The 57,671-nt window shown below is 41.2% G+C and carries 47 protein-coding genes and 2 pseudogenes (1 of these 49 running past the window's edge); 26 read left to right on the forward strand and 23 right to left on the reverse strand.

All coding sequences use genetic code 11. The annotated features are described in order from the left end of the window. From AVJ20_RS02500 to AVJ20_RS02510, 3 genes are all read right to left on the reverse strand, one after another. A partial coding sequence (locus AVJ20_RS02500; protein ID WP_228157146.1) for a phage late control D family protein occupies window positions 1-409 on the reverse strand: 409 nt, incomplete at its 3' end. A gap of 236 nt (window positions 410-645) precedes the next feature. Continuing rightward, window positions 646-2,460 (reverse strand): tetratricopeptide repeat protein, encoded by a 1,815-nt coding sequence (locus tag AVJ20_RS02505; protein ID WP_111884032.1) that lies wholly within the window; start codon window positions 2,458-2,460, stop codon window positions 646-648. A 114-nt stretch (window positions 2,461-2,574) separates the two neighbouring features. Beyond that, window positions 2,575-3,345, reverse strand: a complete 771-nt coding sequence (locus tag AVJ20_RS02510) for a ThiF family adenylyltransferase (RefSeq protein WP_111884033.1) — start codon at window positions 3,343-3,345, stop codon at window positions 2,575-2,577. Between the two features lie 198 nt (window positions 3,346-3,543). Here AVJ20_RS02510 and AVJ20_RS02515 point away from each other — a divergent pair, with 198 nt between their 5' ends. Then, entirely contained in the window at window positions 3,544-3,984 is a 441-nt protein-coding gene (locus tag AVJ20_RS02515; RefSeq protein WP_111884034.1) for a GNAT family N-acetyltransferase, read from the forward strand. A gap of 56 nt (window positions 3,985-4,040) precedes the next feature. Here the strand turns inward: AVJ20_RS02515 and orn are convergent, their stop codons facing one another. Continuing rightward, window positions 4,041-4,598, reverse strand: a complete 558-nt coding sequence (gene orn, locus AVJ20_RS02520; protein ID WP_067763591.1) for an oligoribonuclease — start codon at window positions 4,596-4,598, stop codon at window positions 4,041-4,043. Window positions 4,599-4,723: 125 nt separating this feature from the next. Between orn and rsgA the strand changes: the two genes are divergently transcribed. From rsgA to secB, 4 genes are all read left to right on the forward strand, one after another. After that, on the forward strand, window positions 4,724-5,782 hold the full coding sequence (rsgA, locus tag AVJ20_RS02525; RefSeq protein WP_078192688.1) for a ribosome small subunit-dependent GTPase A: 1,059 nt from the start codon (window positions 4,724-4,726) through the stop codon (window positions 5,780-5,782). A 93-nt stretch (window positions 5,783-5,875) separates the two neighbouring features. After that, window positions 5,876-6,283: a rhodanese-like domain-containing protein gene (locus AVJ20_RS02530; protein ID WP_078189639.1), complete on the forward strand. Its 408-nt coding sequence runs from the start codon at window positions 5,876-5,878 to the stop codon at window positions 6,281-6,283. 20 nt (window positions 6,284-6,303) lie between these two features. Next, the gene (gene grxC / locus AVJ20_RS02535) at window positions 6,304-6,558 is read left to right on the forward strand and encodes a glutaredoxin 3 (protein WP_078189640.1); all 255 of its coding nucleotides are present in this window, start codon (window positions 6,304-6,306) and stop codon (window positions 6,556-6,558) included. Between the two features lie 40 nt (window positions 6,559-6,598). Then, a complete protein-coding gene (gene secB / locus AVJ20_RS02540) occupies window positions 6,599-7,054 on the forward strand; it encodes a protein-export chaperone SecB (protein WP_078189641.1) in 456 nt (151 codons plus the stop codon). A 168-nt stretch (window positions 7,055-7,222) separates the two neighbouring features. Here the strand turns inward: secB and AVJ20_RS02545 are convergent, their stop codons facing one another. The 7 genes from AVJ20_RS02545 to AVJ20_RS02575 form a co-directional block, all read right to left on the reverse strand. After that, window positions 7,223-8,029: an enoyl-ACP reductase FabI gene (locus tag AVJ20_RS02545; protein WP_078189642.1), complete on the reverse strand. Its 807-nt coding sequence runs from the start codon at window positions 8,027-8,029 to the stop codon at window positions 7,223-7,225. A gap of 151 nt (window positions 8,030-8,180) precedes the next feature. Further along, window positions 8,181-9,002: a TatD family hydrolase gene (locus tag AVJ20_RS02550; protein WP_111884035.1), complete on the reverse strand. Its 822-nt coding sequence runs from the start codon at window positions 9,000-9,002 to the stop codon at window positions 8,181-8,183. An 8-nt stretch (window positions 9,003-9,010) separates the two neighbouring features. Then, window positions 9,011-9,967, reverse strand: coding sequence for an RsiV family protein (locus tag AVJ20_RS02555; protein WP_111884036.1), 957 nt, complete (start codon window positions 9,965-9,967; stop codon window positions 9,011-9,013). A 74-nt stretch (window positions 9,968-10,041) separates the two neighbouring features. Then, window positions 10,042-10,869 carry a hypothetical protein gene (locus tag AVJ20_RS02560; RefSeq protein WP_111884037.1) on the reverse strand — a complete coding sequence of 276 codons (828 nt, stop codon included), beginning with the start codon at window positions 10,867-10,869 and terminating at the stop codon, window positions 10,042-10,044. Between the two features lie 106 nt (window positions 10,870-10,975). Next, window positions 10,976-12,568, reverse strand: a complete 1,593-nt coding sequence (locus AVJ20_RS02565; protein ID WP_078192693.1) for a peptide chain release factor 3 — start codon at window positions 12,566-12,568, stop codon at window positions 10,976-10,978. A 240-nt stretch (window positions 12,569-12,808) separates the two neighbouring features. Beyond that, complete coding sequence (locus AVJ20_RS02570) at window positions 12,809-14,875, reverse strand: EAL domain-containing protein (RefSeq protein WP_111884038.1); 2,067 nt, start codon at window positions 14,873-14,875, stop codon at window positions 12,809-12,811. Window positions 14,876-15,311: 436 nt separating this feature from the next. Then, a complete protein-coding gene (locus AVJ20_RS02575) occupies window positions 15,312-17,522 on the reverse strand; it encodes a carboxy terminal-processing peptidase (RefSeq protein WP_111884039.1) in 2,211 nt (736 codons plus the stop codon). 200 nt (window positions 17,523-17,722) lie between these two features. Here AVJ20_RS02575 and nagZ point away from each other — a divergent pair, with 200 nt between their 5' ends. After that, window positions 17,723-18,745, forward strand: coding sequence for a beta-N-acetylhexosaminidase (gene nagZ / locus AVJ20_RS02580; RefSeq protein ID WP_111884040.1), 1,023 nt, complete (start codon window positions 17,723-17,725; stop codon window positions 18,743-18,745). A gap of 130 nt (window positions 18,746-18,875) precedes the next feature. Continuing rightward, window positions 18,876-19,744: pseudogene (locus tag AVJ20_RS02585) on the forward strand (class I SAM-dependent methyltransferase). A 28-nt stretch (window positions 19,745-19,772) separates the two neighbouring features. Here AVJ20_RS02585 and AVJ20_RS02590 read toward each other — a convergent pair. After that, complete coding sequence (locus AVJ20_RS02590) at window positions 19,773-21,101, reverse strand: alpha/beta fold hydrolase (RefSeq protein ID WP_111884041.1); 1,329 nt, start codon at window positions 21,099-21,101, stop codon at window positions 19,773-19,775. A gap of 303 nt (window positions 21,102-21,404) precedes the next feature. On the opposite strand from AVJ20_RS02590, the gene AVJ20_RS02595 reads away from it, so the two are divergent. The 4 genes from AVJ20_RS02595 (at window position 21,405) to AVJ20_RS02610 (ending at window position 27,515) form a co-directional block, all read left to right on the forward strand. Next, window positions 21,405-22,670: a glutamate-5-semialdehyde dehydrogenase gene (locus tag AVJ20_RS02595; RefSeq protein WP_111884042.1), complete on the forward strand. Its 1,266-nt coding sequence runs from the start codon at window positions 21,405-21,407 to the stop codon at window positions 22,668-22,670. Between the two features lie 491 nt (window positions 22,671-23,161). Then, window positions 23,162-24,379 (forward strand): acetate/propionate family kinase, encoded by a 1,218-nt coding sequence (locus tag AVJ20_RS02600; RefSeq protein ID WP_111884043.1) that lies wholly within the window; start codon window positions 23,162-23,164, stop codon window positions 24,377-24,379. 59 nt (window positions 24,380-24,438) lie between these two features. Further along, window positions 24,439-26,580: a phosphate acetyltransferase gene (gene pta / locus AVJ20_RS02605; protein WP_078192701.1), complete on the forward strand. Its 2,142-nt coding sequence runs from the start codon at window positions 24,439-24,441 to the stop codon at window positions 26,578-26,580. Between the two features lie 260 nt (window positions 26,581-26,840). Beyond that, on the forward strand, window positions 26,841-27,515 hold the full coding sequence (locus AVJ20_RS02610) for an acid phosphatase (RefSeq protein WP_162689715.1): 675 nt from the start codon (window positions 26,841-26,843) through the stop codon (window positions 27,513-27,515). Between the two features lie 151 nt (window positions 27,516-27,666). Here the strand turns inward: AVJ20_RS02610 and AVJ20_RS02615 are convergent, their stop codons facing one another. The 4 genes and pseudogenes from AVJ20_RS02615 to AVJ20_RS02630 all read right to left on the reverse strand — a co-directional run bounded on the left by AVJ20_RS02615 (window position 27,667) and on the right by AVJ20_RS02630 (window position 31,274). Further along, window positions 27,667-29,289, reverse strand: coding sequence for an alkaline phosphatase D family protein (locus AVJ20_RS02615; RefSeq protein ID WP_111884045.1), 1,623 nt, complete (start codon window positions 29,287-29,289; stop codon window positions 27,667-27,669). A gap of 48 nt (window positions 29,290-29,337) precedes the next feature. After that, on the reverse strand, window positions 29,338-30,558 hold the full coding sequence (locus AVJ20_RS02620) for an OprD family outer membrane porin (RefSeq protein WP_162689716.1): 1,221 nt from the start codon (window positions 30,556-30,558) through the stop codon (window positions 29,338-29,340). A gap of 221 nt (window positions 30,559-30,779) precedes the next feature. Beyond that, window positions 30,780-30,992: pseudogene (locus AVJ20_RS18955) on the reverse strand (GNAT family N-acetyltransferase); the annotation flags it as partial. A gap of 12 nt (window positions 30,993-31,004) precedes the next feature. Next, window positions 31,005-31,274 carry a hypothetical protein gene (locus AVJ20_RS02630; protein WP_111884047.1) on the reverse strand — a complete coding sequence of 90 codons (270 nt, stop codon included), beginning with the start codon at window positions 31,272-31,274 and terminating at the stop codon, window positions 31,005-31,007. 682 nt (window positions 31,275-31,956) lie between these two features. On the opposite strand from AVJ20_RS02630, the gene AVJ20_RS02635 reads away from it, so the two are divergent. After that, a complete protein-coding gene (locus tag AVJ20_RS02635; protein ID WP_078189659.1) occupies window positions 31,957-33,483 on the forward strand; it encodes a fumarate hydratase in 1,527 nt (508 codons plus the stop codon). Between the two features lie 127 nt (window positions 33,484-33,610). On the opposite strand, the gene AVJ20_RS02640 is transcribed toward AVJ20_RS02635, so the two are convergent. The 4 genes from AVJ20_RS02640 to tig all read right to left on the reverse strand — a co-directional run bounded on the left by AVJ20_RS02640 (window position 33,611) and on the right by tig (window position 37,959). After that, the gene (locus AVJ20_RS02640) at window positions 33,611-34,324 is read right to left on the reverse strand and encodes a DUF2846 domain-containing protein (RefSeq protein ID WP_111884048.1); all 714 of its coding nucleotides are present in this window, start codon (window positions 34,322-34,324) and stop codon (window positions 33,611-33,613) included. 163 nt (window positions 34,325-34,487) lie between these two features. Beyond that, complete coding sequence (gene clpX, locus AVJ20_RS02645; RefSeq protein ID WP_111884049.1) at window positions 34,488-35,798, reverse strand: ATP-dependent protease ATP-binding subunit ClpX; 1,311 nt, start codon at window positions 35,796-35,798, stop codon at window positions 34,488-34,490. A gap of 29 nt (window positions 35,799-35,827) precedes the next feature. Continuing rightward, window positions 35,828-36,433, reverse strand: coding sequence for an ATP-dependent Clp endopeptidase proteolytic subunit ClpP (gene clpP / locus AVJ20_RS02650; protein ID WP_078192707.1), 606 nt, complete (start codon window positions 36,431-36,433; stop codon window positions 35,828-35,830). Between the two features lie 194 nt (window positions 36,434-36,627). Beyond that, window positions 36,628-37,959 carry a trigger factor gene (gene tig / locus AVJ20_RS02655; RefSeq protein ID WP_078192708.1) on the reverse strand — a complete coding sequence of 444 codons (1,332 nt, stop codon included), beginning with the start codon at window positions 37,957-37,959 and terminating at the stop codon, window positions 36,628-36,630. 273 nt (window positions 37,960-38,232) lie between these two features. On the opposite strand from tig, the gene AVJ20_RS02660 reads away from it, so the two are divergent. From AVJ20_RS02660 to rdgB, 9 genes are all read left to right on the forward strand, one after another. Beyond that, on the forward strand, window positions 38,233-40,443 hold the full coding sequence (locus AVJ20_RS02660) for a TonB-dependent receptor domain-containing protein (RefSeq protein WP_111884050.1): 2,211 nt from the start codon (window positions 38,233-38,235) through the stop codon (window positions 40,441-40,443). Between the two features lie 300 nt (window positions 40,444-40,743). Further along, complete coding sequence (locus AVJ20_RS02665) at window positions 40,744-43,068, forward strand: TonB-dependent receptor (protein ID WP_111884110.1); 2,325 nt, start codon at window positions 40,744-40,746, stop codon at window positions 43,066-43,068. A 109-nt stretch (window positions 43,069-43,177) separates the two neighbouring features. Next, window positions 43,178-43,861: a Fe2+-dependent dioxygenase gene (locus AVJ20_RS02670; protein WP_078192711.1), complete on the forward strand. Its 684-nt coding sequence runs from the start codon at window positions 43,178-43,180 to the stop codon at window positions 43,859-43,861. A 33-nt stretch (window positions 43,862-43,894) separates the two neighbouring features. Beyond that, window positions 43,895-45,001 (forward strand): alpha-hydroxy acid oxidase, encoded by a 1,107-nt coding sequence (locus AVJ20_RS02675; protein ID WP_111884111.1) that lies wholly within the window; start codon window positions 43,895-43,897, stop codon window positions 44,999-45,001. A gap of 263 nt (window positions 45,002-45,264) precedes the next feature. Continuing rightward, complete coding sequence (leuA, locus tag AVJ20_RS02680) at window positions 45,265-46,962, forward strand: 2-isopropylmalate synthase (RefSeq protein ID WP_111884051.1); 1,698 nt, start codon at window positions 45,265-45,267, stop codon at window positions 46,960-46,962. Between the two features lie 104 nt (window positions 46,963-47,066). Continuing rightward, window positions 47,067-48,227: a homoserine O-succinyltransferase MetX gene (gene metX, locus AVJ20_RS02685; RefSeq protein WP_078192713.1), complete on the forward strand. Its 1,161-nt coding sequence runs from the start codon at window positions 47,067-47,069 to the stop codon at window positions 48,225-48,227. Continuing rightward, window positions 48,227-48,820 (forward strand): methionine biosynthesis protein MetW, encoded by a 594-nt coding sequence (gene metW / locus AVJ20_RS02690; protein WP_067763682.1) that lies wholly within the window; start codon window positions 48,227-48,229, stop codon window positions 48,818-48,820. The genes metX and metW overlap by 1 nt, the downstream gene beginning before the upstream one ends. After that, window positions 48,817-49,407, forward strand: coding sequence for a tetratricopeptide repeat protein (locus AVJ20_RS02695; protein ID WP_111884052.1), 591 nt, complete (start codon window positions 48,817-48,819; stop codon window positions 49,405-49,407). The genes metW and AVJ20_RS02695 overlap by 4 nt, the downstream gene beginning before the upstream one ends. Before the next feature lie 103 nt (window positions 49,408-49,510). Continuing rightward, on the forward strand, window positions 49,511-50,134 hold the full coding sequence (gene rdgB, locus AVJ20_RS02700) for an RdgB/HAM1 family non-canonical purine NTP pyrophosphatase (protein WP_078192870.1): 624 nt from the start codon (window positions 49,511-49,513) through the stop codon (window positions 50,132-50,134). Window positions 50,135-50,529: 395 nt separating this feature from the next. Here the strand turns inward: rdgB and AVJ20_RS02705 are convergent, their stop codons facing one another. Continuing rightward, window positions 50,530-51,411 carry a permease gene (locus AVJ20_RS02705; RefSeq protein ID WP_111884112.1) on the reverse strand — a complete coding sequence of 294 codons (882 nt, stop codon included), beginning with the start codon at window positions 51,409-51,411 and terminating at the stop codon, window positions 50,530-50,532. Between the two features lie 141 nt (window positions 51,412-51,552). Here AVJ20_RS02705 and tatA point away from each other — a divergent pair, with 141 nt between their 5' ends. The 4 genes from tatA to AVJ20_RS02725 all read left to right on the forward strand — a co-directional run bounded on the left by tatA (window position 51,553) and on the right by AVJ20_RS02725 (window position 55,468). Next, the gene (tatA, locus tag AVJ20_RS02710) at window positions 51,553-51,774 is read left to right on the forward strand and encodes a Sec-independent protein translocase subunit TatA (protein WP_078189673.1); all 222 of its coding nucleotides are present in this window, start codon (window positions 51,553-51,555) and stop codon (window positions 51,772-51,774) included. Between the two features lie 12 nt (window positions 51,775-51,786). Next, entirely contained in the window at window positions 51,787-52,263 is a 477-nt protein-coding gene (tatB, locus tag AVJ20_RS02715; protein ID WP_111884053.1) for a Sec-independent protein translocase protein TatB, read from the forward strand. Further along, the gene (gene tatC / locus AVJ20_RS02720; protein ID WP_111884054.1) at window positions 52,260-53,030 is read left to right on the forward strand and encodes a twin-arginine translocase subunit TatC; all 771 of its coding nucleotides are present in this window, start codon (window positions 52,260-52,262) and stop codon (window positions 53,028-53,030) included. The genes tatB and tatC overlap by 4 nt, the downstream gene beginning before the upstream one ends. A 221-nt stretch (window positions 53,031-53,251) precedes the next feature. Then, complete coding sequence (locus AVJ20_RS02725; RefSeq protein WP_111884113.1) at window positions 53,252-55,468, forward strand: PhoX family protein; 2,217 nt, start codon at window positions 53,252-53,254, stop codon at window positions 55,466-55,468. A gap of 40 nt (window positions 55,469-55,508) precedes the next feature. Here the strand turns inward: AVJ20_RS02725 and AVJ20_RS02730 are convergent, their stop codons facing one another. Then, a complete protein-coding gene (locus AVJ20_RS02730; protein ID WP_111884055.1) occupies window positions 55,509-56,288 on the reverse strand; it encodes an NRDE family protein in 780 nt (259 codons plus the stop codon). Between the two features lie 93 nt (window positions 56,289-56,381). On the opposite strand from AVJ20_RS02730, the gene lgt reads away from it, so the two are divergent. Then, the gene (gene lgt, locus AVJ20_RS02735; RefSeq protein WP_078189677.1) at window positions 56,382-57,194 is read left to right on the forward strand and encodes a prolipoprotein diacylglyceryl transferase; all 813 of its coding nucleotides are present in this window, start codon (window positions 56,382-56,384) and stop codon (window positions 57,192-57,194) included. A 76-nt stretch (window positions 57,195-57,270) separates the two neighbouring features. Here lgt and AVJ20_RS02740 read toward each other — a convergent pair whose 3' ends face one another. Further along, window positions 57,271-57,671, reverse strand: the 3' portion of a protein-coding gene (locus AVJ20_RS02740; RefSeq protein ID WP_162689717.1) for a YwqG family protein. 433 nt of this gene lie beyond the right edge of the window; the window shows 401 of its 834 coding nt (coding positions 434-834); its start codon lies beyond the right edge, outside the window; its stop codon occupies window positions 57,271-57,273.

Consider the following 57,671-nt stretch of genomic DNA (forward strand, 5'->3'; position numbering starts at 1 on the left):
CAATCTCGACCACATCTTTGACCGATTTATTCATAAACACACGGCTATTACGACGCTTATGCCACAATGCCGTTGCATCTTCTAAGGTCAACTTATATAGCGTTAATGCACCATCACTTTGGCCTTGAAATGCTTCTGTAATGATCCCGGTAATACGAAAAAGTTGACCCGCATCGGTTACCTGATCGATTGCGACTTGCGTACCAATAAATTGTTTCAGTTCGAGCGTGGCAGAAGTTGAGAGACAGATGAGCTGAACATTCAAACCTTCACTTAAGGCATGTTCCCCATCAATACGTTGCAAGAATACTTGTTCATTCAGCGTGGTATTGGAAAATTGAATATGCAAGGCACGTTTTTGTGGACTAATGCCCAATTTCTCAAGTGCAGAATAAATATTGTTCAGCATCGTTATTATCTAAAATCAGATTTTTATAAAATATGCGGGGTATTTAATCAAAAAAACTCATATTTTTCTAGGCATAATCTGCCTGCTTTTTTGGGTTTTATGTAAGTAAAAATTCAAATTTCTACATCAATTCTTTATGTTATTTTTACTCTATTTATTTCTGCATTAAAAAAATGTAGAGACCATCAAACTAAACTTCAGGTCTCTTCATACCACCTTACTGCCTTGCATCACGATTAATTGGTATTTAAAAATGCGTGAATATTCTCCAATTGTTCTTGTGCTTCGACATAGCCTTGCAAGGCCGCTTTTTCCAAATATTGCTGTGCAATTTTAAGATCACGCTCTACGCCCATGCCATGAATATATAAATAGCCCAATCGCGTTAACGCCGCAGCATTCATCCCCTGAGCCGCTTGTGCATAATAACTATGTGCCTGAGTTAAATCTTGCTGCACACCCAAACCATGTTCTGACATTTCACCAAGCTGGTACAAGGCAGTCACATTTCCTAATCCCGCCGCTTGCGAGAAATACTGCAACGCTTGTTGGAAATCTTGTGTTCCCCATTGTCCTTTTAAATTAACTAGACCCAGTTGCGTGAGTGCATCAGGATGGCCTAATTTTGCCGCCTTCAACAATGCTCGCTGGCTTTGAGCATCATCAAATTGTAGATCAGGCAAGATATTTTCCACAGCTAAACGATAGAGATACCAAGCAGCATCCTGCGAACCTTGTTCTGCGGCTTTTTCCAGATAACTCAGACACTGATCACGATGTGCTAATGGATACTCTGGCAATGCATAAAACCGTCCAATCACATAGTTTTGATCCGCGACACAAGTAATGGACATATCATTTAAATGCCTAGCAGCTTCAATTAAAAGTTGCTGTGCTTGCTTGATATTTCGCTCAACACCGACCCCATGTAGGTAGCATAGTGCCAAACCGACTTGGTTAATGAATAATGGTTTGAATTGATACGCTGTTTGATATAACTCAAATGCTTTTTGCGGATCATCACTAACCAAATACTTTTCAAAATACAGTGCTGCAATAAGACTAATTGCATCAGCATCTTTAAGTTGAGCAGCTTCGGTCAGAAAGCGAAAACCTAAAGTTTCCTGCTTCTCCAAGTACCAACCATGAAAATGTGCAATGCCTAATAATCGGCTGGCTGCCGCAACTTTGTGCTCTTTGGCCTGCTGCAAAAGGTCATGATAAACCCGCTGACGCTGATCGACGTCGATTTTACCCATCAATACTGCTTGATAATATTCATACAACTGCTGCTGGTGCCCGAGTAGCAATCCTCGCTTTAAATATTGCAATGACTTTTCATCATTTTGCGCAAGATACTTTCCTTGAGCATAGAACTGCTGCAATTGCTGAATAGCCGCCATATGGTCTTGTTGGGCAGCTTTCAGTAAATATTCCAATCCCAGAGCAATATTTGGCGTGGCTTGTTTTAAATAGAACTGTGCCAATTGATACTGTGAATTGGCATGTCCATTGTCCGCATTTTTTTGCAACAAATCTAAATGTTGCTGCTCGGCATGTGTCTGATCTTCTGGGTTTAGTTCGGCGAGTCGATATTGTGCATCCAAATGACCGCGTGAAATCGCATGTCGATACCAGTATTGCGCTTTTTCAATATTGGGCACACCGCCATAGATACCTTCTTCAACTTGCCCCAACACATATGCAGCATCATCACTACCTAAACTATTGGCTTTTTCCAATAAAGCCAGCGCATTTTCCACACTGACTTCTCGGCCTAAGCCTTGTAAATGCATCTGCCCCATAGCGACATAGGCCTGCGGAATTTCATGCTGTTTGGCTAAATTTTGATACAACTCATAGGCACGCGCATAGTCGGTTGGTGCATCAAGCATTAAGCGTTCTGCAAATTTCAGCTGTGCATCTAATTGGTCTATCCACAAGTCATGCCCAACCGCTTTAGCCTGATCGCGTTTCACTGGATCGGGTCTTTTCCACATCCAAAACGCAAGTGCTCCCATCCCCAAAATTAGTATCAGTAAAAACCACATACTCGCCCCAAAAAAATCAATATTTTAATTATTCCAACATTGTGTCTGATTTTAATTCTATATACAAAAAAAGCACCGAATTCGTGCTTTATTTTTTTCAAAATGAGATAGCTGTCATGCTTTTGCTCGTTTTGCATCAAGTTTTTTGAGCACCTCTGACACAGCCACCATCGCAAAGCTGGACGTCACCACTACTGCTGAACCATATCCACCACAACGTAAGCCTGCACTTGGACAAACATCAGCACTGGAAAATGGATTATCAATCGAATAAACACAGGTAATGCCAAACTTTTCTTTCGGCTTTTTACAAATGCCTTTGCCGCGTAATTGTGTCCGCAATTTGGCCAACATCGGGTCTTGCTCTGTTCTTGATAAATCTGCGACTCGGATTTTCAGCGGATCAAGTTTACCCCCGGCTCCACCGGAAACGATCAACGGAATTTTATTAAAACGGCAATGTAGCATTAAGGCAAATTTGGCCTTCACATCATCAATACAATCTAAAATTAAATCGGGATTGCCGGCTAATATTTCTTTCACATTTTCAGGTGTTAAGTAATCATCAATTAAATTTATTTTGATTCGGGGATTAATCGCACGGCAGCGCTCTGCCATCACTTCAATTTTTTCATGTCCCAATGTCGTGCTCATGGCAGGCAATTGTCGATTAATATTCGATGCAGCAACCACATCCATATCGACCAAGGTCAGCTCACCAATACCAGTACGCGCTAAAGCTTCGACCGCCCATGAGCCTACACCACCAATCCCTATCACCATGACATGACTTTTTTCATAATGATGAAAACTTTCATCACTATATATTTTGGCTACGCCAGCAAAACGGCGGTCATATTCATCATCTTGGAGCAGTTCAGTCATAGGTTTGGAGGCAGTGTTAAATCAGCCGCCATTTTAGCAAATTCGCTACTTATTTTCTTTGATAAAACGCAATTCAGCAGACAGCACAACAGAGAGGCATTCGCATCAGGTCTAAATCCATCAAAATAAACATTTACAGCGAACGGAGATCTGCTTTAAAAATATAACCATAGATCAAAAAATCAAGTGTGTATTGCCATGGACATCCATCCTCTGCCAAAAAATTTAAAAATTACCGATGACAAAAATGAAATAGATTTAGACACTGTGCATCGCTTTTTAAGCCATACCTATTGGTCAAAAGATATTCCAAAACATGTGGTGAAAAAAGCGATTGAAAACTCTTTGGCCGTGGCCTTACTTCTCGATGATGAACTCATCGGTTTTGGTCGTGCTATTACGGATTATGCAACTTTTGCTTATTTAGCCGATATTTATGTCGCCGATGAACATCGAGGCAAAGGCTATTCAAAATTAATTGTGAGTACTTTATTTGAAAAATGTGGCTCCTCAGATCTAAGACGCATGTTGCTTGCAACGGCAGATGCACATGGTTTATATCGTCAATTTGGCTTTACCGATTTGGCTCAACCTGCAAGTTTTCTCGAGATTCATCAAGCCAACGTCTATCAACGATAGAGAAAATTTCTCGGATAAAAAAAAGAGGCTTTCGCCTCTTTTTCGATCTCACAACCTTAGTCTTTATTCATAATAAAGAAATATTCACGGTAGTATTTGAGCTCTGCAATCGAGTCTCGGATATCATCCATCGCTAAATGTGAAGCATTCTTTTTCAAGCCACCCATGATCTCTGGGCGCCAGCGTTTCGCCAATTCTTTCACTGATGATACATCGAGATTACGGTAGTGGAAGTATTGTTCCATTTCAGGCATTAAACGATGCAAGAAACGACGATCTTGGCAAATTGAGTTACCGCACATCGGTGATGATTTTGGATTTACCCATTTTTTCAAAAATTCTAAAGTTTGCTGTTCAGCATCTTGTGCTGTCAATTTACTACGACGTACACGTTCGATCAGACCTGATTGACCATGTTGGCGAGTGTTCCACTCATCCATTGCATTGAGCACACGGTCAGACTGATGTACCGCAAGCACAGGCCCTTCCGCCAGAATATTTAAATTATCATCCGTCACAATTGTTGCAACTTCAATAATCTGGTCGTTATCTGTATCTAGACCTGTCATTTCAAGGTCAATCCAAATCAGGCGTGTATCAGGTGTGCTGCTCATAAATGTGCAATCTTATTAGGCTGTAAAAATGAACATAGTAGCAAATTTATTGGGCTTGCGCTGTAAATAGACCCTGCTTTCATGCTATTTTTGCCATCTAGTTTTCACGGTTTTTTAGGATATGAATGGCTTTAATTCGTAAGCGCCGACTGACTGAACAGCAGCAACGTCGCATTCAGAAGCAACATAAATCTCGTCAGGAAGAAATCGATACTTCTGCAGATTTGGAAGGCTTGGTCGTCCAACATTATGGTCGTCAACTTGAAGTTCAAGCGCTGTCTACACCCGACCAACATCCTGAAAAACCTATTGTGCAAGCTGGTGAACCTGAACCCCATTGGAAACCCATCGAATTAGGCAGTGTTTGGCGCTGCCATACCCGTACCAATCTCGAATTATTGGTGACGGGTGACCGTGTCAAATGGCAAGCTGACCCGATCACAGGTTTAGGGATTATTACCGCGATTCATCCACGCCAATCTTTACTGACACGCCCTGACCGTTATCACAAAGTGAAACCTGTCGCAGCCAATGTCAGCCTGATTGTGATTGTATTTGCACCACTTCCTGAGCCAGCACCAGGCCTGATTGACCGCTATTTGGTGGCCTGTGCAGATGCCGATATTCCAGCATTATTGGTCTTAAATAAATCCGACTTGCTTAAAGACAACGATCCGATCTTAACGCTATTACAAGAATATCGTGACTTGGGCTATGAGGTCATGCAAACTCAATCTGATGGTGACTTAAGCACACTTTCTGCTCGACTTTCTGGTGAAACTGTCGCATTTGTAGGTCAGTCTGGGGTTGGTAAGAGCACTTTAATTAATGCCATTGTTCCGGATGCTGCGCAAAAAACCAATATTATTTCGGAAAACTCCGCGCTCGGTCAGCACACCACCACCTCTACGCGCTTAATTGCGTTTGGTGAAGGTTCTGCATTGATTGATTCACCAGGAATCCGTGAATTTGGTTTATGGCACCTAGAATTGGAAAAAGTTCAGCAAGGTTTCCCTGAGATCGAGTCACATTTGGGCTATTGCCAGTTCCGTAACTGTACGCATAAACATGAAAAGCAATGTGCGCTTAGAATGGCGGCTCAAAATGGCGAAATTTTACCGCGCCGATTAGACAGTTATTTACGTCTGATCGACGAAATCACGGAAGCGCAGCAAAAAAATTAATTTTTATTCTGTTCATGCCCTTGAAGGGGTGATTTTGATCACCATATTTATGGGCTATACTCTTGGCAATTTAAAATTGTAGTTAGGTGAATTGTGGAACGTTGGTTCGAATTTATGGGGAATCACCCCTTCTTATTTGGAACGCTGGCTGTATTGGTCGTGCTGTTCTTTATTCTTGAAGGCCAGCGTAATGGTCGCAAAATTTCACCTCAATCTTTAGGGATTTTAGTTAAAGCTAAAAATGCTCAATTGATTGACTTACGTGATGCGAAAGACTTCCGCGAAGGTCATATTAGCGGTAGCCGTAATATTCCATATAGCCAAATTACAAAACACATTGAAGAGTTAAAAACTTCTGATCGCCCGTTGGTTTTTGTATGTAACCTTGGTCAAGTGGCAGGTTCTGCATTGCAACAAGTCGGTCATGCAGATGCATACCGTTTAGACGGCGGCATTAGCAACTGGAAAGCTCAAGGCTTACCTCTAGTTAAAAGCAAATAAGCGCTTCTTAGGAGATTAACATGGCTGAAGTTACGATTTATTCAACAACTGTATGTCCTTACTGCATTCGTGCAAAACAGCTCCTAGAGCGTAAAGGCGTGGCTTATAAAGAAATTAATTTATCAAATGAAGCGCCTGAAGTACGTGTTGAATTGATGCAACGCACCAACCACCGTACCGTTCCTCAAATTTTTATTAATGATCAGTTTATTGGCGGTTTTGACCAACTTTATGCTTTAGAGCGTGAAGGCAAACTCGACGGCATGCTATCTTAATTTTAAACATAAATCGTCACCTCATATTAAGGAATAAACAATGAGTGAAGAACAACAAGCTCAACCACAATTGGCATTAGAGCGTATTTATACTAAAGATATTTCTTTCGAAGTACCTGGGGCTCAAGTATTTACTAAAGAATGGCAGCCTGAACTAAATATCAACCTTTCTTCTTCTGCAGAAAAAGTTGATCCAACACACTTCGAAGTTTCACTGAAAGTTGTCGTTCAAGCGAACAATGCGGGTGACACTGCATTTATCGTTGACGTTACTCAAGCAGGTATCTTCCTAATCGATAGCGTTGAAGAAGAACGTCTTCCTTACATTCTTGGTGCTTACTGCCCAAATATCTTGTTCCCATTCCTACGTGAAGCTGTGAACGATATGGTTACTAAAGGCAGCTTCCCACAATTATTGCTTACACCAATTAACTTCGATGCTGAATTCGAAGCGAATTTGCAACGTGCGCAAACTGCTGCTGAAGGCCAAGCTTAATCGCTTATCTTCAAATCTAAAAAAGACCGCTTTTGCGGTCTTTTTTTATGCTTTATTTCTCCCCTCTCCTTCTAGGAGATGAGAAACACTGTTTCGCAATGGGAGAGGTTTTTATTCCCTCACCCTAGCCCTAGCCCTCTCCCAAAGGAAGAGGGAACTTAAAGAGAATTACTCAGCATCTGCCATTAGATCAGCGCTCATACCTACAGTATTAAAGCCAGCATCAACATACAGAATTTCACCTGTGATACCATTTGCCCAAGGTGAGCAAAGGAACAATGCTGCATTACCGACATCTTCAATGGTGACATTGCGTTTAAGCGGTGCGACTTTTTCATTTAGATCTAACATTTTACGGAAAGATTTAATCCCTGAAGCCGCTAAGGTACGAATCGGACCTGCTGAAATCGCATTTACACGAATACCTTCAGCACCAAGACTTGTTGCCAAATAACGTACGCCTGCTTCTAGTGACGCTTTTGCCATACCCATAACGTTATAGTTTGGCATTACGCGTTCAGAACCTTGGTAAGTCAGCGTCAATAAGCAACCTTGACGTGCAGCCAATAAAGGTTTTGCCGCACGAGCCATCGCAATAAAGCTATATGCACTGATGTCGTGAGCAATTTTAAAACCTTCACGGTCGGTAATATCAGTGAAATCGCCATCTAAAGTATGCGCCGGTGCAAAACCAATTGAATGCACAACACCGTCTAGACCATCCCAATGTTTAGCAAGTTCAGCAAAAGCGGTATCTATTTCAGCGTCCACTGCGACATCACATGGGAAAACTAAAGTTGAACCAAATTGTTCAGCAAAATCATCTACACGTTTTTTTAATTTTTCATTTGGATATGTAAAAGCCAGTTCTGCACCTTCGCGATGTAAAGCTTGCGCAATACCAAATGCGATTGATAACTTACTTGCAATACCCGCGATTAAAAAGCGTTTGCCAGCCAATAGTCCTTGTGCCATGTGAAACTCACTCAAAATAATTTAACAGCATAATGCCAAGTCTAAAGCATTTTAGAAATTGCATAATGCGCCTTTTTTTAGAAAACCATCATTGCATGCACGATGCGAATAAAATCAGATTCAATCAAGCGGCGTCAATATTTGTTGCCGCTTAAGCGTCCAGATGCAATGCTTGTAATGAATTAGTCCATAAGACTTGTGCAATCTCAGATTCAGTACGGTTTAAGCTCTGAGCTAGCCCCTGCAATACATAGGGCAAATTGACCGGCGTATTACGGGTACGCCCTTCCGTCGAATGCTGACAACATAAGGGTGTCATATCTGGACAGTCAGTTTCTAAGACCAAATGATCTACACCCAAAGTCTGAACCACTTGATGTAATTTTTTTGCATTAGGATTGGTGATTTGCCCTGTTACACCGATTTTAAAACCTAGCTTGGTAAATGCCTTCGCTTCTTCAACACCACCACTAAATGCATGTGCAATACCACCGAGTTTAAATTGATGCTGCTTTAGCATCGAAAGCACCTCCGCATGGGATTTGCGAATATGCAGCAAAATAGGTTTATCAAACTGCTGTGCTAAATCAAGTTGTGCGGAAAAATACTGCTGCTGCTTTTGAAAAAGTTCAGGCTGCTTATACTGTTTCAAAAAGGTATCTAAACCTATTTCACCGATAGCGACACAATCATGCTGCTTTAGCAGCTGTTCCACATCGAACAAATGTTCTGTACGATGTTGCTCAATATAAAACGGATGTAAGCCGGGGGCTAAATAGCTTTTGGGAGCATTGGATAAACGAGCTAAAAACTCTTGGGTTTGCAGCAAATTGTGAAAACGTGACTGTACAAAACCAATTAATACCAAAGCATCGACACCCGCTTGTTTGGCAGCATACGCCAACTGTTCCCGATCAGCGTCAAAATCGGGAACATCAAAATGCGTATGCGTATCAAACAGTGAGTAAGTCATTGAACTAATTAATTTGCTTTTGCGGCTGAGGCTTCAACAGCTTCAACTGGAGGTAGATATTGCTTTTTCAATACACTTTGCAATTGATCATACGGAATGGTCAAACGTGGTAAACCCACCACATACGGCCCAATTTCATATTCAGCATATTGCAAAATTAAACCTTGCTGACTTAGATAAAAATTATCAGACAGTTTAAATTTCCAAATCTGTTCGTATTCTTGAATATTGTCTGCCAACTTGGCATCTTTCACCCAAGTTTTAAATACTTCATAGCCCCGCTTTTCAAGCTCAGCACGTTGATTTGGCAATAATATGTCGTTGAGCTGCACCAATTTTTGAGTGCTTAAATCGAAGTTATAATATTGCTGTGCAGAAGAACCATGCGCTCCACCTAAATATGAACTGGTATTTAAAACCACAGTTGCCAAGGGTTTTTCAGCATTTAATATTTTAGGTTTAATCATCAAACTGATTTGCTGATTGGCACTTAAAGATTTCAATTCTTTATCTAACTTTAAGAACGCTTGCATATAAGGCTGCGTGGCTTTTTCCAATTTTAATTTGGGCGTTTCAACATTTGCCAAAGCAGATTTTGCTTCAGACGCTGCAGGAACTCCACTTGCAGCGGGAGCATCAGTGCTCAGCGTCTTATCTTCTAAAGGCGAAACAGATAAAATTTCGCCTAACTGTTTTAGAATTTCCGCATCAATAAATTCATCAATAAAGGCTTGATTACTGTTTAAGCGTTCAACTGAAATTTCAGGACAGACCCCGCCATCACATTCAGGTAAATTCAGTTGTAATTTTTCCGCATCACCAATCAGTTTTGCACTCAAATCTGGCTGTTCAGTTTTGGCTTGATCCGGCTTTTTTTCAGGTTCAGCTTGTTGTGGCTGACACGCCGTGAATGCAGCAGAAACTGCCAATATTGAGCTTGCCCAAATTTTATTTTTTTGCACCATTGCTTCAACCTTTCATTTCGAATAATTGATATTTATTTTGGTAAATATCTTATCAAATTAAATACTTTCGTTGATTAGAACATATGCTGATAAACGTCAGCTTTCAATACTTGTTGTGTTTGTGCTTTGCTGAGATAAATATCCAGTTGTTTACCATCTTTGACAATTTCATCTGTACGGTAATGCAAACCAACGCCTTCTTGATCAAAGAACCAATCTGCTTGGCCCCAATAGAGTTTTTTCGGTGCCGATTTTTTGACATCTACCTCTTGTTCATCTAACCATTTGCTATAGGCTTGCTGCACAATAGCATCCATATTTTGCTGTTGCTTTGCTTCAATAATATCTAAAGGTTTAAGATTCTTTTTCGCACGGCGGTCTGCCACAAAAAAATAATAACGCTCTTTGACCGTGATATTTTCCTGTTTGGTATCAACACCGATTTGCAGCAACACATATTGATTACGTTGATAAGGAACTCGTGTGTACATGGCCAATTCATAGGCTTTATTGGTTTTAAACTCTGCCTGCCAAGCATCTGATTTTTTCACATACGCATCGACGGCTTGTTGGAGATTCATATTTTGCTTTAATGCAATCTGATCTTGTACGACGCTGGCCTGATTTTTTTCAATCCAACCATTCAACCACGTATCTACGGTCTGAATGGTTTGTATCTCTAAATCAATACAACTTTTATTTTCACAAAACGGTTTGGCAATTTTTGCGGCTTGCTCTCGAATATTTAAATAGGGCAAAACATCTGGATTGATCACGACCGCTTCAGAAGCGCCATCATCGGCCGGCTTTGTCGCTTTGTTTTCTTTTCCTGAATCACATGCACTGAGCAGCAAAACACTCCCCAAAAGTGCAAAAACTGTAGCATCCTTGAATATTTTCATGATGTCCTAAACGACCAAATGATTGCGTAATGTATGGATTTAAAAACTCTACCACAAAATAAAACAGCTTCACGAAGAAGCTGTTTTATTTCTGTAAAAGAACAACTTAGTGTTCACGTGTATTGCTGAACACGATATCCGGATAACGTTCTTGCATTAACTGTAAATTCACACGACTTGGTGCAAGATAAGTTAAATGACCACCGCCATCGACAGACAATTGGTCGTGTGCTTTTTTCTTAAATTCGTTGAATTTTTTCTCGTCATCACACGATACCCAACGTACGGTATTGATACTTACAGGCTCATAAATACAATCAACTTTGTATTCTTCTTTCAGACGATAAGCCACAACTTCAAACTGAAGTACACCCACAGCACCCACGATTAAATCGTTACTGTTTTGCGGCATAAAGACCTGAGTTGCACCTTCTTCTGAAAGTTCTTTTAAGCCTTTTTGCAGCTGTTTTGACTTCAACGGATCTTTTAAACGCACGCGACGGAACATTTCAGGGGCGAAGTGAGGAATACCGGTAAAGTGTAAATCTTCACCCGAAGTGAAGGTATCGCCGATCTGAATCGTACCATGGTTATGCAAACCGATAATGTCGCCCGGCCATGCTTCTTCAAGGTGCTGACGGTCACCAGCAAGGAACGTTAAAGCATCACTAATACGCACATCTTTACCTAGACGCACATGTTTCATTTTTAAGCCTTTTTCATACTTACCTGAACAGATACGCATGAATGCAATACGGTCACGGTGTTTTGGATCCATATTGGCTTGAATTTTAAAGACGAAACCAGTGAAGCCTTCTTCAGTCGCTTCAACTTTACGGTCTTGAGTTGGATGTGCTTTAGGTTCAGGCGCATATTGACTAAATGCATCCAAAACATGGTCTACACCAAAGTTACCGAGTGCCGTACCAAACAACACTGGCGTTTGACGACCTGCCAAAAATTCATCACGGTCTAAAGGTTCATTGGCCATTTGAACCAATTCCAATGATTCTTCAAATGCAGCCCAAGCGAGATCACCGACTTTTTCACGCAAATCTGCATAGTCATAGCCATCACGGACTTCAATATCCGTAATTGTTGAACCGAAACCTGCCTTATAAACGTAGAATTTTTCTTCGAGTAGGTTAAATACACCGGCAAAGTCACGACCTGTGCCCAGTGGCCAAGTAATCGGAACACATTTAATTTTTAAAACGTTTTCGATTTCATCAAGAAGTTCTAATGGCTCACGAATTTCACGGTCCATTTTGTTGACGAATGAAATAATCGGCGTGTCGCGCATACGACACACTTCCATCAATTTGATCGTACGGTCTTCGACACCTTTTGCACCATCAATCACCATAAGCGCAGAGTCAACAGCGGTTAATGTACGGTAGGTATCTTCAGAAAAGTCTTCATGCCCTGGGGTGTCGAGCAAGTTAATCATCTTGTCTTTAAACGGGAACTGCATAACAGAAGTGGTGATCGAAATACCACGTTCTTTTTCCATTTCCATCCAGTCAGACGTTGCCGCACGATCAGATTTACGGCTTTTTACCATACCTGCAACCTGAATCGCCTGTCCCCATAACAACAGTTTTTCTGTCATTGTGGTTTTACCGGCATCGGGGTGGGAAATAATAGCGAAAGTACGTCGCTGAGCGACCTGTGTCGCTAATTCTTCTTTAAAACTCATGAAAGACACCTACTGCAAAACTCGCAGTGCAAAAGATCAGATCTGATCAATATGGAAAATTGGCGATATTGTATCAGATTGACCATTAAAAATAATCAACCACATCGGGTTGAGTCAAAATCTTAGCGTGGCATGTCTTGATGTTTTACATTGGATGACGACCTGTTTTTATCGACGATATAACGCATTTCTCTGTCTTTTTTTCTCACTCATTGGCAATGCGATCAGACTACGAGGACTTTATTCAACCTTCATTTTCATGCTTTCTTCAAGCTGTGCCACTGGCATCGGCATTCCTAACAAATATCCCTGCAACTGTTGGCAACCTAAACGTTTTAAAATTTCTGCTTGTTGTTCTGTCTCTACACCTTCTGCAGTGACCGTTAAACCCAGTCGAATTGCCAAGTGAATAATACTTTCTAAAATAATTTCTTCTTTAGAACCGACGCTCAAATTGCGGATAAACTCACGGTCAATTTTCAGCTCATCTACAGGCAGTTCTTTTAAATACAAGAAACTTGAATGTCCCGTTCCAAAGTCATCAATCGCAACTTTAATTCCCATCTTTCTCAAATGTTCAAAAGTCAAGATACTGGCATCGATATGATGCATCGCTGTTGACTCGGTAATTTCAATAATTAAATGTGACGGGTTAATTTCATACCGTGCAAAAAGCGACTCTAAGGTACTAAATAAATGTTTATGTTCAAACTGAATCGCTGATAAATTGACCGCAATCGGATACAGCGGCATATTCAGCTTTTCCCAGTGCTGAATTTGCTTACAGGCTTCTTCAAGCGCCCAATAGCCCATGGCAATAATCAGTCCAGTTTTTTCTGCACCATTGATAAACTTATTTGGCGTCAGCATACCTAGAGTTGGATGATTCCAACGAATTAAGGCCTCAACCCCACAAATTTCACGATCAACGGCATTAAATTTTGGCTGATAAAACAAGCTAAACTGCTGTTCTTCTACCGCTTTATATAAATCATTGATCAGTTTCGTCTGACTTTTTTCTTCAAATTGGTCGGCAGTATAATTAAAAAATGAATAGGTATTACGCCCCTGATACTTCGAACTCAGCATTGCGGTGTCTGCATTGATCAGTAGGTCTTGTAAGTTCGCACCATGTTCAGGGTACATCGCAATACCAATACTGCCTGAAATATTGATTTCCTTACCTGCAATCAAAAAGCTTTCTTGCATCAATTCCAATATTTTTTCAGACATTGCTGTGGCAGAGTCATTGCTTGCCGACTCAAGCACAATCAGAAACTCGTCCCCACCGATTCGTAGCAATTTGGCTTTATCATTAATTAAACGGTGAATGCGTGTGGCAATTTGAATTAGTAGTTGATCACCCACATGGTGTCCAAACACATCATTGACCGCTTTAAAACGGTCGATATCAATATAAATAAAAGCAATTTTATCTTGTCTTAAGCGATGCTCTGTAAATAGAAAATGTGCATATTCAGCCAAAAATAGTCGATTAGGTAAACGGGTCAAATTGTCCTGTACCGCTTGATTGGCTAGTTCTCGATTTGCGCGCATCAACTGCAAACTGCGATGTTCTAAACGTTGCTCAAGTACTGCAACGCTAAAGGCCGCCATCAACAATAAACTGGTGACAAATAAGACAATAAATAGCAATAAATTATGGTTAATTTGAGCCGCAACCAATACATCCATCGAGTTTAGCGGTACAAAATCAACAGCTGCCATACCAATATAATGCATAGCGACAATGCTAAAAGTCAGCATGACCGCAACAAAGGCATTCATGATGTTACGTTTTGGCGAGTATTTATTTTTAAACGTTAGCCAAAATGCCAAACACGAGCCACAGATCGCAACTAAAATTGAACAGATAACAATTAAAGGTTCGTATCGTTGCTCATAACCCTGAACGTCTAAACTCAGCATCCCCGTGTAATGCATTCCGGAAATGCCTAGCCCCATTAAAACTGAGCCTAAAATTAAACGAGGAAATGGTAGCGTCAGTCGTGTGGTTAACCACACGGCAAAAGTGGACGCGACAAAGGCAATAAAATAGGATGTCAGAGTAAGACTGGTATCAAAACTATGATTTGAAGGTAAATGGCTGGCCATCATACCTACAAAATGCATGCACCAAATCGCAGCACCTAAAATTGCACCGCTGAATAATAATATGACATTTTCATATCTTGGTCGTGTTCCACGAAACAACATTTGTTCGAGTGAAACCGCTAAGTAACAACTTAATAATGCAACTACGATTGAACCAACGACCAGATTGTAATCATAATGAATATGGGTCATATCAAGCGTTCCGCTTAGGTTATCGTGGCACTTTCTTTAACCGAATTACCCAATCTATCTCTTCCCTTTAACTTGTTACATTTTCAATTACTTACTTATTTTCTCTTAGAATCTATTAGTCTACGGTAATGGTCAAGTCTTTCTTTCAAGATTTTAAGCAACTGATTAATTTAAAAAAATAAAGCTTGATGAAGTTCACTAAAACTTAAACTTTTGATAAAAATTGCATCAGGTGTTTATTATTTTAGAACAGTTTCTAATCATAATAAAATGAATAAGTTAGAATCATTTATAGATTGCTTTCTAGATTTAAATCGAACACCGCCCTACTCACAAAAAAATAGCGAGCCGTAGCTCGCTATTTCTCAATGGATAAATTCATCTTTTCTGTCAAAAACTCAAGCAATCATCTCAATGTTATTTATGGATGAATTACTTACTTTTTGGCTGTTGTTGTATGCGTTTTGCCTTGTAATTTGGCATAGTCCATTAGCACGTTTGCTGCTTCCGTCACAAAGACTTCTTCTTCAGGCAGTGCTGGACGTTGGTTTGCCTTCATTTTTGCACGTGCCTCCACCAATGCATCCATAGACGCTTGGTAGCTTTCCCAGTTGGCATAAGGTTTTTGACCCAACACTTTACGACGCTGATTTTCAGCATCCAAAGACTTTTGCTCTAGTGCCAACAGCTCGGCTTTACGCTTCGCTAAGTCAAGCACCACACGCTTTTGCTCTTCTGTCTTTTTCGCAATCGCAGTACGTTGCTCTAAATATTTAAATTGCGGATCAATGCTGACACGTTGCTGAGATGACTTAATCAAATCGGGAACATAGGCTTGGATCGAGCCTTCACGTTTAAACGGTGCTGTAGGAATGGTATCCCACTGTAAAGCATTTTTCGCTTTACGTTCACCAAACTCTTCATTGTAAATATCAACCAACTTAATATCAGGCACGACTCCTTTATTCTGGGTACTTCCGCCAGTCACGCGGTAAAATTTACGTTGCGTTAAGGTTGCTTGACCATAGGCTAAAGAGTCAAGTTGTACCTGCGCTGTTCCTTTACCCGTTGTGGTGCTACCAATCACCACACCACGTTCATAGTCTTGAATCGCAGCAGAATAAATTTCACTCGCAGACGCCGAAGCCAAGTTAATTAATACTGCCAATGGACCTGCATAAGTTTGCGCGCCCCCATCATCATCTTCAAACACGCTGACATTGCCATTGCCATCACGGATTTGCACCACTGGACCTGATTTAATCACTTGACCAAGCATACGTGCCACTTCTTCAAGTGAGCCACCAGGGTTGTTACGTAAGTCAATGATGATACCCTCAACATTTTGAGCATCTAAAGTTTTTAAGGCTTTATTGGTATCTTCTGACACAGAACGGTAGTCTGTACCTGCACGACGTGCACGATAGTTCAAGTAAAACGATGGAATTTCAATTACACCGAACTTATGTTTTTTGCCATCACGCTCAATTTCAACGGTACGTGAACGCACGCCTGCATCTTCTTCTTGAATCACATCACGTACAATTGTGACATTTCGCGCTTGATTCATGGACGCACCAGCACCCAATAAACGTAGAGTCACTTTGGTGCCACGTTTACCACGAATCAGTCCGACAATTTCATTGCTCGGCCAACCGATCACATCCACCATTTTGTCGCCATCTTGGGCAACACCAACAATGCGATCACCTGACTTGACTTGTCCTGATTTGCTGGCTGGACCACCTTCTACAATCGTTTCAATTTTAGTGTAGTCTTCGTTGCCACGTTCAGGACGAATCGACACCCCAATCCCTTCCAATTGCAGCGTGGTTTGACGGTTCAATTCCATCGCATCTACAGGTGGGAAATAGTTACTGTGCGGATCATACGTCAGCATCATGGCATTCAGAGTTTTATCAAGCACATCATCGCTTTTTAAACGACTAATCCGCTCTAACTGACGTGTATAACGCTTAGTTAAGGTCTGTTCAGGTGTTAAATCTTCCGGACCAGTTAAATCTTGACCATTTGCCAGTGTTGGGTCATCTTTCAACGCTTTCTGTTTGGCTTTCTCTTCTTCTTTGCTGATGGTTAAATTGATCAGCTGAGAGACCAACATTTTATTCCAATGCGCACGCTGTTCTTCTGTCGATTTAAAGAATGGCGCTTTTTCACGATCGGTTTCGATGTAGTTATTCGGTTGATTTAAATTCTGTGGCTTTTTCAGCTCTTCCAACATATAGGTGTAGAACTGTTTTAAGCGCTCACGATATTGCGCATGAATCGCATACGGCCCTGTTAAATTGCCCGCTTTGAGATTTGCACCAAAAGTTGAACCATAACGTTTTTTATAATTTTCAATATCCGATGCCAAGAACAAAGTATGTTCAGCATCTAAACTATCAATATAAAAATCTAAAATACGGTTAGATGTATTGGCATCTAAACGCTGATTTAAATAGTGTTGACGGTCTACCAATGTTGCAAGCTGACGTGAGACCAAGGCTTGCTCTTGTGTGGGCTGAATAGTACCCGCGCTCACTGCTTCTGTATTATTGGCAGCAATTGCGTCATTCACCACATGAGTGAAAAAGAATCCACCTGTCGCAATCGCAACGGCACAAGCTAATGTTTGAAGTTTCATAAATAATTTGTACTTCCTTGGTATTAAGACCAATATTACCGTGTTGGTTTTCGACCTGAATTGAATAGATTCAAAATCTTAAACAACTTAATATGTTTATGTCGTGTAGTTTTATCATATTCTCTGCTGACAAAGTGTAGCAAATCATTGCAGAATTCAGGTATTGTTTTTCCTTAAAAATTCCAACACGGACACCGAATATGATTGGCGCATTAATGCTCGACATTGCTGGCACAGAACTTACCCAAGAAGATATTGAACTATTACAGGCACCACAAGTTGGCGGCATGATTTTATTTGGTCGCAACATTGAATCTCCTGAACAAGTTCGTGCCCTGACCGACCATATGCGTCAAATCCGTCCTGATATTTTAATTGCCGTCGATCAGGAAGGTGGTCGTGTACAACGCTTAAAACAAGGCTTCACACTCCTACCAGCTATGGGTAAGTTTGGAGAACTTTACTTAACTGAACCTGAAAAAGCTGTTGAACTGGCTGAACAATGTGGCTGGTTGATGGCAGCTGAAGTCCTTGCGGTCGGCATCGATTTTAGTTTTGCACCAGTGCTGGACCTAAATGATGTCAGTGATGTGATTGGTGACCGTGGTTTTGCCAAAAATATGCAAGACATCATTCCACTGGCAAGTGCTTTCTTAAAAGGTATGAAACGTGCGGGGATGGCATCTACAGGTAAGCATTTCCCAGGCCATGGCTCGGTGAAAGCAGATTCACATATCGCTGCTGCCGTAGATCATCGTAGTTATGAAGAAATCTATCAAAAAGACATGCAAAGCTTTATTCAACTGCAACCACAGCTTGATGCATTAATGCCTGCGCATGTGATTTATGAAAATATTGATCCTAATCCTGCTGGATTTTCACCGTATTGGATTCAGAAAGTCTTACGTCAAGAGCTCCAATTTGATGGCGTTTTATTCTCCGATGATTTAAGCATGCAAGCCGCTTGTGTCGCTGGCGGCGCAGATGCTCGTATCCAAGAAGCATTAAATGCAGGTTGTGATATGGGCCTTGTATGTAATAACCGTGAATCTGCATGCATTGCGCTGGATGGCATTCAAAACTTGGCTCTCCCAAATCAAGAACGCCTAGAACGTATGCGCGGTAAAATCCCACAAATTGAGATTGGACAAAGCATTGAACTCGGGGCGGAATGGCAAAACGTGCGTAACCGTATTGTGGATTTTAAAAATCAATATTGCTAATCCAAGACTTTCAAAATTCTAGAAAATGGAGCACGACAAGGTGCTCCTTTTTGATTTATGATGAAGACAAAATAAGTGCTTCGGCGCTATACAAAAATTGCCAATAAAAACAACATTAGGTCAGGACGACATGACACAAAGTTTATCGGAACATCGACACATTTCCTTTACTGCACATTACACCGGCTATATTTGGTACAGCATGGGGATTTCGCATCCCGTTTTTGCCACACGTAAAGGCAAATTTTTAGCACGTTTAGTCCATCCTTTAGAGAGCTGGGCAGAAAAGAATGTGGGCGGTAGCATGCGTTCGACGCTTAAACAGCGCCATGCCATGATCGATCAATATTTAGATCAACTCATTGCCCAACACCCTCAGCTACAAGTCCTTGAAATTGCCTGTGGCCTCTCCCCGCGCGTTGGAATTTTCGCACCAAGCATCCTGAAATTGACTATCGTGAACTCGACTTGCCGGATATGGCAAAAATCAAAACACAAGCACTCAAACAAATTGACCCGCATGCCCCTGAGGTCTTAACTGGTGACATTTTCACTCAAGATTTTGAACGTATTTTTCAGAGTTTTGACCCTGAACGTCCTTTGGTGGTGATTAGCGAGGGGCTAATTAATTACTTTGATCAAGCCCTGCTGAATAAATTATTGCAAGGGATCACCGAATATGGCGCCTCGTTTCAGGAATTACATTATCTGACCGACATCTATCCAGAACCCGTCAAGAACCGTTTAGCACGCTTTATTTGGGCCAGCAGTAAATTACTCAAAGTTATGTCACGCAGCGCTTTTACTTTTCATTTTCAATCCCCTGCTGAATTACAGCAGTTTTTCACCCATACAGGATTTGAAGAAGTAAAAGTCGTTCAGCCGGCCTTATACTTTCCACAACAGCAGCAAGAACAAGTGATTCCTTTTCACGATGCAGAGCAGCACTGTGGAGATTTGGTTTGGATGGTCCATGCTAAAATAAAAAAACAGCGCTAAAGCGCTGTTTTTTTTATATGTTCATGTTTTAACTTACAGCTTCTAATATCAACACATCTTCTTTTTGGCGTTGTACAAAGCGCAATAAACGCTCCGCCAACTCAAAACTACCATGCTTAAACAAAGCACGAACCTGCGTATCTACAACGTCAAAGATGAGACATTCAATTTTAAACTCACCTTCTTCATCTTCTAGATGTAATGCCAAATCCCGTGGATATGCATGCATGGAGTCCAACATTTCAGCCTGCACATTCAACAACACCCCAAAATAATTTAAATCTATAATTTGAGTGTCAACCACAAGGTCTGAATGGCGATGAGATAAATGCGTGAATGGCTGTTGTACACTCACCCGCGCTTCGCCACGGCGTTCGATATTTTGCATTTGCTCTCGGCTCATTGGAATGATCCCTTCCAACTGCTGAATAGACTCACCGCGTAGATAAGTTGCAAACAAATTCATAGTTTCCTTACGACGCTGCAACTGAGGTAAATGATCCGCATTGGCAATCATGGCAAATTGCATATTCGGACATTGCAAGGCAAAACCTGCATTTTCATGTGGCAAAGTAAAACTGTCGTACTGCCCGCATGACACCAATACATCACATTGTGGAATCGGCACGTCTTGCAAACGCAGCAAACGATTACAGTTAATGTCATAACGCTCTTGTTCGGTATTGGTGAATTCAGCCATTTGTCTAAAGAACAAACGCTTTGCTGTCGGTGACATCCGCGTCACATCCAGTTTGGCATGATTGACCAAATACAAAATCACCGCTTGACCAAATTCATCCATGCGTTGTTCTTTCATCAAATGCAAGGATTCTTCAAGCAACATGCGCCAGCTCTTGCGCGTTTTTTGCATTACGCCCATCAATATCATGCGATCAATCAATTCAGGACGTTGATCCGCCAGTCCTGCTGCCACCACTGAACCTAGTGACATCCCCATCACGGATACTTTTTCTAGCCCGACGATATCCAGCCAAACGCCCAACATCTGCGCCAGATCACCCAACTCTAAAGTCCCTGCTGACACTGCTGTATCTACATTGGTAATTTGCTGGTTTGAGCCCATGGATGGTAAATCAATTAAAATAATAGGGCCTGCCGCAAATAGTTGTTCGACACAATATTTGTAGGAATTAAAGTTTTGAAATGCCCCACCAATAATAACAATCGGGGTGCGATGAATGGTTTCAGGTTGTGCAATGGCCATATATTCGACCTTCCAGCCATCAATCCATGTCGTTCTGGCAGGCTGTTTAAAGCTTTGCTTGTCATACAGATCGAAAAAACTGTAATGCGTACTTTCCTGTACGGTGGGATCCATTTGGATAATGGAATTCATATTCCTTTCCTCCATTCCTGCCTTATTTTTATTGTCAGGAATTCATTTAGAGACTCTGCTCGACTTAGCGTCCTGCTCTTTAATCGTTATTTGTACGACTTCAATGTCGCTATTGTTTCATTCTATACAGAGGTTCATTTTACAAGCAACTGATATCCCCGCCGCTTATCTACTTTTGTTCTAAAAACAATTTCAAAATGTTAATTCTGGTCAGCAAGTACAGTCGAATATGCACTTAAGTGCTTCATTGTTCAGTCACAGGCTGTTAATATCGAGTTGAAATTTCTAAGTGATCAAACCGCTATGCAAGAGTCTATTGAACAATACATGCAAACGGTAGGACAGCAAGCACGCACAGCATCACGTGTGCTCGCAGGGGCTTCTACCCAGACTAAAAATAATGCCTTATCAGCAATTTATACTGCTTTACAAAACAGTGAAACTGCAATTTTGGCAGCTAACCAAGTGGATATGACCAAAGCGCATAACAACAACTTGGATAGCGCTCTACTTGATCGCTTAGAACTTACCCCCACACGCTTTAAAGGCATGCTCCAAGGTCTAAAAGATGTAATCGCACTCACTGACCCGATTGGTGAAATTACCGATATGGCCTTTCGTCCGACAGGTATTCAGCTGGGCAAAATGCGCGTACCGCTAGGTGTTGTCGGCATGATTTACGAATCTCGCCCAAATGTCACCCTTGAAGCCGCATCTTTAGCGCTTAAATCAGGTAACGCGATTATTTTACGTGGTGGTTCTGAAGCTTTGGAATCTAACCAAGCAATTGCGGCAGCGATTCAACATGGCTTAACTGCCGCAGGTGTACCTGAGCATGCCGTTCAAGTGATAAATACCCCAGACCGTGCTGCGGTTGGCCAATTAATTACTATGCCTGAATATGTCGATGTGATCGTACCTCGTGGTGGCAAAAGCTTAATTGAACGTATTACCAATGAAGCACGTGTGCCTGTTATCAAACATCTTGATGGTAACTGCCATGTTTTTGTGGAAGCTCAGGCTGATTTGCAAAAAGCATTACCTATTGCGCTTAATGCCAAAACACACCGTTATGGCGTATGTAATGCCATGGAAACCTTACTTGTCGATGAAAATGTCGCTGAAGAGTTTTTACCACGCATTGCTGAACTTTATGCTGAGAAAAAAGTTGAACTGCGTGGCTGTGCTGAAACGCAGCGCATTTTGGGTGAGTCGATTGTTCCTGCAACTGAGGAAGATTGGTACACCGAATACTTAGGCCCAATTTTGGCAGTGAAAGTCGTTACAGGCTTAGATGAAGCAATTGAGCACATCAACAAATATGGCTCACACCATACCGACTCAATCATTACCGAAAACTTCAGTTTGGCGCGTCAGTTCTTGGCGCGTGTAGATTCGAGTTCAGTGATGATTAATGCCTCAACGCGCTTTGCGGATGGGTTTGAATATGGTCTTGGTGCTGAGATCGGTATTTCAACTGATAAAATCCATGCACGTGGTCCAGTCGGTCTTGAAGGTCTGACTTCTCAAAAATGGATTGTGTTTGGTGATGGTCAAATTCGCCAATAACACCCAATAAGACAATGAAAGCTGTGCTTTTCTGATTAAAGGCACAGCTTTTTTTATGGCAATTTAAAAAACTAGACCCAAGGTTCACATATTGAAATATAAGCCTGCAAACACAGGATATAGAATCGAAAATAGATTTTTTGACAATTAAATGCTTAAGAAGAATGAGAAAAGTTAAATTTACCTGTTTTTTTGCAACAATTTGAGGATTACAGCGCAGCAATCGCATGTTATGTTCTATGTATATTCCTTAAATCGTATAAATTTTGAGGACTATTTTATTAATAAATGAAAACTATGAACTGATAAATTTTAATTATTATTGTGCTCAGGGTCGATAGTGCTTAAGTCTAATCTCCTAAAGTCTATCTAGGACGATAAAAAAACCCATGATAAAACATCATCACAGATCTAAATTGCATCAATCAATACAACTGCAATCAGATCAATATTATGGATAAGTATTTCAATTAGAATTCGGGTATTTAAACGTGTCTACATCAGTATTAGTAATTAACTGCGGATCTTCTTCTATCAAATATGCGTTAGTTTCTGAGCGCCGTGAAGATCGTATTTTTGGTCTAGCCGAGAACCTAGGTTCTGCTGATGCACGTATTAAAGGGGTCACTACAGGTGGTGATGCGCTTGAGCTGTCTATTCCACATGCTGACCATGAAAAAGCCCTTGAAACTATTTTAGAGCGTTTGGCTCACCATAATCCTCAAGCGATTGGTCACCGCGTTGTTCACGGCGGTACATTAACTAAAGCTGAGCTATTAACACCAGAAATTATTGAACGTATTCGTGAAGCAACACCACTTGCTCCATTGCATAACCCTGCTCACTTGGTAGGGATCGAAGCAACCATGCGTTTGTTCCCTGAACTTCCGCAAGTAGCCGTATTTGATACAGCATTCCACCAAACCATGCCGTCTCATGCATACCGTTATGCATTACCAAAATTCTTGTACACACAACATAACGTACGTCGTTATGGATTCCATGGTACTAGCCATGCCTACGTATCTGAGCGTGGCTCAATGTTGGCAGGCAGCTTTAAACAAGGTGGCTGGTTAACTGCTCACTTAGGCAATGGTAGCTCGACTTGTGCGATTTGGAATGGTCAATCTGTAGATACGTCAATGGGGCTAACACCACTTGAAGGTGTGGTGATGGGTACACGTAGTGGTGATGTTGACCCAAGTATTCACAGCTTCCTTGCAAGCAACTTAGGTTGGGATATCTATAAAATCGACAAGATGCTGAACAGCCAATCAGGCCTACTCGGTTTGTCTGATCTTTCAAATGACATGCGTACACTGATCGAAGCATCAGAACAAGGCAACGAAGATGCCGCGCTTGCCATTGAAGTATTCTGTTACCGTTTAGCTAAATCTTTAGCAGGTTTAAGCTGTGGTCTACCACGTATTGACGGTTTATTCTTTACCGGTGGTATTGGTGAAAACTCTGCCTACATTCGTGAAAAAACGGTTTCATACTTACCGCACTTTGGTTTCAACCTGAGTAAAGAATTAAATGACAACTTAAAACGCGGTACGGAAGGTCGTATTGACCACGGAACTGGCCCACAAATTTGGGTTGTTCCAACCGATGAAGAAGGCCGTATTGCCAAAGAAACTGAGCATGTTGTAGACGAGGTGACAGCGTCTGCTACAAAAAAGTCTGATGCTGAAGCTGCGATTGCATAAGCAATCGCATCATCCCCTTCGCTTTCAATATTAATTTTTAGCTTTAATTTAGACACCGTATGAAAACAATTTTACTCGTGCCAACTGGGGAAGGTGTAGGTTTAACATCTGCATGCTTAGGTTTAATTTATGCTTTGGAATGCCAAGGGGTCAAAGCAGGTTTTCTGAAACCATTTTCACAAGAAAATGTCGCAGATACTGTAGACCGTACAACGGCTCTTTATCGTCATTTATTTAATAATGAAACGGTAGAACCCATTCATCATGCCACCATCGTGAAACAACTGAGTCATGATGAAAGTGATGAATTGCTCGAAGAAGCAGTTCGTTTGCACCGTGAAATTGCAAAAAAGCATGATCTGATTATTGTTGAAGGCTTGGTTCCAAACAGCCGAGATAACTTTGCCTCAGAACTCAACGCGACATTAGCAAAAGCTCTTGATGCTAAAGTAATTATTGTCAGCACAGCAGATATTCAAAATGCCACGAAAACTGCTGAGAAAATTGACAGTTCTCTACGCCAATTCGGTGGTGCAGCATCTGAACGTACTGCGGGCGTTTTGTTTATGCGCACACGTGGTTTGCCAGAAGAATCTGCGCAAATTCCTGTCACGCTTGATCCAAATCTGCGTTTAATCAGTGATACCAATAAATTTGTACTCGAATTACAACAAAGTAATCCGCAAATTGGTTCTACACAGCTACCTGTCATTGGCCTCGTTCCATTTAGTAATACGCTCAGCGTACCGCGCATGTCTGACTTGGCGACGCATATTCAATCAGAATGGATTAACCAAGGCGATGCTGCTCATCGACGCGTACTACATAGCAGCTTAGTTGCCTCTAATATTGAACATGAACTTCACAAATTTGTGGCAGGTGAACTGATTATCAGCGCCTCTGACCGTATTGATGTATTGTTGGCTTCTAGCCTTGCAAGTAGCAATGGTATTCCACTTGCCGGTTTGGTTTTGACTGAACACCATCAACCGAACCCACAAGTTTTGGATTTCTGCCAAACCGCGATTAAGCAAGGCTTACCGATTTTACATACGCCTTTAAGCACTTTTGAAACGGCACAACAACTTTCAAATTTAGGCAATGAAATTCCTGTCGATGACGTCGAACGTGCAGAGCAAGTGACTCGCTTTGTTTCAAGCCACATCAATGCTGAATGGATTACTGAAGTATTAAATGGTTCATATCAACCACGCTTGTCCCCTTCTGCATTCCGTCATGAATTGGTACAAAAATCGATTGCTGCGAAAAAACGGATTGTTTTACCTGAAGGTGATGAACCACGGACCATCCAAGCGGCTGCCATTTGTCAATCTCGTGGCATTGCACACTGTATTTTATTGGCAAAACCTGAAGCCGTAATTGAAGTTGCAAAAGCACGTAACATCGAACTTCCACATGATTTGGAAATCATTGATCCAGATCTGATTCGTGAAAACTATGTGCCGAAAATGGTTGAGCTGCGCAAAGGCAAACTCAATGATCTACAAGCACGCGAACAGCTACAAGATACCGTGGTTTTAGGCACCATGATGCTTGCACTTGATCAGGTGGATGGCTTAGTCTCAGGCGCAGTACATACTACGGCAAATACTGTACGTCCTGCATTCCAATTGATTAAGACTGCACCTGATTATTCATTGGTTTCTTCTGTATTCTTTATGCTGTTACCAGATGAAGTTTATGTATATGGTGACTGTGCAATTAATCCAGATCCAAATGCAGAACAGCTTGCAGAGATTGCGATTCAATCTGCAGATTCAGCGAAAGCTTTTGGTATTGACCCACGTATCGCAATGATTTCGTATTCAACAGGTACTTCTGGTGCAGGTGCAGATGTCGAAAAAGTGGCTGAAGCAACACGTATTGCCAAAGAACGCCGCCCAGACTTACTTATTGATGGCCCGCTTCAATACGATGCTGCATCGGTGGAAAGTGTGGGACGCTCTAAAGCACCTGACTCGAAAGTGGCTGGTCGTGCCAATGTGTTTATCTTCCCGGACTTAAATACAGGTAATACTACATATAAAGCAGTTCAACGTTCTGCAAATGTAGTCAGTGTTGGCCCAATGCTGCAAGGTTTAAACAAGCCTGTAAATGACTTGTCTCGTGGCGCATTGGTCGATGACATCGTGTTTACCATTGCATTAACGGCAATTCAATCTGAACAGCAAGAAGCTTAATTTTAGTTTCGAGTTCTAAACCACCCTTTCGAAAGATTGGGTGGTTTTTTTATTCATTCCGATTTTCCCGCATTTCAATCTTATTTATATTGCGATAATTTTCATCTTATTAATTCTTGTCATCTTAGAGTCAATATTATTGCTTATGGTATGAGCGCTTTTTTAATTATTCAAAACTTAGCTATATCATGACAAACTTAAAATTTTATACTCCATGTGCCATCTCTACATTAATATGGGTTTGCTTAAGCGCACACTCCATGGCCGCAGATTCATATCTAACACCTGACTCAGCTCCAAATAGCCTTGAAATATTATCTACTCCTCCACAACCCTATAGTGGAGATTTTATTCGTGATCAAAGTATTTTTAAACAATCTCAATATTTGAAAAATACGGCTCGCTGGCAGCAAGCACAAATTGATGCTGATGTTTCAAATGCACACTTAGGGCGACCTTTTTCATCTGCATTTGGCTTAGAAATTAATGAGAAAAATACACCTATTTTATTTGAAATTTTAAGAAAGATTAAACTTGATAGTAGATACTCTACTCAAACTGCAAAAAAGAAATATAGCCGTGAACGTCCATATGGCTATTTTAATGTCAGCACTTGTACTCCTGAAGAAGAAAATGAAAAAAATCAATATGTTTCCTATCCTTCTGGACATACAACTATCGGTTGGACATATGCATTAGTCTTAGCAGAGTTACGTCCTGAGCGTCAAAGTCAAATTTTTAAACGTGGTATTGAATTTGGTCAAAGCCGAGTCGTGTGCAATATGCATTGGCAAAGTGATGTCGATGCTGGCCGTATTATGGGAGCAGCGCAATTTTCACGCCTACAGGCAGATCCACAATTTAAAGCCGATATGATCAAAGCCAAAACTGAAATTAACCATCTCATTTCTGCCTCACACAAAAAATCTGATTAAAAAGTCAGCATCTTGTCCCATTGCATGGATAGTAGATCACATGCATGGGCAGTGGTTTTTAATAGATGTGCATGTCCAATATAAAAATAAAGCGCTTAGAACCATCTAAGCGCTTTATTTAATTTAGCAGAAGTATTTTGATACCGTTTTATTAAGATTCAATCTGCTTCAGTTCTGGCTTGCCGTAAGCCACTTCAAAACTTGCTACGGTCGTCATTTTTCCACCTGGTTTTTCAACAAAGTCTAGAACCTTTAAGTCTGTACGCATATAGTCTTTAAAAAAGTCTAAAGTCTGATAACCGCGTTGATCATTGATAAATTTGATGTGTGGATTTAACTTCAGCACATCTTCCTGCCCTGGACGAATTGGTTGACCATTGCCGGTAGAGGTTATTGATGTAGTTAAAAATTCAGTTGCAATCGATGGGCTCTTAAAATCATTCAAATTACTTGGAATATTCGCTGCAAAATATTGATGCAAATCTCCTGATAAAATTACCGTATTACCATGAGGTGCATTTTTTTTGATAGATTCAATCAAGCGCTCGCGTGCGTATGGATAGCCATTCCACGTATCTTTCCCAAAATAAGCTTTGCCTGATTTGTTATAACGCACCCAAGGCATAACCTGAATTTGCTGTGCCAAGACATTCCAACGCTTATCATGGCGCATTTGCTTCGCCAACCATTGCTCTTGTGCTTTACCAAGAACCTGCTCATTTCGGCTATTCTCAGTACGGCAGTAATCTACTTTATCAAACCCATCTTCTAACTGAGCTTTGGTGCATAAAATTGGAGAACGGTATTGGCGTGTATCTAAAATATTCATCCGTAGCATTTTGCCATAATCTAAAGTACGGTAAGCAAGGATATCTGGACCATTCGGCTTCTGTTTTAAGCGTACAGGCATATATTCGTACCACGCTTGAAACGCTGCTGCGCGGCGCAGTAAAAATATGTCTTTCTTCTCGCCTTTTTCTTCAATATCTGCAGCCCAGTTGTTATCCACTTCATGATCATCAAACGTCATCGCAAAAGGTGCAGATGCATGTGCAGCTTGTAAATCAGGATCTGCACGGTACTGTGCATAACGAATACGATATTGCAGTAAAGTTTGAATTTCAGGACCAATATGTTGACGTGCAGGAATTGAAACTCTTAGATCTCCAATTGCACGTCCCCCGCCTTTACCCTCTGGTCCTTCATAAATATAGTCACCATAGTGGAAAACTAAATCTATCTCTTTTTCTTTGCTCAAGTAGTCATAAGCCGTGTAATAACCCGTTTCATAATGCTGACAGCCCACTACAGCGACTCGAACTCGTTCTGGCATTTGGTGCGCGGCAGGTGCTGATTTTGCTGTACCTACAGAACTTTCATAACCAGCCAATCTAAATCGATAATAATAGCGTGTCATCGGTGCTAAACCGGCCACTTCCACATGCACGGTGTGATGCAAGTCAGGATGTGCCTGCGCCTTCCCAGTTTGCACAATTTTCTTAAATTCAATATCTGTAGCAATATCCCAATCCACTTCAACAGCTTCCTTCGGCATCCCACCATCTACAGAAAGTGGATATGGTGCAACACGCGTCCAAATCACAAAGCCATCTGGCCAAGGTTCACCTGAGGCAACACCTAATTGAAATGGGCTAATCGGAAATTTGGCATTTGCCCACGTGCTTACTGGACTCAGTCCAGAAAATAACGCTAAAGACCCGACTCCCATCAAACCCTTTAAGAATTGACGACGATTCGAATTAATATGATTCATTTTATTTCTCTATAAACTTATTAATAAATTAATCTGATCGGTTTTGGATTAGAAAATTGGCAGGGTGTAGGTCAAGTAGATACGACTTTGTTCCTGCTTTGTTCCTGTACTTTTTTTGAATTTTCCGTATTGAGCGGTAAAACCTAAATTTTTGAATTTCCCTTCTGGAACTTTATAACGCAAGGTATAGTCAATTTCAGACTCAGTTGCACAGCCACATTTACCAAAGTCACGTCCTTGTACTTTCAGGAACGATACATTTAAGCCTTTTAAGTATTGATCATTAAAGTCATAACGATAGCCATACCAAGTCGACTTTTCCCCAGCATTGGTAAAGTTCTGCAACAAACGGTTGGTTGGTAAGTAAATGAAAGTCCCATCTGCACCGTTGTCTAAACTGCCCTGATTCATATGCAGAAAATCGCCATCATCTCCAATTTTCTGCGCGCCGAATTGCAGCTGATGATTATTGAATTTGTATTTGAAATCCACACTGGCTGTCTGGTTATCTACTTTAGCGCCATAGCCTTTTTCACCACGCTCATTAGCTCCAGTCGCTTGAGTATCAAATAAACGTAAGTCCGTATTAAAACTCTGGTTTTCACTGAATGGAAATTTGTGTTTCACGCCGATAAATTGCTGTACATAAAAATCATCCAGCTCACCGGCATAGTACTGTAGCGTTAAATTTTTATTGGGCTTCCAGTCCGCACCGCCAAACATAAACCCATCACTGGTTTCTGTTGCGCCTTTAATAGAAAGCTTTGACGCATCTCGTGATGCACGTGGAATTGCTTTAGTGACGTAACCACCTGTTAAAGTCAATCCCTTTACATCTTTAGAAGTGACTTGACCACCTAAATAGGCAGATTCGAGCAAGCGAGCAAAGCTTCGACTTAAAATGGGTAAATTAGGGCGTAACTCCCCGACTTTTACATCAGTTTTCTGATAGCGCGCTTTTAAAGTGGGATATGCACGTGTCCAATAATTTGTTGGACTACCATCACCCTCTAAAGGAAACATCAACGAATTTTTGGCTTTATCTTTACTGCCGTCTAAACGTATACCTGCTGCCGCAGTAGCATCTAAACCAAAACCGACTTGACCTTCGGTAAAACCAGATTGATAACTCAATTCAATACCTTGTCCCCAAACTGTCGAATCTTTATCGTTAGGCTCTTGATCTTGATCAAAATAATAATTTTTAAAATCTATTTCTGCTTTACTATCTTTAATAAATTCTGCTTGTGCTGCCTGCATTGTCAGCATGGGGGTGAAAACCATACAGCAGATGAGTGCTTTGTAATTCAACGTCTAACCTCTTTGGTCCTTGAGAAATACTGCAATAACCTAAAGACTCTGTATGACAATACACTTGCAATCCCATGACAATTACATGAAAAATAAAACAAATGTTTAATATAAATATTTGATAATATAAAAATTAGAGTTATTTTTTTTAAGCACTTAAATATGAAAAAAGTTGACCATTAAAAGAACTGCAAGCACTCCATTTTTTGACTGCTTAGCTCTAAGCCTGATTTTAAAGAAGATTGCTCAAGAACTTTTATAAAACCTTGTTTAGAATAAAATTGAGTAGCTCGTAAATTAATTAATTCAACACGAAGTACAATTTTTGTATAACCTTGGTTTGCTGCATATTTTTTTAGATTACATATTAAAAGATCAGCAAAACTGTTTCCCCGATAATTCTCTTACAACCACATTGCAACTACAGTAAATTCATGCTGTTTATCAATAGTACCTCCAACCATGCCTACAGCTCTCATTCCGTCAAATGCCAATAGAAACTGGCATGGTCTTTTTTGCGCAGCTCTATCACGCCATTCAGAGTCACTATGAGTTTTAATTTTTTCATCTGTTGCTATAAATACATCAGGACTGTCATGTAATGCCTTGAGCTGTAATTTTTTCAGTATCTCCCAATCTGATTCAACAGTTGGTCGAACAGTAACAGTGCCCATTTTTAATTTTACCTGTCATCTATTTGCTTCAAATCATAACGTTTAGAATTGAAGTCTTGTAAAAAATTTGAAAGCAACAAAGATCATCGATGATTATCACACACACTGACGCAAAGACTAAAAATTAGCTATTACTCATGATTAGATTTGAAGATTTGAAGATTTGAAGATTTGAAGATTTGAAGATTTGAAGATTTGAAGATTTGAAGATTTGAAGAAGAATATTATTTTTTATAAAATTTAAAGCAAAAAAAAAAGAAGATAAAGCTTTAGGCTTGATCTTCTTGTTGACCGTAGAACCAAGTTGCTGCGATAAACAGAGAAAAACCAATAACTGACAACACTGGAGTAACCATATATTTCACACTCTAACTTTGATGACGTCATTATGTAAAAGTTTTATGACAGTTATATGACAAATATGAAATATTCAAAAATAATAAATATTATTTAATTTCAAAATCTTAGAAACAAAAACAAATCTTCTCCTCTAGTTATGTGACAAATATTTCATGAAATATGACAGTGAAAACGTCATTTTCAGGCTATTGATGACAGCGAAACACGGTGCTGTTTAAGCCTATTAAACTTTCGGCCAAAGATTAAGCGAAATACCCACACAACTGTGTTTTTGTCTTATAATTTAGCCCGCTAGCTATCAGCCCGCTCAAGAGATATTTGTATGACAACTATTATCAAGCAAGATGACTTGATCACATCGGTAAAAGATGCGCTTCAGTTCATTTCTTACTATCACCCACAGGACTTCATCCAAGCGATGAGCCGTGCGTATGACCGTGAAGAAAACAAAGCCGCAAAAGACGCGATTGCACAAATTTTAATTAACTCTCGTATGTGTGCAGAAGGCCATCGTCCTATCTGTCAAGATACGGGTATTGTGAACGTATTTCTTGAAGTGGGCTTAGACGTTAAATTTGATTTAACCATGAGCCTAGACGATGCAATCAACGAAGGTGTACGTCAAGGTTATCTTGAAAACTCAAACATTCTTCGTGCATCAGTATTAGCTGATCCTGCTTTTGGTCGTAAAAATACCAAAGACAACACCCCTGCTGTAATTCACTACAAACTCGTTCCGGGTAATAAAGTTGATATTACTGTTGCTGCTAAAGGTGGTGGTTCAGAAAATAAATCTAAGCTTGCAATGCTTAACCCTTCTGACTCTATCGTAGATTGGGTACTTAAAACTGTTCCAACAATGGGTGCAGGTTGGTGTCCTCCTGGTATGCTCGGTATCGGTATTGGTGGTACTGCTGAAAAAGCCATGATGCTTGCAAAAGAAGCATTGATGGAAGAAATCAACATGGACGAACTCCTTCGTCGTGGCCCACAAAACCAAATCGAAGAACTTCGTATCGAAATCTTCGAAAAAGTAAATGCTTTAGGTATTGGTGCTCAAGGTCTTGGCGGTTTAACCACTGTTCTTGATATCAAAATCAAAGATTACCCATGTCACGCTGCGGGTAAACCAGTAGGTATGATTCCTAACTGTGCTGCAACTCGTCATGCGCATTTCCAATTAGACGGTTCAGGTGTAGCGCATATCCAAGCGCCTAGCCTTGAAGACTACCCTGCAGTGACTTGGGATTCATCAACGTCTAAACGTGTTGACTTAGATAACATCACTCAAGAAGAAATGAACTCTTGGCAACCAGGTGACACACTACTTCTTAACGGTACAATCTATACAGGTCGTGACGCTGCGCACAAACGTATGGTTGACATGTTAAACAAAGGTGAAGAACTTCCAGTTGACCTAAAAGGTAAATTTATTTACTACGTTGGCCCTGTTGATCCAGTCGGTGACGAAGTCGTTGGTCCTGCTGGCCCAACAACTGCAACTCGTATGGATAAGTTCACACGTCAAGTGCTTGAAGCAACTGGCATGTTCGGTATGATTGGTAAAGCGGATCGTGGTCCTGCTGCTGTTGAAGCTATCAAAGACAACAAAGCAACTTACCTCATGGCTGTTGGTGGTGCTGCTTACTTAGTATCGAAAGCGATTCGTGAAGCTGAAGTGGTTGCTTTCGCTGACTTAGGTATGGAAGCGATCTACAAATTTGTTGTAAAAGACATGCCTGTATCTGTAGCTGTTGACGTAAATGGTACTTCTGTTCACGCAACAGCACCAAAAATCTGGCAAGCAAAAATTGGTAAAATCCCAGTAGTTGATGCTGCTGCGAACTAATTTCGCCACATTCAAGAGCTAAAAAGCACCCCATCGGGTGCTTTTTTAATGTCAATATTTAGGCTGTTTGTTGAATGACATTCGGTATTTAATATTTTCACACACTCAAAAACACGAGCTAATTACATTACCAAGTTAATGGATTCCACAGTTTAAAAGGCTTGGTCAACTGCACATCTTCCGCAGGATCATAATGAGGTGCTTTCAACTTCTGCGCACTTTTCCGCACTTTTCCAGTGTTTTGATCTTCTGCCACAAAGTTAAAACTGTTGGATTTCAACTCTGTAAATGCGATTTCATTTCGACCAATTTTTTCAGGCATGAGCAACAATGGCCCTGAAACCGTTCTTTTACTGGATAAATTCTCTTCATCATATTTAATGAAGTAAGTTAGACCTGCTTCAACATCAAAGTCTAAATATTTAGGTTTTTGAAAATGATTCACCCCCAAAGGGCGACTGGACGATAAGCGGTAATTCCCTGCCGGTAACTCCACCCAGTAATAATGATTATTCAATAAACTTGGAATACGCTCACTGTTCAGAAATAAGCTGCTGGCCACAATTTCTTGACGATTCCATTTACTGTCTGGACGATATAAATACACCATCGCTGCTTGATCATGCTGAGCTTTCACTTCTTGAAAATGTCGGCCTTGTTTCTGATTGACCCAACCACCAATGGTAAACATACCCAATCGATATTGCTCAATATGACCCGGTGTACTTTCAGGATCCACAGGCTTTAATGTCGAAGCCAATGACGTTTGCTCAATGGCTGATTTTCCATGACAACCCAGCAGCGCTACACTGCTTAAAAGTAGAATTGCAACTCCACGCATGATTATCCCTCACTGCGTCTTTTTTTATTTTTACACTTTTGTTTTCAGTTTTTTACATTCAGGCATCCACGCCATCCTGCTGAGATTAACATTCTGCTTTTATTTTTGGAAATAAAAAACGTGTGCAAATCTTGGATTTACACACGTTTCAGACGAATAGCGCTTAAGCAGATTTAGAGTTCACAACTTTTAAATCTGACTTCGGTGCAGCTTCTTCAGTTTTCTTTGGTTGACGTTCTGATTTAAATTCAGGTTCCGCTTCACCATTAATCACCGCTTCATTGATGACAACCGTACCCACATCTGAACGACTTGGTAGGTCATACATCGTTTCAAGCAATGAATTTTCTAAAATCGAACGTAGACCACGCGCACCCGTATTACGGTCAAGGGCTTTTTTAGCCACGGCACGTAATGCTGAGTCTTCAAATACAAGGTCAACATTTTCCATTTCAAATAAATATTGGTACTGACGTGTCAATGCATTTTTTGGTTCTGTCAGAATCTGCATCAATGCTTCTTCGTCGAGTTCTTCCAAGGTTGCAATGACTGGCAAACGACCAATAAATTCAGGAATCAGACCGAATTTAACCAAATCTGTCGCTTCAACTTGGCGGAATAAGTCAGATAATTTTTTAGTTTCATCTTTCTTACGCACTTCAGCCGTAAAGCCAATACCACCTTTTTCCTGACGCTGCTGTACGATTTTCTCTAGACCAGAGAATGCGCCACCACAGATAAACAGGATATTTGAAGTATCAATTTGAATAAATTCTTGCTGCGGATGCTTACGACCACCTTGAGGCGGAATCGACGCAACCGTACCTTCGATCATTTTCAATAACGCTTGCTGAACACCCTCACCCGATACATCACGAGTAATCGATGGGTTTTCAGACTTGCGGGTAATTTTGTCGATTTCATCGATATAGATAATGCCCTTTTGCGCTTTTTCTACATCGTAATCGGCTTTTTGAAGGAGTTTTTGAACAATGTTCTCAACGTCTTCACCCACATAACCGGCTTCAGTTAAAGTCGTTGCATCTGCCATCGCAAATGGCACATCTAAAAGACGCGCAAGTGTCTGAGCAAGCAGTGTTTTACCTGAACCTGTTGGTCCAACCAACATGATGTTACTTTTCGAAATCTCTACACCGTCTTCTGGTTTTTTACCACTGGTGCCAACTTTTAGGCGTTTATAGTGGTTGTATACCGCAACAGAGAGGGTCTTTTTCGCAACATCTTGACCAATCACATATTGGTCAAGCGCAGCACGGATTTCATGCGGTTTTGGTAAAGGACGAGTTGCCCAGTCATTTGATTCAACTTGCTGACTGGTCTGAACTAGGTCAAGACATACGTCCACACACTCATTACAGATGTACGCGTCCTCACCTGCAATCAGTTTCCCGACTTCAGACTGCGTTTTACCGCAAAATGAACAATGCTTTTGTCCTTGAGGATGTTCGGACATATTCACTCCAATAATTAATTCTTTAAAACTTATGGGCGTTTAGATAAAACTTCGTCCACAAGACCGTATTCTTTCGCAGCTTGCGCTGTCATAAAATTGTCACGGTCAGTATCTCGAGCAACAGTTTCGTAGTCTTGACCACTATGCTCTGCCATTAAACGATTTAAACGTTCTTTGATGAATAGAATTTCACGTGCATGAATTTCAATGTCAGATGCCTGACCACGGAAACCACCGAGTGGTTGGTGAATCATGACACGGGCATTTTCAAGACAGTAACGTTTGCCTTTAGCACCGGCATTAAGCAGGAATGCACCCATCGATGCTGCTTGCCCCATGCAGTAAGTCACAACATCAGGTTTAATAAATTGCATGGTATCGTAAATCGCCATACCTGCAGTAACCGAACCGCCTGGTGAGTTGATATATAAATGAATATCTTTATCTGGGTTTTCTGCTTCTAAGAACAACATTTGGGCAACAATCAAATTTGCCATGTTGTCTTCAACTTCACCGGTTAAAAAAATCACACGTTCACGCAAAAGGCGTGAATAAATATCAAAAGAACGCTCGCCACGAGATGACTGTTCTACCACCATTGGCACTAGTGCGTTTTCAATTGTTGGAACATACATACGTTATTTATTCCTAAATTTTTCTGACTCAACCCATAATTCACAATATGAGGGATATTTGTCGAAATTGCAAAAGATTCCCAATTAAATAACAGATATTTTTTTCATAAGCATTGTGAAATCAGGACAACTTATTTGGGGGCAAATTTCGATAAAAAAAGGCGCTTAATGCGCCTTTTTTTGAAAGCTAGAAATTAGCCTTGTTGACGAGCTTGTTGCTCTTTCAATAAGTCTTCATAGCTCACTGTTGTATCAGTTACTTTAGCAGAAGCTAAGATGTGATCGACAACTTGGTCTTCTAGAATAACAGCTTCGATTTGAGCACGTTGCTGTTTATCGTTGTTGAAGTATTCAATTACTTCTTTAGGATCTTCGTAAGAAGAAGCCATGTCTTCGATGTAAGCATCAACACGTGCAGCATCAACTTCAATTTTAGCATCAGCTAATACTTTGCTGACCAATACGCCAAGTTTAACTGATTTTTCAGCTTGCTCTTTGAATAGGTCATCTGGAAGCATGCTTGAATCAAACGCTTTAGCGCCTTGAGCACCAAACTGTTGAGTGAATTGTTGGATCATTTGTTGACGTTGACGGTCAATTTCTTGAGCAACCATTGCTTCTGGAAGTTCTACTTCGTTTGCAGCTACAAGCGCATCAAAAGTTGCACCTTTCACTTGGTTACGAAGACCGTTTTTCACTTCACGTTCCATGTTTTTACGCACGTCAGCTTTCAGCTTTTCAACGCCTTCTTCTTCAGTTAGACCGAAGATTTTTAAGAATTCAGCATCAACTTCTGGAAGTTTTTGTTTTTCAACAAGCTTAACAGTGATTTTGAATTGAGCAGCTTTACCAGCAAGGTTTTCAGCTTGGTAGTCTTCAGGGAAAGTTACATCGATAACTTTCTCTTCGCCTTTCTTCATACCAACGATGCCGTCTTCGAAGCCAGGGATCATACGACCAGAACCAAGAACGAGTTTAAAGTCTTCAGCAGCGCCGCCTTCAAACTTCTCGCCATCAACAGTACCTTCAAAGTCGAACGTTACTTGCATGTCTTTTTTAGCCATGCCTTTAGTTTCAACCCATGAAGCGCGTTGTTTTTGAAGATTTTCAATCATCTTCTCAACGTCTTTGTCGTCAACTGAAGTTGTTTTACGTTCAACTTCTAGACCTTCGAACTTAACTTCAACTTCTGGATAAACTTCTACAGTTGCTTCATAAACTAAAGCATCATCTTTCATTTCAGTTTTTTCAATGTTTGGCATACCAACAGCATTGATTTTTTCTTGTTGGATCGCTTCGAATACTGTGTCACGAATGATGTCGTTTACAACTTCTTGATAGATACCAGCACCGTATTCACGACGAACAACGTTTACAGGTACTTTACCTGGACGGAAGCCGTTGATCTTCACAGTTTTGGCAGTGCGTTTCAAGCGAGCTTCAAACTGCTCGTTAATACGGCTCGTCGGTACAGATACATTTAAACGACGGGCAACGCCCGAAACCGCTTCAGAAGTTACTTGCATGGCTTCCTCGATAATTTGTTAGTTAAAACAGTTTTAAAAAAAAGTGCCACATTATATGACAACAATTAAAGATATACAAAAATGGATTATAACACTATAAATTCAGGCATGGATGCCCTTCTTATTTTTAGAATTTTTCAGCTTTTTTCGAAGAAATATTAATTATTTTTTAATTCACCATTGAAAATGAGAAACTTTCTCACTATTATTCTTAATGATATTTTTTTTAATTTATTTTCATATATTTATCTTGTCCATATTTGGTATTCTTTTATGAGTAAATTTAATCTCAACCCTCTTTCCGCTGCTTTATTTGGGGCAATTGTAACTACTACGAGTTACGCACATGCTGAAACGACTGAATCTCAAGCTCAACAGATGGAAACCATTGTTGTTTCTGCAGCGGGCTTTGAACAAAAGATCAAGAATGCTCCTGCTTCGATTACCGTGATTACGGCTGAAGACTTAAAAAATAAACGAATTACATCCGTTGCAGATGCATTAAGTGATATAGAAGGTGTCGATATTAGCCCTACAGCAGGGAAAACCGGCGGATTAAATATTCGTATTCGTGGTATGGACGCCGAATATACCTTGGTTTTAATTGATGGCCGCCGACAAAATAGTACAGGTGATATTGCCCCTAATGGATTTGGTGAGTCGAATAATAGTTTTATCCCCCCTGTTTCGGCTATCCAACGCATCGAAGTCATCCGCGGACCAGCTTCTACTTTATATGGTTCTGATGCAATTGGTGGTGTAGTCAATATCATTACCAAAAAAGTTTCCCCTGAATGGACTGGTTCGGTCACGTTAGAAGGGACAGTACTGCCAAATCACTCAGACTTTGGTAACCAACGCGCTGTCGATGCATTTTTAACAGGGCCAATCATTCAAGATTTATTGGGCTTACAAATCCGTGCACGTAAAGCGGAACGTGATCAATCAGATTTAATACGTAGTGATGACGATGATACTGGTGCTGAACTTAGTGGCGGAAATAGCCCAACTAAATCAGATCTAGAAACTATCGGTGCTCGCTTAACCCTGACACCGCACAGCGACCATGATATTTCAGTTGAATATGAAAAAACTGAACAATGGTATGACAATAGCAAAGGTCAATTAGGCACTCTTGGCGCAAACGGTGGTTATGGTGATGCTCAAGAATATAATCGTGAGAAAATGATCCTCGCACATACTTGGAATAATGCTATTGGCAAACTTGAGTCAAGTATTATCAATACTCAAACAGAAACGGTTGGACGTTTAATTCCTGCACGTGCACAAGGAATGTCAACAGCCATCACTCCTCGTGTGTTAGAAAGTGAAGATACGATTTTTGATACTAAACTTACCACTCAACATTTTGAAGACCACCGTATTACTCTAGGCGGTCAATGGTGGGAAGCCAGTATTAGTGATGGTTTACGTGTAAAAAAAGAAGTTTCTTTTGAGCAATTGGGTCTATTCGCCGAAGATACTTGGTCGCTGAACGACAATCTTGCATTAACACTTGGTCTTCGTTATGACGACCACGATACGTTTGGTGACTTTTGGACACCACGTGCATATTTGGTATGGAATGCAAATGAAAACTGGACCTTCAAAGGCGGATATAGTGAAGGTTATAAAGCCCCACGTTTAGAACGTTTAACTGATGGTGTGGTCAATGTCAGTGGTCAGGGTCGTACACCAACTTTTGGCAACCCAAATCTAAAACCTGAAACCAGCAAGAACTTTGAGTTTGGTACATATTTCTCAACCAATCATAATTTTGACTTCAACGTTACGGCTTTCTTTAGTCAAATCGAAGATAAAATTATGACGGGTAACAAGGAAATTAGCTGTAATACTGATAACACAACGACTTCGGGTATTAATTGGTCTAAAGCTGACTGTGAAGCTTTCATGGCATCGGTTGGAACGCCGTGGGTGATGGATTATAACCGTGGCAAACCAGATTCATGGAATGTGACTCGTCCTGTGAATGCCGAAGAAGCTGAAGTTTATGGTATTGAAGCTGGTTTAAACTGGGCATTTGCCGACAATTGGAAATTTGGACTGAACTACACTTGGACTGAAACTGAAATTAAAGATAGCAGTTTAGGCAATCCTGTACTTAATGACACACCAGAACACATGGTCAATGCGTCGCTTAAATGGCAAGCTGCTGACTTTGTGAATTTATGGGCGCGTGGCGAGTATCGAAGTGAACGTGCACGTTTCACCTCAACCTATGACAATCTAACTGTAGCGAATCAACAGGTTTATGACGCCCTAGGTGACTACAAGGAATACGCATTATTACACGTCGGTTCAAACTTTAATGTAACGCCAAACTGGGATATAGGTGTTGCTCTGTACAATATATTTGATAAAAACTTTAACGATTACGAGAAAGTCGCAGATAGCTATTACAACCGTTATAGCAATACTCAGGAAGGCCGCCGTGTACAATTAAGTACAACCTTTAAATTCTAAATAACCGCATAATAAAAAACCTGCTTCGGCAGGTTTTTTTGCATAAATAATTTACGATTACTTCTTATTTAATTCACAATCATGTCTATATTTATAATCTCAATTAAACATAAAAAAACAATACATTTTATCAATATTTAAATAAAACATAGTCTTAATTAATACTTGTTATATCATTACATTAAATAGGACTATCACAATATGATTATTTATCGTGATTTACAATTACATAAAGATGTAAGAAAAAATAAGAATCATTATTATTCGCATACAAATTCACTATTCCAAATCGGGTTCGAAATGGCCTTCATTAAAACACGTAAGAAAATTGTTTCTTCAGCAATTGCTTCTTCACTTTCTGTTATTGCTGTTAATGCAATCGCACAAGAGCAAGTTACTCAACTTCCAACGATTAACCAAGAAGTTGCTGCTGAAAAAGCACCAAGCTTAAAAGTTGATAAATCTGCGAATGCTAAATTTGTTGCTCCCCTTCTTGATACACCAAAATCAGTATCAGTGATTTCTAAGCAACTGATTGAAGACACGCAAGTCACAACTTTAAGTGATGCTTTACGTACAGTACCTGGAATTACCCTCGGTGCTGGTGAAGGTGGCAATCCAAATGGCGACCGTCCATTTATTCGTGGTTATAACTCTGAAAGCTCAATGTATGTTGACGGTGTACGTAACTCAACTTCTCAAAACCGTGAGATGTTTGCTGTAGAGCAAGTAGAAGTTACCAAAGGTTCAGCTTCTGCTATGGGTGGTGCAGGTACTTCTGGCGGCAGTATCAACATGATTTCGAAAGTTGCGAAAAAAGGTGACTTTTTAGAAGGTTCAGTTGCTGGTGGAACAGATACTTATGCACGTGTGACGCTTGATGGCAACAAAGATTTTGGTAATGGCGTTGCTGCACGTGTCGCGGTCATGGGTCATAAAAATGAAAAAGCGGGTCAAGCTGATGGTGCTGAATACAAACGTGCTGGTATTGCCCCTAGTATTACTTTCGGCTTAGACACACCTACTCGTGCAACTATTGGCTATTACTATCTAAAATCGGATGATACACCTGATTCTGGTGTGCCATATAACAATCCATTTGGCGCACCTAAAACTGGTGAAATGGACTACCGCCCATTAAACGGTAACGGTAAGCCAATAGATGTAAAACAAGGTATGTATTACGGCTGGAAAGATCGTGATTTCCAAAAACAAGAAAATCACATTGGTACTATCAAGCTAGAACATGACTTAACTGACGATTTGACATTAACTAATACTGCTGTTTATAGCAAATCAAAAAATGACTATCTATGGACAAACCCAGACGACTCAAAAGGTAACTTTTTTGATAAAGCAACAGGCCAAGTAACAGGCAATGTATGGGCACGTGCAAACTCACGAGTTGCGGATACAGATGGCTTTACTGATCAACTGGCTTTAACTGGTAAATTTGACACAGGCTTTTTAAAACATCGTTTTAATTTGGGCGCAGAATATTCAGATCAAGAAACAGATCGTACCCAGTATATTATTGACGGTAAAAATTCGACCGGCTCTGCACATCAATCTTGTCCGGCAGATTCGATCGCAAATGGTTGGTGTACATCAGTGCAAAACCCTGACCGTGGTAATTGGACAGGCTCTTTAAGTACTGCTGGCGCAGATCTTTATAATATCGAAACTAAAAATACTTCAGTATATTTCCTTGATAGCATTGAATTACACCCACAATGGATCTTAGATTTGGGTGTACGTTGGGATGATTACTCAACAGAGCAAACGATGACTTATGGTGCGCTCAACAGCAATGTGACCTTAAATCCTGCTAAAGCTCAAGCTGGCGATAAAGTATCAATCAAAAATGAAAAAGACTTTATTAACTGGCAAGCAGGTTTAACATTTAAACCAACTGAAAATAGCAGTATCTATGCAAGCTATGCAACATCCTCAAATCCAGTCGGTGTTGATGGTGGTGATGGCTCAGAAGGTATTACTGCAGCAATCGAAAATCTTAAACCCGAAGAGGTTAAAACTTACGAGTTAGGAACGAAATGGGATGTATTAAACGATCGTTTAAACTTAACTGCTGCAATTTTCCGTACAGAAAAAACCAATACACGTGCAACAACTACAGAGGGTACTACAAGCAACATTGGTGAAACACGTGTTGATGGTATCGAACTTGGTGTTACAGGTAATGTAACTGATAAGTGGGCTGTAATGGCAGGTTATACCTACTTAGACAGCGAATTAGTTGACGGTGGTTTCACGAAAGTCGGTGACGACTATGTTGCAAATCCAAGCAATGGTAACCAAGTTCAAAACGTTGCGAAAAACTCAGCAACACTTTGGACAACTTACCAAGTCCTTCCACAGTTCACAATCGGTGGTGGCGCTACCTACATGGATAAAATATTTGGTAATGCTACCAATACGAAATGGGTTCCAAGCTACGTACGCTACGATGCCATGGCGCGTTATACCGTTAACAAAAATGTGGATTTACAGTTGAATGTAAATAACCTTTCTGACAAACGTTATTTCACTAAAGCCTACGCATCTCACTATGCCACTGAAGCAGAAGGTCGCAGCGCAGTTCTATCTGTTAACTTCAAATACTAAGAAAAAATAAATACCATAAATAATTTATGGTATTGACTCAATAGCCTCGCTTCGAGGCTATTTTTGTATATGATCGAAACACAAACATTACATTTCAAAAGGTCAGACCGTGATTCACCATATTCCAAATGTATTGAGTAAAGAACAGGTCAACTACTTCCGCACAGAAATGCAAAAAGTAGAATGGATTAATGGTCAAAAAACTACGGGCTCACTGTCTAAAAATGTTAAAAATAACCAACAGCTAGATATAGACCATCCATTAACACAGCATTTAGGTGACATTATTCTGCATGAATTGTCACAACACGCGCTTTTTACATCAGCGGCTCTCCCCCTCAATATTTTGCCGCCCTATTTTAACCGCTATGAAAATGGTGAAACGTTTGGTTTCCATGTCGACAATGCCATTCGCTGGATGCCTGACAGCAATCAAAAAATTCGTACCGATTTGTCCTGCACGATTTTTCTAAGTGAACCCGAAGAATATGAGGGTGGTGAACTTGTGGTAGAAGACACCTATGGCTACCACGAAGTGAAATTGCCTGCCGGAGATTTGATTTTGTATCCATCTACCAGTGTGCATGAAGTTACTCCTGTGACTGCAGGCTGTCGTATTGCATCATTTTTTTGGTTGCAAAGTATGATCCGTGAAGATGCTGAGCGTCACATGTTATTTAATCTCGATCAAAGCATTCAAAATTTGCGTATGCAATTGGGTGATGCACATAGTGAAGTCGTCAAGTTGACTAGTCTGTATCACAACCTCATCCGCAAATGGGCCGAAATTTAAAGCTTAAGGTCAATAGACATGGACAAACTACCAATGACTGATCACAACATTTTAGCGCCACTGACACAAATACCAGCTCATTTGCAAACCATTGCAGATTATGAAGTCGAGGCTGAAAAACACCTTTCTCAAATGGTGTGGCAGTACTTGCAAGGCGGCTCGATGGATGAACACAGTGTCCGTGGCAATTTGTCTCAGTTTGAACAGATACAACTGCTACCACGTATGCTGAAAGATCTAACCCAAGGTCATACCCAAATCGAAATCTTAGGGCAACGTTTCCCACATCCTATTTTTGTAGCCCCGATAGGTCATCAACAACAATTTCATCCTGATGCTGAAGCTGCAACAGCCCTCGCTGCCGAAGTCCTTGGCAGCAATATGATCCTCAGTACGTTTACCAATACAGATATGCGTGAGTTAAAGCAGGACAATCCTTACAAATGGTTCCAATTGTATTGGCAAGGAGAACGCGAAAAGTCATTATCGCTGGTCAAGATGGCAGAAGAACATACCTATACAGCAATTGTAGTAACCATTGATTCCCCGCATACAGGGATTCGTGACCGTGAACGTCGAGTGTTTTTCCATTTGCCTGAAGGCATGCAACATCCGCATACCCCTGCACATATCCCATTGCCTGAGCTCAATGATGGCGACCATCCCGTATTTAACGGTCTGATGAAAATCGCACCAACATGGGCGGATATCCTTTGGCTCAGTCAAAACACCTCATTACCGATTATTTTAAAAGGCATTGTCAATCCACATGATGCTGAACTTGCGCTGCAACACGGTGTGCAAGGCATTATTGTGTCGAATCATGGAGGGCGCGTACTGGATAGTTGCATTTCCCCTCTCACCGCTTTAGAACTGATTAAAAAAGTTGTGCCTACGGATTTTCCAGTTTTATATGATGGTGGTATTCGTCGAGGTTCAGATGTGTTTAAAGCGATAGCCTTGGGTGCATCTGCCGTATTAGTTGGACGTCCTTGCATTTATGGTTTAGCGACTGCGGGGGCTTTAGGCGTTGCCCATGTACTCAAAATACTGAAAGAAGAATTTGAGATTACGATGGCATTGATGGGAACAGCCACCGTCGATGAGATCAATAAAGATTATATTTTTCAAAAAAGCTAATTTTATAGAAAAATATTTTCCAGTAATGGCATCTTGACGCAAAAATAGGAAATTATTTCCGGAATATATGGACTAATATTTAGTTATACATTTACGAGCTTACGGTAAAGCTAAGTCATGTGAATCTTTACAGATTTATTTCGACTTTCGACTAAAGACTCCGATATTAAACTTGTAAATTGCTAGAATAGACACAATCTATATAAGTAGTACCTTGCCGTTTATCCACGACATTTATCCACGGTGCTATAAGGAGTTTTCACATGATGTTGGCAGATCCAAGCAAAAAATACCGTCGCATGTACCAACGTGTAGACTTACCAGACCGTCAATGGCCAAATAACGAAATCAATAAAGCGCCGATCTGGATGAGTACCGACCTTCGTGACGGTAACCAAGCGATCTTCGAGCCAATGAACATTGAACAAAAGTTTAAAATGTTCCAAATGCTTGTGAAAATTGGTTTCAAACACATTGAAATCGGCTTCCCTTCTGCATCACAAATCGACTTTGATTTCACGCGTTTGTTGATCGAAGGCGGTCATATTCCTGATGATGTGTACATCGAAGTTTTGGTTCAAGCACGTGATCATTTGATTCAACGTACATTTGAATCTTTACAAGGTGCAAAACGTGCCATCGTGCATATCTACAACTCAAACTCTCCAACCTTCCGCAATAAAGTGTTGAATGTTGATGTTGCTGGTGCAAAACAATTAGCGATTAATGCCGCAACGAAAGTCAAAGAATACGCTGCAAAACAGCCTGAAACTGAATTTGTATTCCAATACAGTCCAGAGTGTTTTACTGCAACAGAATTAGAAGTTGCTAAAGATGTCTGTGATGCGGTCACTGAAATTTGGGAAGCATCTCCAGAGAACAAAGTGATTTTAAACTTGCCTGCAACGGTTGAAGTTTCAGGTCCGAACGTCTATGCAGACCAAGTGGAATGGATGCACCGTAACATTCAACGCCGTGACGGTGTGATTATTTCTGTGCACTGTCATAACGACCGTGGCTGTGGTATTGCCGCTTCTGAGTTGGCCATTATGGCTGGTGCTGACCGCGTCGAAGGTTGTGTGTTTGGTAACGGTGAACGTACAGGTAACGTGGACGTTGCAGCGATTGCATTGAACATGTATACCCAAGGTGTTGCGCCAAACTTAGATTTCTCAAACATTAACGAAATCATTTCAATCATTGAAGAATGTACAGGCTTGCCGGTACACCCTCGTCATCCGTATGCTGGTGATTTGGTCTTCACCGCGTTCTCAGGCTCACACCAAGATGCCATTAAAAAAGGTTTCGAGTTCCAAAAGAACGAAGAAATGTGGGATATGCCTTATTTGCCAATCGACCCGAAAGACTTGGGCCGCGACTATGATGCCGTGATTCGTGTCAACTCACAGTCTGGTAAAGGCGGTATTGCGTACTTGTTAGAATCAAATTACAACGTGGTGTTGCCTCGCCGTATTCAAATTGAATTCTCGCAAATCGTACAGCAAAAAACAGATGAAGACGGTACTGAGATTTCTGCACAAGCAATCTGGTCATTGTTTAAAGACACGTATGTGGCGGCCAAAGATACACATTATGCGGCGAAAAACTACCGCTTACATGATGAAAATGGCAAACAAGTCATTGAGCTTGATGTCGAAGTGAACGGTGAGATCCAGCAATTACGCGGTGAAGGCAACGGCCCAATATCTGCTATCTTAAATGCCTTGCAGTTACCGATTGATGTCTTGAACTATGAAGAACGTAGCATCAGTTCAGGCGCACATGCTAAAGCCTTGGCTTTAATTGAGCTTCAAGTGAAAGGCACAGGTAAGTCTGCATTCGGCGCAGGTGTACATGACAACATCGTGACTGCATCCATCGAAGCGATTATTGCCAGCACTAACCGTTTAATTGAACAAGGTGTTTTGAGTACTGAACAAGTGATTGCTGCTGCAGTCTAATTCAATGCTATAAATATCAAATAGCAATAAAATGACTTTAGAAGGATACCCTCAAGTGGTATCCTTTTATTATTCATACTAAAGATTTAAGGCGAATTATTCCTGTGTCTTTTCCAGCTGACTCAGTGGGCTTAGTTACCCCACAAAAGTTTATTTTTGAAGAGCCGTTAGAGCTCGAATGCGATCGCATACTCCCACGTTTTGAGCTCATGGTTGAAACTTATGGCGAACTGAATGCAGACAAATCTAATGCAATTTTGATTTGTCATGCTCTGTCAGGCCATCACCATGCAGCAGGTTATCATCATGAAGATGACCGTAAACCGGGTTGGTGGGACGCATGTATTGGACCAGGCAAAGCCATTGATACGTCAAAATTCTTTGTCGTAGCACTAAATAATATCGGCGGCTGTAGCGGTTCTACTGGACCGACCTCTCCAAATCCTGAAAATGACAATCGCCCTTATGGTCCTGATTTCCCATTAGTGACTGTCCGTGACTGGGTCAAAACCCAAGCCATGTTGTCTGATCGTTTAGAGATTCAACAGTGGTATGCGGTGATTGGCGGCTCTTTAGGGGGCATGCAAGCTCTGCAATGGTCTGTGGACTATCCAGATCGTTTACAAAAGTGCGTGATTATTGCCAGTACACCAAAACTGTCTGCGCAAAACATTGCCTTTAACGAAGTGGCACGTCAGTCGATTTTGTCTGACCCAGATTTCCATGATGGTCGATATTTAGAAAATGACAGTTATCCTAAGCGTGGTTTGATCTTGGCCCGTATGGTGGGTCATATCACTTACCTCTCTGAAGAGGCCATGAAACAAAAATTTGGCCGTGACTTAAAGTCAGGTAAATTTATGTATGGCTTTGACGTCGAATTCCAAGTCGAAAGTTATTTGCGTTATCAAGGTGAGCAATTTAGCCGTAACTTTGATGCCAATACCTATTTGATCATGACCAAGGCTTTAGATTATTTCGATCCATCACGTGAATATGAGCAATCATTAAAAACCGCGATGTCTAAAACCAAGTGTCAATTTTTAGTTGTTTCGTTTACAACGGACTGGCGTTTTGCCCCTGCTCGTTCGCAAGAAATTGTAGATGCATTAATTAGCAATCATAAGCCTGTGAGCTATGTGGATATTGATGCTGAACAAGGCCATGACTCTTTCTTGTTCCCGATTCCGTTATATGTGAAAAGCTTACGTGCATTCCTAGGCGGTGTAAAACACCTGCAAGAAACACCGAAGGAGACCAACTAATGCGTATTGATCATCAACTGGCTGAACGTTGGATTAAACCAGATTCAAGCGTACTCGATTTAGGGTGTGGTGACGGTGAACTGCTTGCACATATGAGCAAAAAGCACAATATTCGTGCATATGGCTTAGAAATTGATCAAGAAAAGATTGCAATTGCAGTCAGTCGCGGGTTAAATATCATCCAACAGGACTTGAACTTAGGTTTAAGTCGCTTTGCCGACCAGTCTTTTGACTATGTGGTTATGGCACAAGCCTTGCAAGCTGTAGATGCACCAGACGTTCTCTTAAGAGACATGGTGCGTGTGGGGAAACAGGCTATTATTACCTTTCCAAACTTTGCACATTGGAAGACTCGTTCTTTCCTTGCATTAAAAGGAATGATGCCCGTTTCAGACGCGTTACCCTATATGTGGTATAACACGCCCAATATTCATTTATGTACTTTCCGTGATTTTGAAGCGCTGTGTGCTGAAAATAACATCCGGATTATTAACCGACTTGCCGTGAATGGGGATCAACAAGACAGTTTACTCAGTAAACGTCTCCCAAATCTATTTGGTGAAGTCGCAATTTATCGAGTGAGCGCTCTATGAAAAAATTATTATTAAGCACGACGCTACTGATTGGACTTTATAGCATACAAGCCCATGCGGATTATGTTGCTCCATCATCTTCAGTTTCTAGCCAAGCTGCTCAATATTCAATTATGGATATTCACAGCTTAAGTAAAGCTGCTAAAGCAGGTCAGCCCGGTGCTCAGTTTTACTTAGGCACTAAATATCAACAAGGTAAAGACGTTGCCAAAGATGAACGTCAAGCTTTTGCATGGTATAAGGCTGCTGCTGATCAAGGTTTATCTGCAGCACAGCTTAATGTGGGTCGTATGCTTGCAGATGGCATTGGGACTAAAAAAGATGAAGCGCTTGCTCGTCAATATTTCGAAAAAGCAGCCAGCCGTGGTGATAACCGCGCAAGCTTTAACTTAGCCATGATGGAAGAGCAAAAGAAAAACTACATGGGTGCATACCAATGGTATGAGCTTTCTACCCGTGATGGCATGCTCGACAACAAAGTGATTAGCTTGTCTGAAGGTAAGAAAACGGCATTGGCAGCCAACTTAAGCCAAGACCAAATTCGTCAAGCACGTGACCGTGCAGACAAATGGATTCAAGCGCAATAAGTTTTTGAATCTTAAAAAGCACCTTCGGGTGCTTTTTTATTGCCTGTCAACCACAGCATCTTGTTAAAATAGCCTCAAATCTTGTTTTATGGTGAATATTCACATGGCTTCAACTGATTGGTTATCTCAAGGCACTTTGGTGCTTGCAAGTAATAACAAAGGCAAAATTGCAGAATTTGAAAAAATGTTTGCGGAACTGAATTTGCCTGTTGAAGTGATTCCTCAAGGTCAATTAAACATTGAAGATGCCATCGAAGACGGTCTAAGCTTTGTTGAAAATGCCATTATCAAAGCGCGTCATGCGTCGAAAATTTCAGGCAAGCCAGCCATTGCAGATGATTCTGGCATTTGCGTACCTGTGCTTGGTGGCGCACCGGGGATTTACTCTGCGCGCTATGCAGGTGAACATGGCAATGATGCCGCTAACAATGCCAAGTTGCTTGCTGACCTCAAACCACTCCGTAAAGAGGGTGAAGCCATCGAAGGGATGTTTGTATGTGTCTTGGCTTTGGTCCAACATGCAGAAGACCCACTCCCACAAATTTTCCAAGGGATTTGGCGCGGTGAAGTGATGGAAGCAGCACGCGGTGAAAATGGCTTTGGCTATGACCCACTGTTTTGGCTGCCTGAACTAAACGTTTCTAGTGCTGAATTATCAAAAGAAGAAAAAAATAAAATCAGCCATCGTGGTCAGGCGATGAAATTATTTAAAGCAAGTTTGAAATAATTTGAATTGGAGTTAATCTTAATGCCAAAGATTAACTCCAATCCCTGAATAAAAATAGAATAATTATGGCACTTCAACCGATACAGATCATATGCAACGCTTGCCATCACACTTCAACTGAAATCCCAACACGCTCATTTCTTGGTTTTCAAAAAATAAGCTGCCCTCATTGCCATGCGCAACTAACCTACCCGCTCACCTCAGGCTTTCGTACCACTTACGTTATTTTTGCAGTATTGATCGTGCTGTCGATCATGCTTAATCTGTCGCAAGGTCAGGTTGGATTTCCAGGCCTGATAGGTATCGCAATGATATACGCCCTCGTGCGTGATTGGCAGATTCGAAAACAGCTCAAGTAGTCGCCCTTTGCGGGCATCTATAATTCACTTTTCATTTTAAAGCGAAAAAAGATGCAAAATTAACCCATATATACTAACGACGATGCAGCTCATAATCGTGCCTGAAGCAATATAACGTGCCGAAGTGCCTGTTCCTTGATAATGCGTTTCTAAAGCCACAATATTGGCTGCAGGGGGTAAGCAGAACAGCATGAACATCACCCCAATATATTTCTCGATCTGGGGAATCGGAAGAAAGGCATAACTCAAACTACAGATCACCGCGCCAACGGTGAGTTTCATCGCATAAATACGACTACTGTTCATCAGATCACGCCACTGTACCTTAGTTTGGCGCAGCCACATGCCTAAGACGCACATCCCTGTGAAACTCATTCCAATTTTTGCAGCCTGATACAGCCAATCTAAGATCTGATGTTCTTCTAAATGCTGTAATCCAACTATTCGACAGATACCTGCAATCATCAAGGCAAATACAGGCGGTGACATCGCCACTTTTTGAATCACGCTCGACCATGGGAGTTGGGCTGAACTGACGGCTGTCACGGCCCACATATTGCCAAAGATAGAGCCACCGACATACAGAGCCACCATCGCTGCACTAATTTCAGGGCCGAACAGTGCTAAGGCAAAAGGAAAACCCAGCCAAGCCAAGTTCAAATAACTGACACACAAGGCACGTAAACTATCTTTTAACAGCCAGCGAAATAAATAAAACATCAGCACGGCAACACTAAAGCTAAAGAGCATGAGCGCTAAACTGCCTGCTTGATAGAACACCATGTTGTAGATGATTACGGCTGGAATAAAACAGCGTGCAAGTAAGCTCGAGAAAATCGATTTGAGCGATGCGGTTCCTGATAATGATGCCAATCCGAGGCCACTTAAAAAACCCAATATCGGAAGAAGAAACGCCACTACACCACCCTCACTGCTCAATCCATGCATAGTAACACTGAACATAAGCTTCGCGGCTGTCTTTAAACTGCAACATCTTGGTCACTTCACTGTCATCTACAACTGCTGAAATGTTGTGCAGACCAACAAGAGGATAACAAGATGGCTGGACTATCCATTTGGCATGTACTGATTTTTGCAATTGTGGTGATTTTACTCTTTGGCACATCAAAACTAAAAAACTTGGGCAAAGATGTCGGCGGCGCGGTCAAAGATTTCAAAAAATCGATGCGTGATGAAGACGCAGCAAATACACAGCTTAATGAGCCTCGCACGCTAGAGCATGAAGCTCAAAATAAAACCAATTCCTCAGTTCAAAGCTAAGGAGTTGTCATAATGCTTAATATTGGTATTAGCGAATTACTGGTGTTCAGCATTATTGCGCTGATCGTACTCGGCCCGGAAAAACTGCCTGAAGGTATCCGCTTTGCAGGCAAATGGTACGGGAAAGTTAAACGACTGATCAGTAACGTGCAAACAGATATTGACCGTGAACTTCGCATGTCCGAACTTCGTGAAGAAATGCAAAAAGAAATGCAACGTATTCAACAGCTCGAAGCGCGTATGCAGGCGCAGATGAATGAATTGCAACAAACGCAACACCCCATAGAACAGACTGCGCAAAAACAACAAGAAGCAGTCCTACCTGACAATAAAAATTTATCCCCACGTTATCAGTACATCGAACGTGGTCAGAGCACGATATTTGCCGTGGTTACACCCCAAATGAAAATAAAGCACGAAATTAAAACAGATCAAGCTCCTATATTAAGTTCGACCGATGTATTAGCAGAATATCAGGTGGCCGTATGACAGATCTTTCACTGAATAATTCACAGAACACTGTGCCTGATTTGGAAGAAATGCCGATCACCAAACATTTGGTGATTTTGCGTCGGCATTTGATCAAAATTACAGGACTTATTTTGATTCTGTTCTTTTGTTTACTACCCTTTGCCAATCAAAGCTATCAATTGATGTCAGAGCCACTGCGTGCGCAGTTGCCGATGAACTCATCCATGATCGCAACGGATGTGACCGCCACCTTTATGGCGCCGTTTAAGCTAAATTTCTTTGTCGCGCTTATGCTCGCGATGCCTTTCGTGATTTATCAACTTTGGGCCTTCATCAAACCTGCACTGTATGAAAAAGAGCGGCATTTGGCGATGCCCTTATTATTCGGCAGTATCGTCCTCTTCTATGCCGGTATTGCCTTTGCCTATTGGGTTGCCCTACCATCCATCCTGCATTTTTTTATGAGTGTTTCCCCTGAAACAGTCGCCCCAATGACGGACATCAATAGTTATTTAAGTTTCTGCTTAAAGCTTTTTTTGGTGTTTGGGCTGACCTTTGAAATTCCCATCATCACGCTAATTTTGATTTTGATCGGGGTGGTATCTACTCAAACCTTGGTGGAGAAGCGTCGTTTTATTATCGTCGGCTGTTTTTTTGTCGCCATGTTTGCCACGCCACCCGATGCGCTTTCGATGATCATGTTGGCCATTCCCATGTGGATGCTGTTTGAGCTGGGTTTGTTCTTTGGCAAGCTGATTGAAAAACGACGTACATCTGCAACTTAAATAGACTGATGTTTCGACAATTTTGGTGAGTTTTACACCTAAGAGGCTGAGATAGCCTCTTTTTTTTATGCATCCATTTAATGTTTTGCAATTTACATGCAGCGAAATCCAAATGCCTATTTCATCAGTTTGCAACATTAGCTTCAAAGCATTGTCATATTTTATCGATAGTTTTATGTGATCAACTTTTACCCAGCACACCTTTGCCAGGATTTAAATTCATGACAAACATGCCATATAACGAAGATCAAGAACTTGATAACAACACTTCGGATAACCTTCATTTTCGTGACATTTTAGAACAGCGCATCAGCCGTCGTAGCTTGATTACCAAGACTGCGAGTGGTGCAGTCGCACTTGCATTGGCATCTTCATTAACGGGGTGTAATGATGACAATGACTCAGGTTCAAATAGCAATACCAAACCACCAGTTACCGATCCAAATCAAAAACCGACCAAGTTCAATTTCACACCGGTGAAAAAAAATTTAGACGATATTGTGACTGTTCCTGAAGGCTATCAAGCGCATGTGCTATATGCGATGGGGGACTCGATTAACCCCGCATACCCAGCGTGGGATGATAACAATGTTCCTTCTGGCCCGAGCTTCCAATTCCGCTCGGGTGACTGCCATGACGGTATGAGCTTCTTTGGTTTAAATACCACCTCTGGACGTTATGATGCCAAGCAGTCTGACCAAGGCTTGTTGGTGATGAACCATGAATACATCAATCCAACCTTCTTACACCCACAAGGCCCAACCAAAGTGGATGGTCGTCGCCCTGAAGATGAAGTCATCCGTGAAGTCAATGCACACGGTGTTTCTGTGATTCAAATTGAAAAAGACAGCAAGACTCAAGCCGTTAAACTGGTACAAAACTCTCCATTTAACCGTCGTATCACAGCATCGACCGTAATGGACTTTAAAGGCCCAGTTGCAGGCTCAAGCTTAGTTTGCACGAAATTTTCAACCAATAGCCAGCAAACCCGTGGTACACACAACAACTGCGGTAATGGCTATACCCCGTGGGGAACTTACCTGACTACAGAAGAAAACTTCATTGGTTACTTCGCTCGTGCAAAAGACGATGATGCCAAACGTAGTCCGGCTGAAATTGTGGCACTCAACCGTTATGGCCTAAAAGCGGGTGCGAACTCGCGCTATGGTTGGGAAACAGCGATTGGAAGTAATGAGTCTCAAGATTTATATGACCGTTGGTCGGCGAATGTTACCGGTACTCAGGCAGCAGAAGATTATCGTAATGGTCCAAACACCTTTGGTTGGATTGTCGAAATTGATCCATTTGACCGCCGTGAAAACCCAGTAAAACGTACTGCACTTGGTCGCTTTGCACATGAAGACTGCCGTGCAAGTCGCTTACGTGAAGATGACAACCTCGCGTTTTACATGGGCGATGATTCACGCGGTGAATACATCTATAAATTTGTATCCGACCAAAAATGGAATAAAAAAGATGTCAACGGTGGCTATGCCGCGGGCGACAAATACATGAACAACGGTAAGTTATACGTTGCCAAATTTAACAATGACGGCAAAGGTCAATGGATTGAATTGAGCTATAACGTCAATGGTTTAAACCAAAGCAACAGCGTTTATCCGTTTAGCTCACAAGCAGATGTTCTGACCTTCGCACGTCTTGCCGCAGATGCTGTCGGTGCTACCAAAATGGACCGTCCTGAATGGGTCGCTGTGCATCCAGACAATGGTGAAGTCTATGTGACCCTCACCAATAACTCGAACCGTGGTACGACGCATGCACTAGATGCTGCCAACCCACGTAACTACATCGACCCTGAAGGTGGTAAAGGCAACGTCAACGGTCATATTATCCGTTTCCGTGAAGATGGTGATACAACCACAGCACTCAGCTTTACTTGGGATATTTACCTGTTTGGTGCTGAAGCAAAAATGGCGAGCAACATTAACTTATCTGGTTTAAATGACAACAATGACTTGTCATCACCCGATGGGATGTGGTTCGACCCACGTGGTGTGTTATGGATTCAAACCGATGACGGTGCTTATACCGATACCACCAACTGTATGATGCTTGCTGCGCTTCCGGGTCAAGTCGGTGACGGCACGAAAGCCACGACATCATCTGGTCAAGAAACCATTGTGGGTGCAAAACTGAATGATGAAAACTTACGTCGCTTCCTGACTGGACCCAAAGAGTGTGAAATCACAGGTGTGACGATGACACCTGACTACAAAGCGATTTTTATCAATGTGCAACATCCCGGTGAAGATTCAGCATCCTATTCTGAACCGACCAGCCACTGGCCTGCATCACAAACCAATGCTGCAGCGACTTCTCGCCCTCGCTCAGCGACCGTTGTCATCACCCGTAAAGATGGTGGAGTGATTGCTGGTGAAGCGGTAGAACAAGCTCAGCCAACACAAAAAACCGCATAAAACACCTTTTTAAAAAAAAGCCGACGAATCGTCGGCTTTTTTATGGCTTTAAATGCACTTCTATCTGGGTGATCTGTCCTTGTTGCTCACCCTGCTGCTGTTTTTCTTGCCAATGCCACTGTGAATCCCGCATACACAATAAATTTGAACAGCGGGTGCCATACACCGGACTTTGAATAAAGGTTGAAGACAGCAAATGTTCCATCTCTGTCTGAATCCCAGTATTGGGTAGTAGCGCTGGAATGATTTTACGTTCATCTTCCAAAATATCCCACGCAGCGGCATCTATGTCCGCCTGTGGTTGTTGGCTTTGTAGCATCGGCAAAAATTCTTGCGTGAAACGTTTACGCAAATGTCGAGTCTTTTCCCAATGTTCAGTCATTAAACCATTGGATGTGACATACACCCCTTTGGCTAAGACTTGTGGCGCTTCACCGCGATTACTCATATAAATGGCTTGAGTGGCATCGCCAACGAATAAATTAAAGCCAGCATAATTACATTGGATTTGTTCCAGTGCTTGCGCAAAACGAATGGGCGTTTGCTCAGATTCTAAAAATTGCTGAATCAAAGCGCCACGTGAAGTGGGATATGTGGTCTGATCACGACCATCACGAAAATTGGTCACAATCGCCCAACGCCCTTGAGCGGTTATCCCCATCCATGTTCCACCAGACTGTAAGTCCTGCCCTGCAATAATCGGACTATCCACCCATTGTTTTAGGCCTGCCGTCGGTCGATGATAAAACTCATCACGATTCGAAATCAGGCAGAGTGGCATGTCATCCAAGACCTGCCAAGCAAAAGCCACAATACACATATTCAACTCTCAATATCTTTACACATTGAATGTACAACATTTTTCAGCACATTCAGCTAAAATCTGTACAAAACATAATGACAAGGAACAGCAATGCTGACATATCCAAATATCGACCCTGTGGCGATATCACTGGGGCCACTACAAGTTCACTGGTATGGTCTGATGTATTTATTGGCCTTTTTATTTGCATGGGGCTTGGCAACCTACCGTGCAAAACAACGTGACGGCTGGAACGCAGAAATGGTCTCAGACCTGATTTTCTACGGTGCATTGGGTGTCGTGATTGGTGGACGCTTTGGCTATGTCTTCTTTTATGGTTTCGATCAGTTCCTTGCCAACCCATTGTGGCTATTCCAAGTTTGGACAGGCGGCATGAGCTTCCATGGCGGTTTCCTTGGTGTCATGATTGCCATGTTACTGTGGTGCAAGAAATATAAAATGACTTGGTTCCAGACCCTCGACTTTATTGCACCCTGCGTTCCGACAGGCTTAATGTTTGGTCGTATTGGCAACTTTATTGGTGGCGAACTATATGGTCGTGCAGTGACTGACCCAAATTTTGCTTTCGGCATGATCTTCCCAACCGATCCACTTCAGTTGGTGCGCCATCCGTCGCAGCTCTATCAAGCACTCTGTGAAGGTTTGATTCTGTTTATTGTGCTGTGGTGGTTTAGTTCAAAACCTCGTCCACGTTATGCCGTTTCAGCTTTGTTCCTCATAGGATATGGTATAGCACGCTTCACCGTTGAATTCTTCCGTGAGCCGGACAATGGTCAACTGTTCATCGGATGGATGAGTAAAGGTCAGTTCCTGACAGTTCCGATGATTCTGATTGGACTATGGATGATGTGGTATGCCTACCAGAAAAAAATCTATGACTGGGGTCCACAAAAAAATCATTAATTTTCCATGTGGTCTTAAATAAATTGATACTAATTTATCATTCAACGCCCAATGATTTTCATTGGGCGTTACTGTTTTAATGACAGGCCCATTGGAAAATAACTTGAGAAAAATCTTTATTCTTTAAATCCTGAGGATGAATATACCATTGGGCGATACCACCATCACACCATTCAAGACCATCATCTGTATCTAGCTGCATTAATAAAATATGATCTTGAATTCCAAGCTCAATACGATTATCTCTTGAATGTAAAAAGTTGGCATACCCTCCAAGACGGTGTCCACCTTCGATTTGAAAATATTCTGTATAGGGCTTTTCATAATACTCATACGCATGAGCAATATCTGCATAAGTATTGTTAGTCTCAACCTGTGTACGATTAAAAAGTAATGGAGCAAAACGGTAATCAAAAAAAGTCATGTACTGCTGTACAAATCTAAAATCAATCAAACGACTAGGTGCCACCCACAATT

The organism is Acinetobacter sp. CFCC 11171 (assembly GCF_003268405.1).
In the GTDB taxonomy this organism is placed as follows: Bacteria; Pseudomonadota; Gammaproteobacteria; order Pseudomonadales; family Moraxellaceae; genus Acinetobacter; species Acinetobacter amyesii.

Excerpts from the sequence above, each read along its gene's own strand:
- AVJ20_RS02565 (WP_078192693.1), bottom strand. The coding sequence starts at position 12,568 with ATGAGTTTTAAAGAAGAATTAGCGACACAGGTCGCTCAGCGACGTACT.
- AVJ20_RS02550 (WP_111884035.1), bottom strand. The coding sequence starts at position 9,002 with ATGACTTACTCACTGTTTGATACGCATACGCATTTTGATGTTCCCGAT.
- clpP (WP_078192707.1), bottom strand. The coding sequence starts at position 36,433 with ATGTATGTTCCAACAATTGAAAACGCACTAGTGCCAATGGTGGTAGAA.
- rdgB (WP_078192870.1), top strand. The coding sequence starts at position 49,511 with ATGGCTTCAACTGATTGGTTATCTCAAGGCACTTTGGTGCTTGCAAGT.
- AVJ20_RS02615 (WP_111884045.1), bottom strand. The coding sequence starts at position 29,289 with ATGAATCATATTAATTCGAATCGTCGTCAATTCTTAAAGGGTTTGATG.
- secB (WP_078189641.1), top strand. The coding sequence starts at position 6,599 with ATGAGTGAAGAACAACAAGCTCAACCACAATTGGCATTAGAGCGTATT.
- AVJ20_RS02635 (WP_078189659.1), top strand. The coding sequence starts at position 31,957 with ATGACAACTATTATCAAGCAAGATGACTTGATCACATCGGTAAAAGAT.
- tatC (WP_111884054.1), top strand. The coding sequence starts at position 52,260 with ATGACAGATCTTTCACTGAATAATTCACAGAACACTGTGCCTGATTTG.
- leuA (WP_111884051.1), top strand. The coding sequence starts at position 45,265 with ATGATGTTGGCAGATCCAAGCAAAAAATACCGTCGCATGTACCAACGT.
- AVJ20_RS02555 (WP_111884036.1), bottom strand. The coding sequence starts at position 9,967 with ATGGTGCAAAAAAATAAAATTTGGGCAAGCTCAATATTGGCAGTTTCT.
- tatA (WP_078189673.1), top strand. The coding sequence starts at position 51,553 with ATGGCTGGACTATCCATTTGGCATGTACTGATTTTTGCAATTGTGGTG.
- clpX (WP_111884049.1), bottom strand. The coding sequence starts at position 35,798 with ATGTCCGAACATCCTCAAGGACAAAAGCATTGTTCATTTTGCGGTAAA.
- rsgA (WP_078192688.1), top strand. The coding sequence starts at position 4,724 with ATGGCTTTAATTCGTAAGCGCCGACTGACTGAACAGCAGCAACGTCGC.
- AVJ20_RS02730 (WP_111884055.1), bottom strand. The coding sequence starts at position 56,288 with ATGTGTATTGTGGCTTTTGCTTGGCAGGTCTTGGATGACATGCCACTC.
- metW (WP_067763682.1), top strand. The coding sequence starts at position 48,227 with ATGCGTATTGATCATCAACTGGCTGAACGTTGGATTAAACCAGATTCA.
- AVJ20_RS02505 (WP_111884032.1), bottom strand. The coding sequence starts at position 2,460 with ATGTGGTTTTTACTGATACTAATTTTGGGGATGGGAGCACTTGCGTTT.
- AVJ20_RS02665 (WP_111884110.1), top strand. The coding sequence starts at position 40,744 with ATGGCCTTCATTAAAACACGTAAGAAAATTGTTTCTTCAGCAATTGCT.
- AVJ20_RS02515 (WP_111884034.1), top strand. The coding sequence starts at position 3,544 with ATGGACATCCATCCTCTGCCAAAAAATTTAAAAATTACCGATGACAAA.
- nagZ (WP_111884040.1), top strand. The coding sequence starts at position 17,723 with ATGATTGGCGCATTAATGCTCGACATTGCTGGCACAGAACTTACCCAA.
- AVJ20_RS02610 (WP_162689715.1), top strand. The coding sequence starts at position 26,841 with ATGGCCGCAGATTCATATCTAACACCTGACTCAGCTCCAAATAGCCTT.
- pta (WP_078192701.1), top strand. The coding sequence starts at position 24,439 with ATGAAAACAATTTTACTCGTGCCAACTGGGGAAGGTGTAGGTTTAACA.
- AVJ20_RS02660 (WP_111884050.1), top strand. The coding sequence starts at position 38,233 with ATGAGTAAATTTAATCTCAACCCTCTTTCCGCTGCTTTATTTGGGGCA.
- AVJ20_RS02570 (WP_111884038.1), bottom strand. The coding sequence starts at position 14,875 with ATGACCCATATTCATTATGATTACAATCTGGTCGTTGGTTCAATCGTA.
- lgt (WP_078189677.1), top strand. The coding sequence starts at position 56,382 with ATGCTGACATATCCAAATATCGACCCTGTGGCGATATCACTGGGGCCA.
- AVJ20_RS02675 (WP_111884111.1), top strand. The coding sequence starts at position 43,895 with ATGACTGATCACAACATTTTAGCGCCACTGACACAAATACCAGCTCAT.
- AVJ20_RS02590 (WP_111884041.1), bottom strand. The coding sequence starts at position 21,101 with ATGAATTCCATTATCCAAATGGATCCCACCGTACAGGAAAGTACGCAT.
- AVJ20_RS02510 (WP_111884033.1), bottom strand. The coding sequence starts at position 3,345 with ATGACTGAACTGCTCCAAGATGATGAATATGACCGCCGTTTTGCTGGC.
- tatB (WP_111884053.1), top strand. The coding sequence starts at position 51,787 with ATGCTTAATATTGGTATTAGCGAATTACTGGTGTTCAGCATTATTGCG.
- orn (WP_067763591.1), bottom strand. The coding sequence starts at position 4,598 with ATGAGCAGCACACCTGATACACGCCTGATTTGGATTGACCTTGAAATG.
- AVJ20_RS02695 (WP_111884052.1), top strand. The coding sequence starts at position 48,817 with ATGAAAAAATTATTATTAAGCACGACGCTACTGATTGGACTTTATAGC.
- AVJ20_RS02595 (WP_111884042.1), top strand. The coding sequence starts at position 21,405 with ATGCAAGAGTCTATTGAACAATACATGCAAACGGTAGGACAGCAAGCA.
- AVJ20_RS02575 (WP_111884039.1), bottom strand. The coding sequence starts at position 17,522 with ATGAAACTTCAAACATTAGCTTGTGCCGTTGCGATTGCGACAGGTGGA.
- grxC (WP_078189640.1), top strand. The coding sequence starts at position 6,304 with ATGGCTGAAGTTACGATTTATTCAACAACTGTATGTCCTTACTGCATT.
- AVJ20_RS02545 (WP_078189642.1), bottom strand. The coding sequence starts at position 8,029 with ATGGCACAAGGACTATTGGCTGGCAAACGCTTTTTAATCGCGGGTATT.
- AVJ20_RS02630 (WP_111884047.1), bottom strand. The coding sequence starts at position 31,274 with ATGGGCACTGTTACTGTTCGACCAACTGTTGAATCAGATTGGGAGATA.
- AVJ20_RS02620 (WP_162689716.1), bottom strand. The coding sequence starts at position 30,558 with ATGCTGACAATGCAGGCAGCACAAGCAGAATTTATTAAAGATAGTAAA.
- AVJ20_RS02725 (WP_111884113.1), top strand. The coding sequence starts at position 53,252 with ATGACAAACATGCCATATAACGAAGATCAAGAACTTGATAACAACACT.
- tig (WP_078192708.1), bottom strand. The coding sequence starts at position 37,959 with ATGCAAGTAACTTCTGAAGCGGTTTCGGGCGTTGCCCGTCGTTTAAAT.
- AVJ20_RS02640 (WP_111884048.1), bottom strand. The coding sequence starts at position 34,324 with ATGCGTGGAGTTGCAATTCTACTTTTAAGCAGTGTAGCGCTGCTGGGT.
- AVJ20_RS02560 (WP_111884037.1), bottom strand. The coding sequence starts at position 10,869 with ATGAAAATATTCAAGGATGCTACAGTTTTTGCACTTTTGGGGAGTGTT.